Annotated in this window: 53 protein-coding genes and 1 other RNA gene (2 of these 54 only partly in view); 28 read left to right on the plus strand and 26 right to left on the minus strand. The window is 60.4% G+C overall.

What is annotated here, in order from left to right:
• The 4 genes in view from AOA62_RS27605 to AOA62_RS27620 are tightly spaced (at most 35 nt apart) and all read right to left on the minus strand, a layout consistent with a single transcriptional unit that may run on beyond the window.
• On the minus strand, positions 1-672 hold the 5' portion of the coding sequence (locus AOA62_RS27605) for a penicillin-binding protein activator LpoB (protein WP_099550282.1). The gene continues 69 nt to the left of window position 1, outside the view; only the first 672 of its 741 coding nucleotides appear in the window; the start codon lies at positions 670-672; the stop codon falls past the left edge of the window.
• A 3-nt stretch (positions 673-675) separates the two neighbouring features.
• Positions 676-1,263 (minus strand): penicillin-binding protein activator LpoB, encoded by a 588-nt coding sequence (gene lpoB / locus AOA62_RS27610; RefSeq protein WP_017135234.1) that lies wholly within the window; start codon positions 1,261-1,263, stop codon positions 676-678.
• A gap of 35 nt (positions 1,264-1,298) precedes the next feature.
• Positions 1,299-1,670 (minus strand): YcfL family protein, encoded by a 372-nt coding sequence (locus tag AOA62_RS27615; RefSeq protein WP_017135235.1) that lies wholly within the window; start codon positions 1,668-1,670, stop codon positions 1,299-1,301.
• Positions 1,671-1,680: 10 nt separating this feature from the next.
• Positions 1,681-3,075, minus strand: coding sequence for a COG3014 family protein (locus AOA62_RS27620; RefSeq protein WP_099550283.1), 1,395 nt, complete (start codon positions 3,073-3,075; stop codon positions 1,681-1,683).
• 268 nt (positions 3,076-3,343) lie between these two features.
• Here AOA62_RS27620 and AOA62_RS27625 point away from each other — a divergent pair, with 268 nt between their 5' ends.
• A complete protein-coding gene (locus tag AOA62_RS27625; protein WP_017135237.1) occupies positions 3,344-5,239 on the plus strand; it encodes an FTR1 family protein in 1,896 nt (631 codons plus the stop codon).
• 2 nt (positions 5,240-5,241) lie between these two features.
• On the plus strand, positions 5,242-5,697 hold the full coding sequence (locus AOA62_RS27630) for a YaiI/YqxD family protein (RefSeq protein ID WP_017135238.1): 456 nt from the start codon (positions 5,242-5,244) through the stop codon (positions 5,695-5,697).
• A 187-nt stretch (positions 5,698-5,884) separates the two neighbouring features.
• On the opposite strand, the gene elbB is transcribed toward AOA62_RS27630, so the two are convergent.
• Positions 5,885-6,550 (minus strand): isoprenoid biosynthesis glyoxalase ElbB, encoded by a 666-nt coding sequence (gene elbB / locus AOA62_RS27635; protein ID WP_017135239.1) that lies wholly within the window; start codon positions 6,548-6,550, stop codon positions 5,885-5,887.
• Positions 6,551-6,666: 116 nt separating this feature from the next.
• On the opposite strand from elbB, the gene AOA62_RS27640 reads away from it, so the two are divergent.
• On the plus strand, positions 6,667-7,902 hold the full coding sequence (locus tag AOA62_RS27640) for a sterol desaturase family protein (RefSeq protein WP_099550284.1): 1,236 nt from the start codon (positions 6,667-6,669) through the stop codon (positions 7,900-7,902).
• Here AOA62_RS27640 and AOA62_RS27645 read toward each other — a convergent pair.
• Positions 7,883-8,518: a DedA family protein gene (locus tag AOA62_RS27645; protein WP_026013544.1), complete on the minus strand. Its 636-nt coding sequence runs from the start codon at positions 8,516-8,518 to the stop codon at positions 7,883-7,885. The two genes, AOA62_RS27640 and AOA62_RS27645, sit on opposite strands and share 20 nt — an antisense overlap.
• 208 nt (positions 8,519-8,726) lie before the next feature.
• Here AOA62_RS27645 and hemB point away from each other — a divergent pair, with 208 nt between their 5' ends.
• Together hemB and ppk1 are read left to right on the plus strand one after the other, a co-directional pair.
• Entirely contained in the window at positions 8,727-9,740 is a 1,014-nt protein-coding gene (gene hemB / locus AOA62_RS27650) for a porphobilinogen synthase (RefSeq protein WP_099550285.1), read from the plus strand.
• 18 nt (positions 9,741-9,758) lie between these two features.
• Positions 9,759-11,981 (plus strand): polyphosphate kinase 1, encoded by a 2,223-nt coding sequence (gene ppk1, locus AOA62_RS27655; protein WP_017135242.1) that lies wholly within the window; start codon positions 9,759-9,761, stop codon positions 11,979-11,981.
• Positions 11,982-12,155: 174 nt separating this feature from the next.
• Here the strand turns inward: ppk1 and ppx are convergent, their stop codons facing one another.
• On the minus strand, positions 12,156-13,658 hold the full coding sequence (gene ppx / locus AOA62_RS27660; protein WP_017135243.1) for an exopolyphosphatase: 1,503 nt from the start codon (positions 13,656-13,658) through the stop codon (positions 12,156-12,158).
• A gap of 477 nt (positions 13,659-14,135) precedes the next feature.
• On the opposite strand from ppx, the gene AOA62_RS27665 reads away from it, so the two are divergent.
• The 4 genes from AOA62_RS27665 (at position 14,136) to AOA62_RS27680 (ending at position 18,674) form a co-directional block, all read left to right on the plus strand.
• Positions 14,136-14,792 (plus strand): DUF1120 domain-containing protein, encoded by a 657-nt coding sequence (locus tag AOA62_RS27665; protein ID WP_099550286.1) that lies wholly within the window; start codon positions 14,136-14,138, stop codon positions 14,790-14,792.
• Between the two features lie 169 nt (positions 14,793-14,961).
• Positions 14,962-15,630 (plus strand): fimbria/pilus chaperone family protein, encoded by a 669-nt coding sequence (locus AOA62_RS27670; RefSeq protein ID WP_099550287.1) that lies wholly within the window; start codon positions 14,962-14,964, stop codon positions 15,628-15,630.
• A 43-nt stretch (positions 15,631-15,673) separates the two neighbouring features.
• Positions 15,674-18,112, plus strand: a complete 2,439-nt coding sequence (locus AOA62_RS27675) for a fimbria/pilus outer membrane usher protein (RefSeq protein ID WP_099550288.1) — start codon at positions 15,674-15,676, stop codon at positions 18,110-18,112.
• Positions 18,078-18,674, plus strand: a complete 597-nt coding sequence (locus AOA62_RS27680; protein WP_099550289.1) for a hypothetical protein — start codon at positions 18,078-18,080, stop codon at positions 18,672-18,674. The genes AOA62_RS27675 and AOA62_RS27680 overlap by 35 nt, the downstream gene beginning before the upstream one ends.
• Before the next feature lie 4 nt (positions 18,675-18,678).
• Here AOA62_RS27680 and AOA62_RS27685 read toward each other — a convergent pair whose 3' ends face one another.
• The 4 genes from AOA62_RS27685 to AOA62_RS27700 are packed head-to-tail and all read right to left on the minus strand — an operon-like array spanning position 18,679 to position 21,518.
• Positions 18,679-19,416, minus strand: coding sequence for an amino acid ABC transporter ATP-binding protein (locus tag AOA62_RS27685; protein WP_017135248.1), 738 nt, complete (start codon positions 19,414-19,416; stop codon positions 18,679-18,681).
• Positions 19,403-20,053 (minus strand): amino acid ABC transporter permease, encoded by a 651-nt coding sequence (locus AOA62_RS27690; protein WP_017135249.1) that lies wholly within the window; start codon positions 20,051-20,053, stop codon positions 19,403-19,405. Before AOA62_RS27690 ends, AOA62_RS27685 begins: the two co-directional genes overlap by 14 nt.
• Positions 20,050-20,718: an amino acid ABC transporter permease gene (locus tag AOA62_RS27695; RefSeq protein WP_017135250.1), complete on the minus strand. Its 669-nt coding sequence runs from the start codon at positions 20,716-20,718 to the stop codon at positions 20,050-20,052. The genes AOA62_RS27690 and AOA62_RS27695 overlap by 4 nt, the downstream gene beginning before the upstream one ends.
• Positions 20,719-20,732: 14 nt before the next feature.
• Entirely contained in the window at positions 20,733-21,518 is a 786-nt protein-coding gene (locus tag AOA62_RS27700) for a transporter substrate-binding domain-containing protein (protein ID WP_017135251.1), read from the minus strand.
• Between the two features lie 256 nt (positions 21,519-21,774).
• Between AOA62_RS27700 and AOA62_RS27705 the strand changes: the two genes are divergently transcribed.
• From AOA62_RS27705 to AOA62_RS27730, 6 genes are all read left to right on the plus strand, one after another.
• Positions 21,775-22,470, plus strand: coding sequence for a FadR/GntR family transcriptional regulator (locus AOA62_RS27705; protein ID WP_099550290.1), 696 nt, complete (start codon positions 21,775-21,777; stop codon positions 22,468-22,470).
• 120 nt (positions 22,471-22,590) lie between these two features.
• The gene (gene trxA, locus AOA62_RS27710; RefSeq protein ID WP_003213989.1) at positions 22,591-22,920 is read left to right on the plus strand and encodes a thioredoxin TrxA; all 330 of its coding nucleotides are present in this window, start codon (positions 22,591-22,593) and stop codon (positions 22,918-22,920) included.
• 235 nt (positions 22,921-23,155) lie between these two features.
• The gene (gene rho, locus AOA62_RS27715) at positions 23,156-24,415 is read left to right on the plus strand and encodes a transcription termination factor Rho (protein WP_003176825.1); all 1,260 of its coding nucleotides are present in this window, start codon (positions 23,156-23,158) and stop codon (positions 24,413-24,415) included.
• Positions 24,416-24,570: 155 nt separating this feature from the next.
• The gene (locus AOA62_RS27720; RefSeq protein WP_017135253.1) at positions 24,571-26,574 is read left to right on the plus strand and encodes an acyltransferase family protein; all 2,004 of its coding nucleotides are present in this window, start codon (positions 24,571-24,573) and stop codon (positions 26,572-26,574) included.
• 59 nt (positions 26,575-26,633) lie between these two features.
• On the plus strand, positions 26,634-28,100 hold the full coding sequence (gene ubiD, locus AOA62_RS27725) for a 4-hydroxy-3-polyprenylbenzoate decarboxylase (RefSeq protein WP_017135254.1): 1,467 nt from the start codon (positions 26,634-26,636) through the stop codon (positions 28,098-28,100).
• Positions 28,100-29,068, plus strand: a complete 969-nt coding sequence (locus tag AOA62_RS27730; protein WP_017135255.1) for a CDP-6-deoxy-delta-3,4-glucoseen reductase — start codon at positions 28,100-28,102, stop codon at positions 29,066-29,068. Before ubiD ends, AOA62_RS27730 begins: the two co-directional genes overlap by 1 nt.
• 123 nt (positions 29,069-29,191) lie before the next feature.
• Here the strand turns inward: AOA62_RS27730 and AOA62_RS27735 are convergent, their stop codons facing one another.
• Positions 29,192-29,668 carry a hypothetical protein gene (locus tag AOA62_RS27735; protein WP_017135256.1) on the minus strand — a complete coding sequence of 159 codons (477 nt, stop codon included), beginning with the start codon at positions 29,666-29,668 and terminating at the stop codon, positions 29,192-29,194.
• Positions 29,669-29,969: 301 nt separating this feature from the next.
• On the opposite strand from AOA62_RS27735, the gene AOA62_RS27740 reads away from it, so the two are divergent.
• Together AOA62_RS27740 and AOA62_RS27745 are read left to right on the plus strand one after the other, a co-directional pair.
• Complete coding sequence (locus AOA62_RS27740) at positions 29,970-32,351, plus strand: TonB-dependent siderophore receptor (RefSeq protein WP_099550291.1); 2,382 nt, start codon at positions 29,970-29,972, stop codon at positions 32,349-32,351.
• A 26-nt stretch (positions 32,352-32,377) separates the two neighbouring features.
• Positions 32,378-33,031, plus strand: a complete 654-nt coding sequence (locus AOA62_RS27745; protein WP_017135258.1) for a gamma-glutamylcyclotransferase — start codon at positions 32,378-32,380, stop codon at positions 33,029-33,031.
• Here the strand turns inward: AOA62_RS27745 and glpT are convergent.
• Entirely contained in the window at positions 33,028-34,365 is a 1,338-nt protein-coding gene (glpT, locus tag AOA62_RS27750; RefSeq protein WP_017135259.1) for a glycerol-3-phosphate transporter, read from the minus strand. The genes AOA62_RS27745 and glpT overlap by 4 nt on opposite strands.
• A 281-nt stretch (positions 34,366-34,646) precedes the next feature.
• Positions 34,647-35,624, minus strand: a complete 978-nt coding sequence (locus tag AOA62_RS27755) for an NADPH:quinone oxidoreductase family protein (RefSeq protein ID WP_017135260.1) — start codon at positions 35,622-35,624, stop codon at positions 34,647-34,649.
• Between the two features lie 150 nt (positions 35,625-35,774).
• On the opposite strand from AOA62_RS27755, the gene AOA62_RS27760 reads away from it, so the two are divergent.
• Positions 35,775-36,182: a flagellar basal body-associated protein FliL gene (locus tag AOA62_RS27760; protein WP_017135261.1), complete on the plus strand. Its 408-nt coding sequence runs from the start codon at positions 35,775-35,777 to the stop codon at positions 36,180-36,182.
• A 97-nt stretch (positions 36,183-36,279) separates the two neighbouring features.
• Here the strand turns inward: AOA62_RS27760 and AOA62_RS27770 are convergent, their stop codons facing one another.
• From AOA62_RS27770 to AOA62_RS27785, 4 genes are all read right to left on the minus strand, one after another.
• Entirely contained in the window at positions 36,280-37,398 is a 1,119-nt protein-coding gene (locus tag AOA62_RS27770; protein WP_017135262.1) for an ABC transporter permease, read from the minus strand.
• On the minus strand, positions 37,398-40,115 hold the full coding sequence (gene rbbA / locus AOA62_RS27775; protein ID WP_099550292.1) for a ribosome-associated ATPase/putative transporter RbbA: 2,718 nt from the start codon (positions 40,113-40,115) through the stop codon (positions 37,398-37,400). The genes AOA62_RS27770 and rbbA overlap by 1 nt, the downstream gene beginning before the upstream one ends.
• Positions 40,112-41,077 carry an HlyD family secretion protein gene (locus tag AOA62_RS27780; protein WP_099550436.1) on the minus strand — a complete coding sequence of 322 codons (966 nt, stop codon included), beginning with the start codon at positions 41,075-41,077 and terminating at the stop codon, positions 40,112-40,114. The genes rbbA and AOA62_RS27780 overlap by 4 nt, the downstream gene beginning before the upstream one ends.
• A 140-nt stretch (positions 41,078-41,217) precedes the next feature.
• Entirely contained in the window at positions 41,218-41,667 is a 450-nt protein-coding gene (locus AOA62_RS27785) for an EVE domain-containing protein (protein WP_099550293.1), read from the minus strand.
• A 194-nt stretch (positions 41,668-41,861) separates the two neighbouring features.
• On the opposite strand from AOA62_RS27785, the gene AOA62_RS32110 reads away from it, so the two are divergent.
• Complete coding sequence (locus AOA62_RS32110) at positions 41,862-42,011, plus strand: hypothetical protein (RefSeq protein ID WP_087149531.1); 150 nt, start codon at positions 41,862-41,864, stop codon at positions 42,009-42,011.
• A gap of 9 nt (positions 42,012-42,020) precedes the next feature.
• Here the strand turns inward: AOA62_RS32110 and AOA62_RS27795 are convergent, their stop codons facing one another.
• From AOA62_RS27795 to AOA62_RS27810, 4 genes are all read right to left on the minus strand, one after another.
• Positions 42,021-42,650: a 5-formyltetrahydrofolate cyclo-ligase gene (locus AOA62_RS27795; protein WP_099550294.1), complete on the minus strand. Its 630-nt coding sequence runs from the start codon at positions 42,648-42,650 to the stop codon at positions 42,021-42,023.
• 58 nt (positions 42,651-42,708) lie between these two features.
• A non-coding RNA gene (ssrS, locus tag AOA62_RS27800) (6S RNA) lies at positions 42,709-42,887 on the minus strand.
• A 30-nt stretch (positions 42,888-42,917) separates the two neighbouring features.
• Positions 42,918-43,235, minus strand: a complete 318-nt coding sequence (locus AOA62_RS27805) for a cell division protein ZapA (RefSeq protein ID WP_017135267.1) — start codon at positions 43,233-43,235, stop codon at positions 42,918-42,920.
• A complete protein-coding gene (locus AOA62_RS27810) occupies positions 43,232-43,441 on the minus strand; it encodes a TIGR02449 family protein (RefSeq protein WP_003177365.1) in 210 nt (69 codons plus the stop codon). Before AOA62_RS27810 ends, AOA62_RS27805 begins: the two co-directional genes overlap by 4 nt.
• A 138-nt stretch (positions 43,442-43,579) precedes the next feature.
• On the opposite strand from AOA62_RS27810, the gene AOA62_RS27815 reads away from it, so the two are divergent.
• From AOA62_RS27815 to gcvH, 9 genes are all read left to right on the plus strand, one after another.
• The gene (locus tag AOA62_RS27815) at positions 43,580-44,137 is read left to right on the plus strand and encodes a YecA family protein (RefSeq protein WP_017135268.1); all 558 of its coding nucleotides are present in this window, start codon (positions 43,580-43,582) and stop codon (positions 44,135-44,137) included.
• Positions 44,138-44,157: 20 nt separating this feature from the next.
• Positions 44,158-45,480, plus strand: a complete 1,323-nt coding sequence (gene pepP / locus AOA62_RS27820; RefSeq protein ID WP_017135269.1) for a Xaa-Pro aminopeptidase — start codon at positions 44,158-44,160, stop codon at positions 45,478-45,480.
• Entirely contained in the window at positions 45,477-46,664 is a 1,188-nt protein-coding gene (ubiH, locus tag AOA62_RS27825; protein WP_099550295.1) for a 2-octaprenyl-6-methoxyphenyl hydroxylase, read from the plus strand. Before pepP ends, ubiH begins: the two co-directional genes overlap by 4 nt.
• On the plus strand, positions 46,657-47,142 hold the full coding sequence (locus AOA62_RS27830) for a DUF4442 domain-containing protein (RefSeq protein ID WP_017135271.1): 486 nt from the start codon (positions 46,657-46,659) through the stop codon (positions 47,140-47,142). The genes ubiH and AOA62_RS27830 overlap by 8 nt, the downstream gene beginning before the upstream one ends.
• A 9-nt stretch (positions 47,143-47,151) precedes the next feature.
• Positions 47,152-48,369: a 2-octaprenyl-3-methyl-6-methoxy-1,4-benzoquinol hydroxylase gene (locus AOA62_RS27835; RefSeq protein WP_178075665.1), complete on the plus strand. Its 1,218-nt coding sequence runs from the start codon at positions 47,152-47,154 to the stop codon at positions 48,367-48,369.
• 160 nt (positions 48,370-48,529) lie between these two features.
• On the plus strand, positions 48,530-49,534 hold the full coding sequence (locus AOA62_RS27840) for an extracellular solute-binding protein (protein ID WP_017135273.1): 1,005 nt from the start codon (positions 48,530-48,532) through the stop codon (positions 49,532-49,534).
• A 180-nt stretch (positions 49,535-49,714) separates the two neighbouring features.
• Positions 49,715-51,331 (plus strand): iron ABC transporter permease, encoded by a 1,617-nt coding sequence (locus AOA62_RS27845; RefSeq protein ID WP_099550297.1) that lies wholly within the window; start codon positions 49,715-49,717, stop codon positions 51,329-51,331.
• Positions 51,332-51,487: 156 nt separating this feature from the next.
• Positions 51,488-52,570, plus strand: a complete 1,083-nt coding sequence (gene gcvT, locus AOA62_RS27850; protein ID WP_099550298.1) for a glycine cleavage system aminomethyltransferase GcvT — start codon at positions 51,488-51,490, stop codon at positions 52,568-52,570.
• Positions 52,571-52,622: 52 nt separating this feature from the next.
• Complete coding sequence (gene gcvH, locus AOA62_RS27855; RefSeq protein ID WP_017135276.1) at positions 52,623-53,006, plus strand: glycine cleavage system protein GcvH; 384 nt, start codon at positions 52,623-52,625, stop codon at positions 53,004-53,006.
• Between the two features lie 74 nt (positions 53,007-53,080).
• Here gcvH and AOA62_RS27860 read toward each other — a convergent pair whose 3' ends face one another.
• The 4 genes from AOA62_RS27860 to AOA62_RS27875 all read right to left on the minus strand — a co-directional run.
• A complete protein-coding gene (locus tag AOA62_RS27860) occupies positions 53,081-54,223 on the minus strand; it encodes a DegT/DnrJ/EryC1/StrS aminotransferase family protein (protein ID WP_056860748.1) in 1,143 nt (380 codons plus the stop codon).
• Between the two features lie 161 nt (positions 54,224-54,384).
• Complete coding sequence (locus AOA62_RS27865; protein ID WP_017135278.1) at positions 54,385-54,699, minus strand: DUF2388 domain-containing protein; 315 nt, start codon at positions 54,697-54,699, stop codon at positions 54,385-54,387.
• 69 nt (positions 54,700-54,768) lie between these two features.
• Positions 54,769-55,215 (minus strand): NfeD family protein, encoded by a 447-nt coding sequence (locus AOA62_RS27870; RefSeq protein WP_017135279.1) that lies wholly within the window; start codon positions 55,213-55,215, stop codon positions 54,769-54,771.
• 10 nt (positions 55,216-55,225) lie between these two features.
• Positions 55,226-55,876 carry the 3' portion of an SPFH domain-containing protein gene (locus AOA62_RS27875; protein ID WP_017135280.1) on the minus strand. The gene runs 270 nt beyond the window's last position, so only the last 651 of its 921 coding nucleotides appear in the window; its start codon lies beyond the right edge, outside the window; it ends in the stop codon at positions 55,226-55,228.

Here is a 55,876-nt window from a genome sequence, read left to right on the forward strand (position 1 = left end):
GTAGCCACCTCCCAGCTGTTCCGCCAGTTGGCGCGCCACATCCTCACCCAAGGCTTTCGACACTTCCCGCACCACACGCGGCCGGTTCAGGCTCACACGCACGTCACGGTTGTTCACCAGCTTGGTGTCCTGGCCTTCACCCATGGCGGTAAATGCCGAGGTGATCTCGAAGGTGCGGGTATTGATCAGGCTGAAATCGGCCACCAACGTCAGGCCCAGCACTGCTGAGTAGCTGTTGGTGTGGTCCAGGGCGTTGATGTCCTGGGTGAAGTCGATGTCTGACAGCGTACCGAACAGCACATAGTCCGCGCCCTTGAAGTTACCGGCCTTGATGCGTTTGATCACATCATAGACGTCACCCTTGGCGTCGGCGGTGTAGGGCGTGCCCTGCACCAGCTGAAACTGGTGCGATTTGAGGATCTCGCCCTTGATATCGCCGCTGAATTTACGCAATTCAGTCTGTTCGATATAGCTGGTGCGGCTCTCGTACTCGCTGTAGGCCGAGGCACCGCTGGCGTTGTACGCGCTGGCCTGGAAGTTGTTGCTGGCCGACACCGCGTGGATGTACTCCTCGACGCGCGCCTCATAGGCCAGGTCGGTGACCGCGATCTTCGGGGCGGCCGAGGCGCCAAAGGCGCACAGCAGGCTGATCATGCCGATCCATGCACGCATTGCTTAGCGCTCCGTGGTCTTGCGGATTTCTTTCTCGTCCATCCATTCGGCCAGGCCGCTTTCAACGTCGATCAGTTGCAGGCTGAACTTGTAGAACACGTCCTTGTAGTCCGAGCTGCGCTTGACGATGGAGCTGATGGAACCTTCCAGGCGGTACTTCGCGGCGACCATGTTGCCGGTCTTGCTCACTGTGGATTTCTTGTACAGGCCGCTCTGGTTTTGCAGCTTGAGCTGGTCGACCTGGCTTTGCATGTCGGTGTTATCGCTGGCGAAACGCGCGGTGCCGGTTTTCATCAGCTGGGTCTTGATCGACGTGGTGATCTCGCGGGTATCGATGTACTCGCTGGTCTTGTTCTTCACGTCATAGACCTGTACCACCGGGCGGCCTTGCAGGATGCCGGACTGGGCCAGGGAGCGGGTCATGCTCTCGGCAATCATCTGCAGGTCGGTGGAGCCGAACTCGTTGGTCACCAGCTCCACGGCCTTGGAGTCGCCGTAGCTGATGTTCTTGCCGCCGAGTACCGGCGAGGTGTTGGAGCAACCGCTGGCCAGAAGGGCAACGAGGGCGAGAATCGAGAAGCGTGCAAACATGGGGAAATCTCTCTGAATACGGTTAGCGCAGCGGCTCAAGGGGTTTTCACTTCGAGACGGAAGTCAGCGGCCTGGGGCAGGTTGGCGATCGCAGGCAGGAACGTTGCCTGGTTGGCGTACAGGTTCAGCACTTTCCAGGTTTCTTCATCACCCACCGGGAAACCATCGGCACCCAGCCAGGCGAAGCGGTAATACATCATCTGGTTGCTGCTGGTGATGTTGCTCAACTGCACCTTGGCGGTCAGGAAGCCATTTTCGCGGGCCACGCGGATGGCGCCGACGGCGATGCCCTTGAACTTGCCCATCACCACGATTTTGCTGGCGGCGCTGCCGGGTTCCGGTGGCGGCGCAGTGGCGCAGCCGGCGAGCAGGACCAGCGCCAGGGCGCCGAGGATGAAATGACGCATAGCGTGCTCCTTAAGGTTGTTTGAGGGCGATAGCCTGGGTGGAAGTGCTCGGCACCACATGGGCTGCAAGGCCACCGGCGAACACCTGGTTGCCGACCACGCGCAGGGTGATGACCTGATAGCGCTGGTCGGCCTTGACCGTCACCCGCGTGCCGCCCAGTGCGTTGGGCAAGCTGACTTGGTGCTCGCCGTGCTTGAGGCGCAGGCGTGTCACTTGGGTCATGTCCGGCAGGGTGCGCCAGGTGCGGGTGTCGGCGCCTTCGGTCACGGCCGAGGCGATGCCCAGCACCAGCCCCGCCATGGGGTTGGTCTTGTTCAGGTTGTTTTGTGTCACGCCACGGCTGACCGCACGCACAGTGGTGCGCAGGATGATCCCCGGCATGTCGTCACGCAGGGCGCGGCGGGACATGGCGGTGGTGCTGTTGAGCACGGTGAGGTTCTGCTGTTTTCCGTCGACGCCGATCTGGCCGAAGGCCTGGGTGGAAGTGTCGGCCTTGATCACCGGGAACGACAGCGGGGTGATCACCAAGTGGCCGTCAATCGGAATCGGCAGCGGCAGGCGGATCGAGTCACGCGCCGGTGCCAGGCCACTCTGCACCACGATGAGTACATCGGTCTCGTCGGCGCCGACCTTGGACTTGTCCAGGTCCAACAACGCCTGTTCCAGCAGCGGTGTGTTGGGGCGCAACTCGGCAGCCTTGCGATAGCCCGGTGCAGCCAGGTCTTTTTCACCCAGGGCTTCGTAGACAAAGCCTGCCAGGTAATGGCTGAACGCACTCTGGTAACTGTTCTTCAGGCCGACCACTTCCGGCGCGTCCAGCGCTTCCACCGGGTAGCCGCGCAGGTCTTTGATCTGGGTAGTGACGCCCTGGCGCTCGGCTTCGTTTTCGCGCTTTAAGTATTCCTTGTCTCGCAGGTCGGCGATTACGGCTTCGCGCTCGTGGGTCTTCTTGATCTCGGTGCGGGCGCCGTCGAAATCATTCAGGGCCAGCAGGTTCAGGGCCATCTGGGTGGTCAGCATGACTTTTTCGTAGTCATAACCTTCGTAGCGACGCACCTTGTCGTTGACCAGGAAGCTGCCGAACTGGGCGAGGTACTTTTCGCTGTCGAACTTGACCGATTCTTCCCACTTGAACACTTGCAGGTCGGCGCTGCGCCAGGCGGTCTGGCTGCCGGTGAGGTCGCCTTTGGCGCGCAACAACTCGCCCTTTTCAAAGAAGTAGAGCAGGTCCTTGTCTTCGCCGGTGTTGTTTTTTTCCAGCAGGGTCAGGGCGCCGTCGACGTTACCGGTGGCCAACTGCTGGTTGGTGGCTTGCAGCTCGGTGTCGTAGCTGCGAAACATTGAACAACCGGAGAGCAAGGTAACCGCCGCCAGTGTGAGCGGGGTTAAGGCGCGAAATGCCATGCAAACTTCTTCCCTGAGAGTGATCGGCTGATGTGCAAATTCCTCATAAAAACGAGGAAATAAATTCCCTTTTGCAATAACAGGGCGCGGCATTATAGGCGTCATTGCTGGCAAAACAATGGCTTTTTGCCGCTGCAAGTGGCGCTGAGATGCCATTGCTTGTCTCTTGATTGCACGGGGCTCACAGGCGCCAAATCACGAACGCCTTGAGTCAAACGCTTTAAAATTCAACAATGTGTTACTTCGTATTTCCCTTTGAGATTCATTCATGATTGCCCCCATCCGTTTTCTCGCCTGGTTGCTGCTGCCAGCCTTGATGTCATGCAGCTTCAACCTGCTGGCCGCGACTGCCGAGGGCGCCCCACAAGCCCTGCATTTGTTGGACTACATTGGCGCTGACTACCCTCCGACGGTGGAGGCGGGCAAGGTTATCGATGAATCCGAATATCGCGAACAAGTAGAGTTTCTCGGGGTGTTGCAGGGGCTGGTGGCCGAGCTGCCGCAAAGGCCGGAGCGCGCCGAGTTGGTCAAGGGCGTCGACGAATTGTTAGCGGCTGTATCCGCTCACCAGGACGGCGCGACCGTCGCCCGCCAAGCCCGTCAGCTGGGCGCCAAGTTGGCGGTGGCCTATGAAGTCAGCCAGGCACCGGCTATCACGCCAGACCCTGCGCGGGGTGCGCCGCTGTACGCCCAGCACTGCTCGGTGTGCCACGGTACTGCCGGTGCGGGTGATGGCCCGGCGTCCACGGGCATGACGCCGCCGCCAGCGAACCTGCGCGATGCGGTACGTCTGGACCGCCTGAGTCTCTACGCGATTTACAACACGTTGGGCCTGGGTGTTGAAGGCACCGACATGCCGTCCTTCGCCGACCAACTGGATGACCGTCAGCGCTGGGACCTGGCCACCTACATTGCAGGCTTCACCGCCGACCCGGCTGCCGCCAAAAGCGAACAGCCTTTCAACCTTGCCGACCTCGCTCGCCAAACCCCCAACGAGGTGCTGGCAGCCAGTGGCCCAGCCGCTGCCGCGACGTTCCGCGCCCAGCGTGCGCAGCCGCCACAGGTTAAGCGTGGCCCGGCGCAGTTGCTCGACTACACCGCGACCACGTTGGACAAGAGCCTCGCCGCGTTCCGCAACGGCGATCACGAACAGGCCTATGACCTTTCGGTCGCAGCGTACCTGGAAGGCTTTGAGCTGGTAGAAAGCTCCCTGGATAACGTCGACGCCAACGTGCGTAAAGACACCGAGAAAGCCTTGATGGCCTACCGGCAGTCGTTGCAGGACGGCCTGCCGGTCGAGCAGGTGCAACAGCGCCTGGACGTGGCCAAAGGCAAACTCACCGAATCCGCCGGATTGTTGGGCAGTGATGGCCTGAGCTGGTCGCTGAGCTACATCTCTGGTTTGCTGATTCTGCTGCGCGAAGGCCTTGAGGCGATCCTGGTACTGGCGGCGATCCTGGCGTTCCTGCGTAACACCGGCCAGCAATCGGCGGTGCGCAGTGTCAACGTCGGCTGGGGTTTGGCGCTGCTGGCTGGCTTGGCGACCTGGGCACTGGCGGCATATGTGATCGACGTGAGCGGCGCCCAGCGCGAATTGCTCGAAGGCTGCACGGCGTTGTTCGCCAGTGTGATGGTGTTGTGGCTGGGCGTATGGATGCATGACCGACGCCACGCGGCGGCCTGGCAGGATTACATCAAGAGCAGCCTGGTCGGCGGAGGGGGGCGTTTCGGTTTTGCGATGCTGGCGTTTTTCTCGGTCTATCGCGAGCTGTTCGAGGTGATCCTGTTCTACGAAACCCTGTGGCTGCAAGCGGGCCCTGCCGGGCACAACGCGGTACTGGCGGGCGGCGCCACGGCGCTGGTGCTACTGGTAGGGTTGGCGTGGGTGATCCTGCGCGGCTCGGCGAAACTGCCGCTGGCGTTGTTCTTCGGTATCAACGCGGCGCTGCTGTGCGCGCTGTCGGTGGTGTTCGCCGGGCACGGCGTCAAGGCCTTGCAGGAAGCGGGCATCTTCGGCACACGGCCGGTGGCGTTCTTTGATTTCGACTGGCTGGGCATTCACGCCGATGCGTACTCGTTGAGTGCGCAGGCTGTGGCGATCCTGGCGATTGTGGTGCTGTACGGCCGCAGTCGCCTGGCCGAGAAGCGTCGAGTGGTGGCATAAGCATGCGGGTGTGGATCGATGCAGACGCCTGTCCGCGAGCAGCCAAGGACCAAGTGGTGAAGTTCGCGCTCAAGCGCCAGTTCGAAGTGGTGCTGGTGGCGGGTCAGAGCCAGATCAAGCCGAGCTTTGCCTGTGTGAAGCTGATCGTGGTGCCCAGCGGCCCGGACGCGGCGGATGACTATCTGGTGGAGCACGCCGTGCCCGGTGAGTTGGTGATCTGCAGCGACGTGCCGTTGGCCGACCGCCTGGTGAAGAAGGGCGTCACAGCCCTCGACCCCCGCGGCAAGGAGTTCAGCCCGGCGAACATGAGTGAACGGCTGGCGGTGCGCAACCTGTTCACCGACCTGCGTGAGCAGGGCCAGATGGGCGGCGGCCCACCGCCCCATGGTGAAAAGGACAAGCAGGCGTTTGCCAATGCGCTGGACCGTATCCTCACCCGATTAATGCGCCAGGCCTGACCTTGCAGTGAATGGGTTTGTTGTAGCAGTTGGGCTTGTTGTGGCGAGCAGGCTTGCCCTGCGTTGGGCTGCGCAGCAGCCCCAGACCCCACAACCTCGCACAGCCTGACACACCGCGCTGCCTGAATTGGGGCGGCTTCGCCACCCAGCGCAGGGCAAGCCTGCTCGCCACCCCATTTATCGCGGGTTAATCATTCTCGTGGGTCAGTTCCAGCACGCGATCCACCAACTTGTTGATGCCTGACGCCACCTCGCTGATGCGCTTGCCGAGCATGTAGGCCGGCGTGGTCACCAGCTTGCGGGCCTTGTCCTCGACGATATCCTCGACAGCGCACTCCTGATGAGTGGCGCCCATCTTGTCCAGGGCCGCCGCCGTGTCGGGGCAGTTGCCGATGGTGCAGGTCACGCCGGGGCCGTAGATTTTTGCGGCCAGGGCTGGCGAGATGCAGATCAGTCCCACAGGCTTGCCGGCTTCGGCAAAGGCTTCGGCCAGCTCCAGCACTTGCGGGTTGACGCTGCAACCGGCGCCCTCCACGGCAAAGTTCGAGAGATTCTTCGCTGCGCCAAACCCGCCAGGCACGATCAGTGCGTCGAACTCGTCGGCGTTGGCTTCACGAATGTCTTTCACCTCACCTCGAGCGATGCGCGCCGACTCCACCAGCACATTGCGCGACTCGGGCATCTCTTCACCGGTAAGGTGGTTGATCACGTGCAGCTGCGCAATGTCTGGCGCAAAACATTGGACCTGAGCGCCGCGCTGATCCAGGCGCAGCAGCGTGATCACACTTTCATGAATCTCTGCGCCGTCGTACACGCCGCAGCCGGAAAGGATCACTGCAATCTTTTTGCTCATGGGCATCTCTCCTGTTTTTGTGGCGTTAAATGTCTACTAATTTGTCACCTGTTGCCAATGGGATCTCCTGCGGCTACACCTAATCTTGATGTAACAAAAATACATCGGACTAGCCCATGGACTTCGTGCCTTACGCGGTACCGTTTTTTATTGCCTTGATCGTGGTCGAGCTGCTGGCCGATCGCTGGCGCGGTGAACGCAATTATCGGGTGGCGGACGCTATCAACAGCCTCAGCACTGGTGTGCTGTCCACCACCACCGGGTTGTTGACCAAAGGTGTGGGCCTGCTGACCTACGCGTTTGCCCTCAAGCACCTGGCGCTGATTGAGCTGCCTGCCCAAAGCGTGTGGACCTGGGTGTTCGCCTTTGTGTTTTACGACTTCTGTTACTACTGGCTGCACCGCTGCGGCCATGAGCGCAACATCCTCTGGGCTGCGCACTCGGTGCATCACCAGAGCGAGGACTACAACCTCACCACCGCGTTGCGCCAGACCAGTACCGGCTTCCTGCTGAGCTGGATCTTCTACTTGCCCCTGGCCGTCGTGGGCGTGCCGCTGGTGGTGTTTATCAGCGTGGCCTCGCTCAATCTCCTGTATCAATTCTGGGTACACACCCGTCACGTGCCCAAGCTCGGCTGGTTCGAGTGGTTTTTCGTCACGCCGTCCAATCATCGTGCCCACCATGCGCAAAACGCTCTCTACATGGATCGCAACTACGGCGGGGGGTTCATTATTTGGGACCGCCTGTTCGGCAGCTTTCAGGAAGAAGACGATAACGAGCCGGTGATCTTCGGCGTGACCACGCCGTTGGCCAGTTGGAACCCGCTATGGGCCAACCTGCAGTTTTATGCACAGTTGTGGAGTGATGCGCGGCGCACTGAGAGCTGGTGGGACAAGCTGCGTATCTGGTTCATGCGCACCGGCTGGCGCCCGGCGGACGTGAAAGCCAAGTACCCGATGGCCAAGCCCGATTTGAGCCAGTTCCGCAAATTCGAGGTGCCGCTGGACGCGCGCCAGCAGGTTTATATCGCCCTGCAATTTGCAGCGTATGTAGGGTTTGGCAGTTACCTGATGAATTTCGGCGAGGGGCTGCCCACGGCGGCGCTGGTGCTGGGCTGGAGTGCGATGGCGCTGGGGCTGTTCACCTTGGGCGTGGCCCTGGAGAATCGGCCGTGGGCGCTGAAAGCCGAGCTGGTGCGCCTGGGACTGAATGTGCCGTTGGTGTGGCTGGCGCCGCTGGTCGGCTTGTGGCCGGCCAGCAGCCTGGGCTGGCTGGGCCTGGTGAGTTACAGCTTGCTCAGTGCGATCGGCCTCTACTGTTGCAGAAGCCGGCTTACTCGACTGGCGTCTTAGGCGGTTGCTCCGGCGCCTGCTCGGCAGCCAGCCGGGCCTTGGCCTCAGCACAGGCTTCGCGGGCGATACGCGCGTTCTTGAAGCGCCGGCGCAGCCACAGGCCAAAGCCCAGCAATAGCAACGCGCCCAGCACCCACAGCTCGTATTTCTTGACGCTGCCGAGCATGCCTTCCAGCACCGCGCCGAAGTGGTAGGCCGCCGCGCCCAATGCCGCGGCCCAGATGGCGGCGCCGATGCCGTTGAGGATCAAGTAGCGGGCCGGCGGGTAGCCCGACAGGCCAATCGCCACCGGCATCACGGTGCGCAACCCATAAACGAAGCGGAAGCTCAGCACCCAGATATCCGGGTGCTTGCGGATATGTTCCAGGGCCTTGTCACCCATCAATTGCCAACGCGGCTTGCGCGCCAGCAGCTTGCGCCCGTGTTTGCGCCCCAGGAAATACCACAGCTGGTCGCCGGCATAGCTGCCAAAAAAGGCAACGACCACCACCAGGTTGATATCCATGTAGCCACGGAACGCCAGGAAGCCTGCGAGAACCAAAATGGTTTCGCCTTCAAAGAAGGTGCCCAGGAAGAGCGCAAAGTAGCCGAAGTCATGCAGAAATTGTTGAAGCATGGTCTGGGGTGCTGGCGAAATGAACGCGCAGCCTACGCCTTCGTGAACATTCATGAAAGTATCGAGATGTGTCACGAAGTGAACAATTCCTACATAAACGACGAATGCGACTACAGGTCGCATCGATAAGCACAACTGTCATTCCTTCGTCATAATGGCCGCTTATAACTGCAACGCTCGCCCGTAAACGCGGGCTCAGGAGTCTGTCGTGAGCTTTACCCCTGCCAATCGCCTGTTCCCCGCCACCCGTCTGCGACGCAATCGCCGTGATGATTTTTCTCGCCGCCTTGTACGTGAAAATGTACTGACGCCGAATGATCTGATCCTGCCGGTGTTTGTGCTGGACGGCGAAAATCGTCGGGAGGCTGTGGCGTCGATGCCGGGCGTGGAGCGCTTGACCATTGATTTGCTGCTTGAAGAGGCAGCCGGTTGGGTTGAACTGGGGATTCCGGCATTGGCGCTGTTCCCGGTGACACCGGCCGAGCTCAAGTCCCTCGACGCCGCCGAAGCCTGGAACCCGGAAGGCATCGCCCAGCGCGCCACCCGGGCTTTGCGTGAGCGTTTCCCGGAACTGGGTGTAATCACCGACGTGGCGCTGGACCCGTTCACCACCCACGGCCAGGATGGCATTCTCGACGAAGACGGCTATGTTCAGAACGACATCACCGTTGATGCGCTGGTCAAGCAGGCCTTGTCCCATGCAGCAGCAGGCGCCCAGGTGGTGGCACCGTCGGACATGATGGACGGCCGCATCCAGGCGATCCGCGAAGCCCTGGAACTGGCCGGCCACGTCAATGTGCGCATCATGGCCTACTCGGCCAAGTACGCCAGCGCCTATTACGGCCCGTTCCGCGATGCGGTGGGTTCGGCGTTGAACCTGGGCAAGGCCAACAAGGCCTCGTACCAGATGGACCCGGCCAACAGCCATGAAGCGCTGCACGAAGTGGCGGCCGACCTGGCCGAAGGCGCCGACATGGTGATGGTCAAGCCCGGGATGCCGTATCTGGACATCCTTTATCGGGTCAAAGAGGAATTCAAGGTGCCGACCTTTGTCTATCAGGTCAGCGGTGAATACGCCATGCACATGGCCGCGATCCAGAATGGTTGGTTGAGTGAAGGGGTGATCCTCGAATCCCTGACTGCCTTTAAACGTGCGGGTGCTGATGGCATTCTGACCTACTTCGCCGCCCGCGCTGCCCAATTGCTTAGAGAGCAACAATAGCCCTCACAGGAACACTCGATGAATACCGAAGGACTCTCCGAAGTTGCTGTAAAAGACGCTCACCCGGTGGTTGAACAAATCGCCGAAACCCCACCGGAGCTGGAGCCGGCTGCGCCTGCTGTGGTGGCTGAAGCGCCCGCGCCGGCCCCGGTGGCAGCGGTGACCAACCTGGATGACAGCAGCCTGTACATCCATCGTGAGCTGTCACAACTGCAATTCAACATCCGCGTGCTGGAGCAGGCGCTGGATGAGTCCTACCCACTGCTGGAGCGGCTTAAATTCCTGCTGATCTTCTCCAGCAACCTGGACGAGTTCTTCGAGATCCGCGTTGCCGGCCTCAAAAAGCAAATCACCTTTGCCCGCGAACAAGCCGGTGCCGACGGCCTGCAGCCGCATCAGGCCCTGGCGCGCATCAGCGAACTGGTGCACGGCCATGTGGACCGCCAATACGCGATCCTCAACGACATCCTGCTGCCGGAACTGGAAAAACATCAGGTCCGCTTCATCCGTCGTCGTCACTGGACCACCAAGATCAAGACCTGGGTGCGTCGCTACTTCCGTGACGAAATTTCACCGATCATCACCCCGATCGGCCTCGACCCGACGCACCCGTTCCCGTTGCTGGTGAACAAGAGCCTCAACTTTATCGTCGAGCTGGAAGGCATCGACGCCTTCGGTCGCGATTCGGGCCTGGCGATCATCCCGGCGCCGCGTCTGTTGCCACGGATCATCAAGGTACCGGAAGAAGTAGGGGGCGCTGGCGATAACTATGTATTCCTGTCTTCGATGATCCACGCGCACGCCGATGACCTGTTCCAGGGCATGAAGGTCAAGGGCTGCTACCAGTTCCGCCTGACCCGTAACGCCGACCTGGCGCTGGACTCCGAAGACGTCGAAGACTTGGCCCGTGCCCTGCGCGGCGAGCTGTTCTCGCGGCGCTACGGCGATGCGGTACGTCTGGAAGTGGCGGATACCTGCCCCAAACATCTGTCGGACTACCTGCTCAAGCAGTTCAACCTGGCCGAGTCCGAGTTGTATCAGGTCAATGGCCCGGTGAACCTGACACGTCTGTTCAGCATCACCGGCCTGGACAGCCACCCGGAGCTGCAATACACGCCGTTCACGCCACAGATCCCGAAACTGCTGCAAAACAGCGAGAACATTTTCAGCGTGGTGAGCAAGCAGGACATTCTGCTGTTGCACCCGTTCGAGTCGTTCACGCCAGTGGTCGACCTGCTGCGCCAGGCCGCCAAGGACCCGCATGTGTTGGCTGTGCGCCAGACCCTGTACCGCTCTGGCGCCAACTCGGAAATCGTCGATGCGCTGGTAGACGCTGCGCGTAACGGCAAGGAAGTCACGGCGGTGATCGAGCTGCGTGCGCGGTTTGACGAAGAGTCCAACCTGCAACTGGCCAGCCGCCTGCAAGCGGCCGGTGCGGTGGTGATCTACGGCGTGGTCGGCTTCAAGACCCACGCCAAGATGATGCTGATCCTGCGTCGCGAAGCTGGTGAGATCGTGCGTTATGCCCACTTGGGCACCGGTAACTATCACGCCGGCAACGCCAAGCTCTACACCGACTACAGCCTGCTCACCTCCGACGACGCTTTGTGTGAGGACGTCGGCAAGTTGTTCAGCCAGTTGATCGGCATGGGCAAGACCTTGCGCATGAAGAAGCTGTTGCACGCGCCGTTCACGCTCAAGAAGGGCATGCTCGACATGATTGCCCGCGAAACCCAGTTCGCCCTCGACGGCAAGCCGGCGCACATCATCGCCAAGTTCAACTCGCTGACCGATCCGAAGATCATCCGCGCGCTGTACAAGGCCAGCCAGTCCGGGGTGCGCATCGACCTGGTGGTGCGTGGCATGTGCTGCCTGCGCCCTGGCATTGTGGGTGTGTCACATAACATCCATGTGCGCTCGATCATCGGCCGCTTCCTGGAGCACACGCGGGTGTTCTACTTCCTCAATGGCGGCGAGGAACAGATGTTCCTCTCCAGTGCCGACTGGATGGAGCGCAACCTCGACAAGCGTGTGGAGACCTGCTTCCCGGTCGAAGGCAAGAAGCTGATCATGCGGGTCAAGAAAGAGCTGGAAAGCTACCTCACCGACAACACCCACAGCTGGAGCCTGCAATCGGACGGGCGCTACGTGCGCAACACCCCGACCGGCAACCAGAACCCGCGCAGTGCGCAGGCGACGTTGCTGGAGAAGCTGGGTAGCCCGATTCTTGCGGTGAACTAAAAGCCTGCACAGACCTAATGTGGGAGCGGGCTTGCTGTGGCGAGGGAGCTTGCTTCCGTTGACTGCGCAGCAGTCTCCGGCTTTTTGGGGGCGCTACGCACCCCAGCGCAAGCAAGCTTGCTCGCCACAGCAAGCGCGCTCCCACATTTGTTTTGTGGCGTTACATAGATCGTATCAGCGCAGGTTCAGCGCGAACCCCACCCGCGTCAACCACTCCGCTTCCTGGGCAAAGTCCGCCTGGGTCAGCTGGTTTTCATCCAGCCAGCCTTTGGGGAACACCACGTCCAGGCTGTCGCCATGGGCGCGCAGGGTGACTTGGGGCATTTCCTGGGTGCCACGGATGTGGTGGAACAGGATCGCAAAGCGCAGCAGCACGCACAGGCGGATCAGCTTGATGCCTTCGTCGCCGAACTCGGCAAATTTGTCCTTGGGAATGTTGCGGCGATGGCCACGCACCAGCAGGGCGAGCATCTGTTGGTCTTCGCGGGAGAAACCGGCGAGGTCCGAGTGCTCGATCAGGTAGGCGCCGTGCTTGTGGTAATGGTAGTGGGCGATGTCCAGGCCCACTTCATGCACCTTGGCGGCCCAGCCCAGCAGTTCGCGCCAGACGCCGTCTTCCAGGTCCCAGTCCTCGGCTACCTGGTCAAAGGCGTGCAGGGCTTTGCGTTCCACCCGGGCCGCTTGTTCCAGGTCGACGTGATAACGCTCCATCAACGAGGTGAGGGTGCGCTCACGCACGTCTTCGTGGTGATGGCGGCCCAGCAGGTCATACAGCACGCCTTCGCGCAGGGCGCCGTCGCAGTGGTCCATACGTTGCAGTTCGAGGGCGTCGAAAATCGCTTCGAGAATCGCAAGGCCAGCCGGGAAGATGGTACGACGGTCGGGCTTGATGCCGTCGAAGTCGATTTTCTCGGCATCGCCCAGCTTGAACAGTTTGCGCTTGAGCCATGCCAGGCCTTCGGCGTTGACCTCACCGGTGCCATGGCCGCCGGCTTTGAGGGCCAGGCCGATGGCGCGGATGGTGCCGGACGAGCCGATGGCTTCATCCCAGGTCAAGCGGTGCAGCGCATGCTCGATGCTCATGATCTCCAGCCGCGCGGCCGTGTAGGCCTGGGCATAGCGTGCCGGAGTGATCTTGCCGTCCTTGAAATAGCGCTGGGTAAAGCTCACGCAGCCCATTTGCAGGCTCTCGCGCAGCAATGGCTCGAATCTTTGCCCGATGATGAACTCGGTACTGCCGCCGCCGATATCCGCCACCAGGCGCTTGCCGGGCGTGTCGGCCAGGGTGTGGGACACGCCCAGGTAGATAAGGCGCGCCTCTTCCCGGCCGGAGATGACTTCTACCGGGTGCCCGAGGATTTCTTCGGCGCGGCGGATGAATTCGACACGGTTGCGCGCCTCACGCAGGGCGTTGGTGCCGACAATTCGCACGGCGCCCAATGGCATGCCGTTGATCAGTTGGGCAAAACGCTTGAGGCAGTCGAGGCCGCGCTGCATGGATTCTTCATTGAGCTGGCGCTGGTCGTCGATGCCGGCAGCCAGTTGAACTTTCTCGCCGAGCCGCTCGAGGATGCGGATTTCGCCGTTCTGGGCCTTGGCCACGACCATGTGAAAGCTGTTGGAGCCCAGGTCGATGGCGGCGATCAGGGACAAATTCTTGGCTTGGGATTGCGGCATGGTTTGGGGGTCTCGGTCGATAACCCGACCATCGTGCCACGATCGACCGCTGGCGCCAACGCGTTGTGCTTCAGGAATCTTCCTGTCGGTGCGGGAGGCAATGCCTGTTGGAGATGTAGGGCGATTCTCCTTTGCTCTAGCGAATAAACTTAAGGCTAGGTACGAGGTATTAAATTTATGCCTATAAAAACTCTCGGGACTTTCCTTACAAGGGTTTTGTATTTGTTCTGCTCGGTTTTTTAGTTATGACTACTGATGCAGTTGAAAAGGGTGGTCATGTTTTTGTTGTATTCGGACAGCAGTTGACGTGCTCTCCTATTCTTTTTTAGGTCACTTACAAGCGAGACTGCCCGTCGGCAATGATGCCGTGGTGTTATTTGTTTATGGCGTTTTATGTCAGGGAATGTCGTGTTTTAGAAGCGGAGCTTTTCAGCCTTTAATAAGTAACGTCTGTTAACTTCTAATGACGGGTAAAAGATGAAAAAAGTATTTGGTTTGGCCGTGGGGATTGTGTGCCTGTTTGCCAGTGTAGGCGCCTATGCAACTACCAACCCGACCGGCAACCTGATCGTCAAGGGCACCATTATTCCGGCGGCTTGCAGTATGAGCGTTAGCGCCGGCGGGGTTATCGACTATGGCACGATTCGAGCCAATCAATTGTCCCAGACGAATTTCAACCCACTTGCGGAGCGTTCCACTTCGCTGGTCGTCAATTGCGGTACTACACCTGCCAGGTTTTTCTTGTCTGTCACTGACTTGCGGGCCTCCAGTAAAGTTACTGGCATATTGGGCGCTGGCTACACCGAAGCCCAAAACTATGGTCTCGGTACGTATGGTGGCAGGCGCACCGGCGGCTATTCGGTCACCCTCAGAAACCTGACGTCCAACGGTGTGGCGCTCAACCCGATTGTACGGTCGAGCAAGGACGCAGCCTGGCAAGCCAGCGACGGTAAGGTTTCCCAGACACCTAACCAGCATTCCTGGCGTAACGGCGCTGTCAATGCGCCAGCTTCGATCTCTCAGCTAACCGGTGTTATTGCCGTCAAAGCGGTGATCAATCGCGCAAGTGATCTGAACCTTACCGGCAATATTGCGTTGGATGGTCACGCGACGCTGGTTCTGGATTACATCTAAACGTTTGAGCAACAGTCGATAGCGAGGCAGAGTCAGTCAGGGGGACTCTTATTAGTTATCGGCTGTTTTCATGTGGCTGTGCAATTACACGTACTCATTTGTTTGTGAATGTTCCAGGGAGAACTCGGTGAACGGTCTTTCAAGAATAATTGGTTTCATATCGTGTTGTATGGCTTTGTTGCTGTATGGCGTAGCCCATGCCGACGGTATGTTGCCTGAAACAACGGTTGTCATTCTTTATGAGGAGAATGGCGAAGCCACGATCAATATAAAAAACACTGATCCTACCCCTGCGTTACTGCACTCCGTCATAGAAAATGTGCCCGAGGATCTTGAAACCCTGTTGATCGTCACCCCGCCCATTGCTCGCGTGGAGCCAGGGGAAACGCAACTGGTCCGTTTTATCAGCACCCTGAAGTCGCCGCTCAAGACTCAACGCCTCAAGCGCGTGTCCTTCGAGGGGATTCCCCAGGCGCGTGAGCCAGGTGGTGCGACCATTGGTATCACCCTGCGTCAAAACTTGCCGCTGATCCTGCACCCGGCAGGTTTGCCCCGGCACCAGGCACCTTGGGAACTGCTCAAGTGGAAGCGCCGGGGTGATCGCTTGAGCGTGCATAACGACAGTGCCTATGTGGTGCGCATGGGATTGGAAGTGCAGCTTAATCCGCTGAAACAAACCGGCTTGCTGCCCCGCACTTATATCCTGCCGGGTGAGGTGTTGACGCTCAATACCCAAGGGCCTGTGGCCGAGGTGTCCTCGGTGGTGCTGCAGCCGGCCACGACCTTCGGGTTTGCTGTCGATGACTACCAGGCAGATGTTCTGGGTCATGGGCGCTAAGCGTTCGATGACTGGACTGACGGTTCGCCGCCCGGGGCTTTTCATGGGGTTGGCAGCCTTGTGGGGTGCTCCCGGTTTTGCTTTGGCAGTCGAGTTGGGAGAGGGCTTTGACCTGGCTGTCCTGGCCAGCTATGGCATCGACCCGAAGGTCTCCGACTACTTTCGCAGTGCGGCGCGGTTTCGTGAGGGCAGGCAGATAGTGGGGCTGCGGGTCAACGGGAATTCCCTGGGGTTGGTCGAGGCCCGTTTCGATTATCAGGGGCAGCTGTGTTTTACCCAGGGTTTGCTGGAGAAAGCTGGCCTTAAAGTGCCCTTGGCGATCGTGCAATCGGGCATCTCGGCGGATCAGGCCTGTCACGATTTCGTGGGTGAGTTCCCCGCGACCATCGTCAGGTTGCAGCCGGGCAGCGAAGAAGTGGTGCTGGTTGTGCCTACTCAGTCCTTGCGTGAGCCTGAATGGGAAGTGGGAGGTTTTTCCGAGGGCGGTGCGGCGGCGTTGTTCAACTACGATGTGCTCGGGTTTCAGACCCAGTCGCGCAGTGGCCCCAGCCGGTTCGTTTCGGCTTATACCGAGGCGGGATTCAACCTGGGTAATTGGGTGGTCCGCAGCCGGCAGTTCTATATTTCTGATAACGGCAAAAGCAGCAGCGAGCATGTGCAGGCCTACGCCCAGCGTGATATCGCGGCGTTGCAGTCAACTTTCCAGGTGGGCCAGATCTCTACCCGAAGCCCGGTGTTCGGTGGGATTCAGCTATCGGGATTACAGCTGTTTCCTGATGGTGTCTCCCGCGCCGGCGCCAATCATGGTGTGGTGGTGGAGGGTTTGGCTCACAGCCAGGCGCGTGTCGAGGTGCGCCAGTCCGGTGCGCTGATCCATACCACGTTAGTGCCCGAGGGGCCGTTCAGCCTGACAGGCTTGCCTTTGCTCAATGGCACCAGTGACCTGGAGGTCAGCGTTATCGGCACGCGGGGCGGCACCCGCAGTTTCGTGGTGCCGGCGGCTTCCTTTGGTGCGGCTATTGCCGTAACCCCAGGCTTTGACTTCGCCCTTGGCAAGGTACGTGAACAGCTGAGCGAAGGCCGCGAGGCGCCGACTGTTGTCATGGGCAGCGGCACCTGGGGGCTTGGCCGGCAGTCATCCCTGGGGTTCGGTTTATTGAGTACAGATGAGTACCAGTCGGCCGGCGGCACTATGAGCAGTGTGTTTTTCCAGCGGGTTACCGTCAGTGCTCGGCAAAACATCTCGCGCGATGGTGAGGCGGGTGTGAACGGCAGCCGCAGCGCCGTATCCCTGGGCAGCCCGTTGGTGGCGGGTGTTGAGATGAGCCTGAGTGCGACGACCCAAAGCCCAGGTTATCGCGATGTCCTCGAGGCAGGCCCGGGTTTGAAAAAAAATGATCTGCAGACCCGTTTCCAGAATCAGTACACGGTAGGGTTCAACTGGGCAGAACCGACCTTGGGGGCTTTTTCAGTCAGCTACTCACGCAGTACGCAGTTTGATGGGCAGCTTGCCGAACATGTATTTGCCTCGTGGAACAAGGGGTTCAGGCAGGTGGATGTAGCGTTGATCGCCGACTCGCAGGTGGGCGCTTCGCGGCGGCGCAAGACCGCAAGCCGTGAGCGAGAAACACGTGATGAGGTCACGCCAGAGGGGCTGTCCTTGCGCCTGCAGGTCACGGTGCCCTTTGGAGAAGATCGCCGCCTGACGTCCTACGCCAGTCGCCGCAATGGCCGTGCCGATATGGGCACGGCATTGTCCGAGCGGGTCAATGAGTATGTGAACTACGAAGTGGGGGTTGAGCGGGATCTGCAGGAGCGCCAGCAAGCGGTTCGCGCGAATGTTGACGTGATGCCGCGCTACACCCGTGTGGGCCTGGGCGTGAACCGCACGCCCACGAGCACCAGCTACAGCGGGCAACTGCAGGGTGCCGTGGTGGCTCACGCGCGCGGCCTGACCTTTTCCCCCTACGCAGTGCAGGACACCTTTGGTGTGCTTTCGGTGGGGGAAGTGTCAGCGGCCAAGGTTACGACCCCACAAGGCCCGGTGTGGACCGATTACCGTGGGCATGCGGTGATTCCCGGCTTGCCGGCCTATACCACCAGCCACCTGGAGGTGCAGACCCAGTCCTTGCCCAAGCGGGTCGATCTCAAGAACGGCACCAAAATCCTCGCCGTCGGGCGCGGATCATTCAATACCGTGGATTTCCAAGTGGTGAATGTTCGCCGGGTACTGCTTGAGGTGCGCGATGAGCAAGGTACACCTCTGCCCCAGGGCTCTGCCGTGTTTGGCCCGGACAACACCTACCTGACCAATGTGGTGGGTGAGGGCCTGATCTTTTTGAACAACATGGATGACGGGCAAATCCTCAGCGTTTCGCCGCCGGGCTCTGCCCGCGCGTGCCTGCTGCATCTGAACCTTGAGTCGCAATCCCCAGAGGACAAGCTCTATGAAACGGCTTCGGCGATCTGTCGTGCCCAATGAATCGGCGCAATACACCCTGCGTCGACTGTGCCTGGGCGTTAGCTTGTTGTTCATGCTCGCGATAGCGGCCCCGGAGGCTTCGGCGAATGACTGCCGCCTTTCCCTCAGCCAGCCAAGGGTCGACCACGGCGTGCTCCGGCGCGCGGAGTTGTTGGGCGAGCCGCTCGCAAGCCAGCCCATCATCCTGGGCAGGCGAACGCTGCAGCTGAGTGTCGTATGTGCCGAACCAGGGGCTGTCGCCTTGCGCTTTACGGGTGTTCCGGCGGGGACGCAAGGCTATCGATTCGGCCGACAGGGCAGCTTCACCCTGGCCCTCAAGCATGCCCAGGTCGATGGTCGCGCCGTTGAACTGAGTACGTCACAGCCCACAGAAACGGCTACCAGCGGGCACTTACTGCCCGGTCACGTGCTGATAGCCAAAGCCGGTGGTTTGCCGCTGACCGGCACACGTTTTTCAGCACAAGTGCAGATCGACACGTATTTACCGCCCGATGCCTTTTCAGTGCGCCACGAGACCGTCTTCGAAGGTCAGGGGCACTTTGAATGGTTGCCCGGCGGTTAATCGATCAGCCCGGCTGCTCCACCGAGCCGATGAAATTGGCGAACTCCGGCGTCTTTGGGTTGGCGAACAAGGTCTTGGGGTCGCCCACTTCATGCACCTTGCCCTGGTGCATGAACACCAGCTTGTCCCCGACTTCCCGGGCAAAGCGCATTTCGTGGGTCACCATGATCAGGGTCATGCCGTCCTTGGCCAATTGGCGCACCACACTGAGCACTTCATTGACCAGCTCCGGGTCCAGTGCCGAGGTAATTTCATCGCACAGCAGCACCTTGGGCGACATGGCCAGCGCACGGGCTATGGCGACCCGTTGCTGCTGGCCGCCGGACAGACGATCAGGGAAGGCATCAAATTTTTCCCCCAGCCCCACCCGCTCCAGCATCTGCCGGGCAAGCTGGGCGGCTTTGGCCTTGGGCACTTTCTGCACCACTTGTGGCGCGAGCATGACGTTCTCGCCCACGGTCAGGTGTGGGAACAGGTTGAACTGCTGGAACACCATCCCGACTTTCTGCCGCAGGCTGCGCAGGTCGGCGCGGGCGGCGTCGAGGTATTCGCCGTCGACCTCAATTACGCCGTCGTTGATCGATTCAAGGCCATTGAGGGTACGCAGCAAGGTCGACTTGCCCGAGCCACTGCGGCCGATGATCGCCACCACCTGGCCTTCTTCAACGGTCAGGTCGATGCCTTTGAGTACATGGTGATCGCCGTAATACTTATGCAGGGCGGAAATTCTAAGCAGAGGCATGCAGTCTCCTTTCCAGGTAGCGCGCACTGAGGGACAAGGGGTAGCAGAGCAGGAAGTAACCGAGCGCCACCAGGCCGTAGACCATAAAGGGCTCGAAGGTAGCGTTGGCGAGCATGCCGCCGGTTTTGGTCAGTTCGGTAAAACCGATGATCGAGGTCACGGCGGTGCCTTTGACCACCTGCACCGAAAAGCCCACGGTGGGCGCCACGGCAATGCGCAGGGCTTGCGGCAGGATCACGTAGCGCAGTTGTTCAAGCGGGTTAAGCGCCAGGCTGGCCGAGGCTTCCCATTGCCCGTGGGCAATCGACTCGACGCAGCCGCGCCAGATCTCGGCCAGGTAAGCACTGGTAAACAGGGTCAAGGCAATCGCCGCCGCCAGCCAGGGCGAGATATCCACACCCAGCAGCGCGATGCCAAAAAACACCAGGAACAGCTGCATCAACAGCGGCGTGCCCTGGAACAGTTCAATATAGGTGCGCGCGAGATTGCGCGGGAAGGCTTTGCGGCTGATGCGCATCGTCATCACCAGTAAACCGATAACGCCGCCACCGACAAACGCCACCAGCGACAGCAGCAAGGTCCATTGCAAGCCGGTGGCGAGGTTGCGCACGATGTCCCAGAAGGAGAAATCACTCATCGGCTGTTCCTCATCACGTAGCGACGGCCGATCCAGTTGAGCAACTGGCGAATCATCAGCGCCATGCACAGGTACACCAGGGTGGTCAGTGCGTAGGTTTCAAACGCGCGGAAGTTGCGTGACTGGATAAAGTTGGCGGCAAAGCTCAGCTCTTCGGTGGCGATCTGCGAACACACCGCCGAGCCGAGCATCACAATGATGATCTGGCTGCTCAGGGCCGGCCACACCTTGCCCAGTGCCGGCAACAGCACCACATGGCGAAACGCCTCGAAACGCGTCATCGCCAATGCCGCTGCGGCTTCCAGCTGCCCGCTTGGGACCGCCTGGATGCCGGCGCGAATGATCTCGGTGGAGTACGCCCCCAGGTTGATCACCATCGCCAGTACGGCGGCTTGCCACTCGGTGATTTTCAGCCCCAGGGATGGCAGGCCGAAGAAGATGAAAAACAACTGCACCAGAAACGGCGTGTTGCGGATCAACTCGACATACACCCCGAAGACCCAGGAAAACGGCTGGATCTTCCATGCCCGCACCACAGCGCCGACGGTGCCCAGGGCCACGCCGAGGATCGCGCCGATAGCCGTCAGCTCAAGGGTAAACAGCGCGCCGCGTAGCAGCAGGTCGGTATTGGCCAGCACCGGCACAAAGTCAAATTGATACGCCATGAATCAGCTCCGCATCAAAGATCGGCAGGCAGTGGCTCTTTAAGCCACTGCATCGCGTTCTTTTCCAGGCTGCCATCGGCTTTGGCCGCGACCAGGATCTGGTTGACCTTCTCCAGCAGCGCTGGCTCATTCTTGTTAACTCCCACGTACACCGGCGAATCCTTGAGTTTCACTTTCAGCTCCAGCCCACGTTTATTACTGCGCTCGCTGATCGCCACCATCACCACGTTGCCGCTGGCGATCAGGTCGACCTGGCCGGCCAGGTAGGCGGCGATGGTTGAGTTGTTGTCTTCGAAACGCTTGATCGTGGCTTCCTTGGGCGCGACGGCGGTCAGCTCGATGTCTTCGATGGCGCCGCGGGTCACGCTGATGGTCTTGCCCTTGAGGTCATCGGTGGTGTGGATGGCCGCATCAGGCGGCCCGAACACGGCCAGGTAGAACGGCGCGTAGGCCTTGGAGAAGTCGATGACCTTTTCGCGCTCGGCGTTCTTGCCCAGGCTGGAAATCACCAGGTCGACCTTGCCGGTAGTGAGAAACGGGATACGGTTGGTGCTGTTCACCGGGGTCAGTTCCAGCTTGACCTTGAGCTGGTCGGCCAGCAGCTTGGCGGTGTCGACGTCCAGGCCACGGGGTTTCATGTCCGGGCCAACCGAGCCGAACGGCGGGAAGTCTTGGGGCACGGCAACCTTGAGGGTGCCACGGGCGACGATATCGTCCAGACCGTTGGCATGGGCGGGCGCCTGGCTCAGCATCAGGCTGGCAAACAGGGCAGTGAGCAGGGCGCTGTAGCGCTTGGTCATGGCAACTCTCCGGGGAAGGGCGCGGGAATATTCTGTTTCGAGCCATTGCACGGCCCATGCCATCACGGCGCCAATGGCCTGGAACGCTGGTATTTGTTGAGTTCTGGTGGTCTTACTGGTCTGAACAGTGAGCGAGTTTTTCGCACCTTTTTCGAGCGCCGATAAAACCTCGCGAGCCCCTTTGGGGCGCGGCTTGCCGCCGGCTGCGAATAGCTTTACAACTAGCCGCTCCGTTGACTGCAACCTTGAGTTTTCTATGAATTCCATCGCCCAAGCCGTACCGGAAGCGGCCCTGCAGGCCATCCGCAAACTGATCAAGGAACAGGGCTTTGCAGCGGGTGACGCGTTGCCGTCCCAGCGCGACCTGGCGGTACAGTTGGGCGTGAGTCGGGCATCGTTGCGCGAGGCGTTGTCGTCTTTAAGTGCATTGGGCGTGGTGAGTGTGCAGCCGGGTAAAGGCGTGTTTGTGCAAGAGGTGCAAGAAGCGCCGGGGTTCGCCTGGCCCTTCGCTGCCCAGGCCACGCCCCTGGATATCTTCCAGTTGCGCTACGCCCTGGAAGGGTTCGCCGCGGGGTTGGCGGCAGTGACGTTGACTCTCGATGAACTGGACAGCCTGCAAGACAATGTCGAGGCCATGCGCAAAGTGCTCAAGGCTGGCGACTTCGAAGCCGCTGCCCGGCTGGACTTCGAGTTCCATCAGCGGATCCTGCTGGCCAGCGGTAACCAGGCGATGGTGAGCATCCTGAGTGCCAGTGCCGAGGTGTTCCTGGAGAGCCAGAAGCTACCGTTCATCCGACCGGAACGGGCCATGGAGACTTGGCAAGAGCACCGCAAGATCCTGCGTGCCCTGGCCAGGCGCGCCAGTGCTGCGGCGCAGAAAACCATGCAGGAACACGTGCGCAATGCGGCATTGCGCACGGGCATCGTCTTCGTGACTCCCGTGACGCCGTGAGTGGGCTATACCCAAACTCATGCAACGCCATAGCAAGACTCAATCAGAGGCGGCTTCCTGAACGGGGGAAGGGCGGCTATGATGGGCCACGTTTTTTTTGCTTACAATCCGGAGACATCCATGAGCAACGATCTTATCAAGCACGTCACCGACGCGACCTTTGAGGCCGAAGTACTCAAGGCTCAAGGCCCGGTACTGGTTGACTACTGGGCTGAATGGTGTGGCCCTTGCAAAATGATCGCTCCTGTTCTGGACGACATTGCGACCACTTACGAAGGCAAGCTGACCATTGCCAAGCTGAACATCGACGACAATCAGGAAACCCCGGCCAAACACGGCGTGCGTGGTATCCCGACCCTGATGCTGTTCAAGAACGGCAACGTCGAAGCCACTAAAGTGGGTGCGCTGTCGAAGTCCCAGCTGCAAGCTTTCCTCGACGCGAACATCTAAGCGTCGTCAAAAAAGCCCCGCAAAATAGCGGGGCTTTTTCGTGAAACAGGGCTAGACGCTCCGAAATTCAGGTGGTACATTCGGCCCCGCACTGGTTTCTCCACTGCCCCCTGCAAGCCGTCGCCGACGCATTCCTTTTCGATTAGTACGCGATCCTGTCGCCTTCTCTGCGGCGCGGCCTCATTAAGCCAAAAGCTTAATTTCCCCCCTCCATAAATGATTACGTCATTCCTATATGAATCTGACTGAACTCAAGCAAAAGCCGATTACCGACCTGCTCCAATTGGCCGAAGAAATGGGCATAGAAAATATGGCCCGTTCGCGCAAGCAGGACGTGATTTTCTCCCTGCTCAAAAAGCACGCGAAAAGCGGCGAGGAAATCTCCGGTGATGGCGTGCTGGAGATTCTCCAGGACGGCTTCGGCTTCCTCCGCTCTGCAGACGCTTCCTATCTCGCCGGCCCAGACGATATTTACGTCTCGCCGAGCCAGATCCGTCGCTTCAACTTGCGCACCGGTGACACCATCGTCGGCAAGATCCGTCCTCCGAAGGAAGGCGAGCGTTATTTCGCCCTGCTCAAGGTCGACACGATCAACTTCGATCGTCCTGAGAACGCGAAGAACAAGATTCTCTTCGAGAACCTGACGCCGCTGTTCCCGACCGTGCGCATGAAGATGGAAGCCGGTAACGGTTCCACCGAAGACTTGACCGGTCGTGTCATCGACCTGTGCGCCCCGATCGGCAAAGGCCAGCGCGGCCTGATCGTCGCACCGCCGAAAGCCGGTAAGACCATCATGCTGCAGAACATTGCAGCGAACATCGCGCGTAACAACCCGGAAGTTCACCTGATCGTATTGCTGATCGATGAGCGCCCGGAAGAAGTAACCGAAATGCAGCGCACCGTGCGCGGCGAAGTGGTTGCCTCGACGTTCGATGAGCCGCCAACCCGCCACGTGCAGGTTGCCGAAATGGTGATCGAGAAGGCCAAGCGCCTGGTCGAACACAAGAAGGATGTGGTGATCCTGCTCGACTCCATCACCCGTCTGGCGCGTGCCTACAACACCGTGATCCCAAGCTCCGGCAAGGTACTCACCGGTGGTGTCGATGCCCACGCCCTGGAGAAACCAAAGCGTTTCTTCGGTGCTGCGCGCAACATCGAAGAAGGCGGCTCGCTGACCATTATCGCCACCGCGCTGGTTGAAACCGGCTCTAAGATGGATGAAGTGATCTACGAAGAGTTTAAAGGTACCGGTAACATGGAACTGCCTTTGGACCGTCGTATCGCTGAAAAGCGTGTGTTCCCTGCGATCAACATCAACCGCTCCGGCACCCGCCGTGAAGAGTTGCTGACCGCCGACGACGAACTGCAGCGCATGTGGATCCTGCGCAAGCTGCTGCACCCGATGGACGAAGTAGCCGCCATCGAGTTCCTCATCGACAAGCTGAAAACCACCAAGACCAACGACGAGTTCTTCCTGTCTATGAAGCGTAAGTAATACTACGGTTCAGGTCTGAGAAAATGGTGCCCTTGAAGGGTGCCATTTTTTTTGCGCCAAACAGGGAGGTTTGTGTGCCGAGAGTGTCAGTAAAGAAACAAAAATGGCGAGTACGCCTACGCTCTCTTCAATTTGTATCAGGCTGATTACGATTTATGACCGCTCTTGCTTACCGAAGAGACATTGATGGCCTGCGCGCCATTGCTGTCCTGGCTGTGGTTTTGTTCCATTTTGGGGTTCCAGGCGTTACTGGCGGTTTTGTCGGCGTTGATGTGTTCTTCGTGATTTCAGGTTTCCTGATTACCTCGATCATCTGGCGCGAGCGTGAAGCGGGGCGTTTCAGCTTCGTCGATTTCTGGGCGCGACGGGCACGGCGTATCCTGCCGGCTTTGCTGGTCATGATGTTTACGTCATTGGTGGCTGGCTGGTTCTTAATGGCGCCCAAAGACTATTCGGAATTGGGACGCTCGATACACAACCAAGTGGTGTTCATCTCCAATCTGTTCTTCATGCGCCAGGACGGCTATTTCGACACGGCCTCCGACATGAAGCCGATGTTGCACACCTGGTCGCTGTCGGTTGAAGAGCAGTTCTACATTGCCTTCCCACTCTTGCTGGCGCTGTTGTCGAGCTGGCTGAAGCAGTGGCGCAGCGCCTTGTTTGTGTTGCTGCTGGTGTCGTTTGCGGCGAGCGTGTGGGCGGTGGCCAATGAGCCGGACAAAGCCTTCTTCCTGCTGCCCATGCGTGCCTGGGAATTGTTGGCCGGGTCCATGCTGGCTGTGATGCCAGTGCGGGCAGGGCGCGCAAGTCCCCTGTTGGCGCAAGCTGTGAGTCTGTTCAGCCTGGGCCTGATTCTGGTGGCGGTATTGGGCTACAACGCCAACACCGCGTTCCCTGGGGCGGCGGCTTTGTTGCCGGTATTGGGTGTGGTGGGGTTGATTTGGGCTAACGGCCAACACCCAACCTGGGTAGGGCGCTTGCTGGGCAGTCGCGTGCTGGTGGGCATCGGGCTGATTTCCTATTCGTGGTACCTGTGGCACTGGCCGGTGCTGGTGTTTGGCAAGTACGCGAGTATTTTTGGCCTGCCCTCCTGGGCGCTGGCGGGTCTGTTCGTCTTGAGCCTGGTGCTGGGTTATGTGTCCTGGCGGTTCGTCGAGGGGCCGTTTCGTGAGCGGCGCCTGCTGGCGGGTCGTCGGTCGATTCTGATCGCGGGCGTGGTCGGGCTCGCCGGGCTGGGTCTGATCGGCAAAGGCCTGGTGTGGTCGGATGGGTTTGCATCGCGGCTGTCGCCCCAGGCGTTGCAGTTCGCCCAAGCGTATACCTGGAGCCCCACGCTGATTAAGTGCCTGTCGGATGACAAGAAAGACCCGAACCGCAAACTTTGCCATTTTGGCCCGCAGGCGAGTGCTGCCCGCGCATTGGTCTGGGGCGACAGCCATGCCTCGGCACTCATCCCGGCGTTGAACGACGGCTCGCGCAAGTACGACTTCGGCATCACTCAGGCCGGTTACGCCGGGTGCCTGCCGTTCGACCGCAAAGAAAACACCCCAGGCTGCCGAGCGTTCAACGAGCGTGTCACCCAGTTGTTGAGCAAGGAACAGTTCAGTGATGTGGTGCTGGTAGCCCGCTGGAGCCTTTACGTTTATGGCCAGCGCTCCGGCGACACCGGCGCTTCCCTTCATGACCCGCAAACGGGCAAGTACGACCGCGCCGTCGCTGAACGGCTGTTTGCCGAGGGTGTGAGTGCGCTGGTGCAGCAACTGCGTGCCAGCGGGCACAGGGTGTGGCTGGTCAAGGAGGTACCGCTGCAGGCTTTCAACGTGCCTTACCGGCTCAGCCGCCTGGCGATGCTGGGACGCCCGACCGACCGCGAAGGCTTGCCCCTGGCCGAGCACGTCGAGCGCCAGGCCTATATCAGCAGCGTTTTTGAGCGCATCGCCGCGGCAGACCCCGGTGTGCAACTCATGGACCCCGCGCCCAAGCTGTGCGAGACGAATGGCTGGTGCCGGGTCGAGCGCGATGGCCAGTCGCTGTATACCGATGACAACCACCTCTCGGCCGTAGGCACGCGTTATGTGGAAGGGTTCCTTGAGCCCTTCTTCCACACCATGCGTAATGAGTCCGTTGAGTCGGGTGTGAGTCGCAATGACGTGCAATAAGCTGCCAGCGCTCTTAAGAGCAGGTAGGATGTACGCCTATTTTACGGGTGGCATGGTTAATGAAATTCAAGGATCTTCGGGATTTCGTGCAGCAACTTGAGCAGCGCGGAGAGTTGAAACGTATCCAGGTGCCGGTTTCCCCGGTGCTGGAAATGACTGAGATTTGCGACCGTACCTTGCGCAACAAGGGCCCGGCGCTGCTGTTCGAAAACCCGACCGGCTTTGATATTCCGGTGCTCGGCAACCTGTTCGGCACGCCCGACCGTGTTGCGTTTGGCATGGGCGCCGAGTCGGTCAGCGAGCTGCGCGAGATCGGCAAGTTGCTGGCCTTCCTCAAGGAGCCCGAGCCACCCAAGGGCCTCAAGGACGCCTGGTCGAAGCTGCCGATCTTTCGCAAGATCATTGCCATGGCGCCCAAAGTGGTCAAGGACGCGGTGTGCCAGGAAGTGGTCATCGAAGGCGATGACGTCGACCTGGCCATGTTGCCGGTGCAGACCTGCTGGCCGGGCGATGTCGGCCCGCTGATCACCTGGGGCCTGACCGTCACCAAAGGCCCGAACAAGGATCGCCAGAACCTGGGGATCTACCGTCAGCAAGTGATCGGCCGCAACAAGGTGATCATGCGTTGGCTGAGCCACCGTGGCGGCGCGCTGGACTTCCGTGAGTGGTGCGAAAAGCACCCAGGCAAGCCGTTCCCCGTGTCCGTGGCCCTGGGCGCCGACCCGGCGACCATCCTCGGCGCCGTGACGCCGGTGCCTGACAGCCTGTCCGAATATGCCTTCGCCGGCCTGCTGCGCGGCAACCGCACCGAGCTGGTGAAGTGCCGTGGCAATGACCTGCAAGTGCCGGCCACCGCCGAAATCATCCTCGAAGGCGTGATTCATCCGGGCGAAATGGCCGATGAAGGCCCTTACGGTGACCACACCGGCTACTACAACGAAGTCGACAGCTTCCCGGTGTTCACCGTCGAGCGCATCACCCACCGCATCAAACCGATCTACCACAGCACCTACACCGGCCGCCCGCCGGATGAGCCGGCCATCCTTGGTGTGGCGCTCAACGAAGTGTTTGTGCCGATCCTGCAAAAGCAGTTCCCGGAAATTACCGACTTCTACCTGCCGCCCGAGGGCTGCTCGTACCGCATGGCCATCGTGACCATGAAGAAGTCGTACCCAGGCCATGCCAAGCGGGTAATGCTCGGTGTGTGGTCGTTTTTGCGACAGTTCATGTACACCAAGTTCGTTATCGTCACTGACGACGACATCAATGCCCGGGACTGGAACGACGTGATCTGGGCCATCACCACGCGCATGGACCCCAAGCGCGACACGGTGATGATCGATAACACGCCGATCGACTACCTCGACTTTGCTTCGCCGGTATCGGGCCTGGGCTCGAAGATGGGCCTGGATGCCACCCACAAATGGCCGGGTGAGACCACCCGCGAGTGGGGTCGGGTGATCGTCAAGGATGACGCTGTGACCGCACGTGTTGATGCGATCTGGAAAGAATTGGGAATAGATTGATGCGTGTAACCCTGCAACCTTCCGGCGCCGTACTGGAGCTGGTCCCTGGTGAGCGAATCCTTGAAGGCGCGCGTCGCCTGGGCTACGAATGCCCACAGGCGTGTCGCAATGGCGTGTGCCATGTGTGCGCCGCGCTGCTGGTGGAAGGCCGGGTGCAACAAGCCGGAGAGGTGCGCGACCATGGTGAGTTCTACACCTGCATCGCCGAGCCGTTGGAAGATTGCATTGTGTTGTGGGATGGCGTGCTGGCGCCGGGAGAGTTGCCGTTGCGCAAGTTGTCGTGCCAATTGAGTGAGTGCGTGGACGTCGGTGGCGATGTATGGCGCGTGCGCTTGCGTGCGCCGGCCGGGAAGGCGGTGCGTTACCACGCCGGGCAATACCTGATGATCGAGCGTGACAACGGCGATAAATCGGCGTTTTCCCTGGCCTCGGCGCCCCATGCCGGGCGCGAGCTGGAACTGCATGTGCTGGTTCGCGAGGACAGTGCGCGCAATTTGATCGAGCAGTTGCAGCGTAACCAGATGGCCCGTGTTGAACTGCCGTTTGGTGATACTCACTTGGCCGAACTGCCGGACGGGCCGCTGGTGTTGATCGCTGCCGGCACCGGCATGGCGCAGATGCACAGCCTGATCGAACATTGCCGCGCCTCGGGCTTCAAGCACCCTGTGCACCTGTATTGGGGCGTACGCCGCCCGGAAGACTTCTACGAAATCGAACACTGGGAGCAATGGCAGCAACTGCCCAACCTGTTCCTGCACAAAGTGGTCAGCGACCTGTGCGGTTGGGAAGGGCGCTGCGGGCTGCTGCATGAGGCCGTGTGTGAAGACATCAGCGACCTCAAGTCCGTGCACGTTTACGCCAGTGGTTCACCGGCGATGATCTACGGCACGCTGGACGCATTGGTCGACGCAGGTATGGATGCACACCAGATGCGCGCCGATGTGTTTGCCTACGCGCCACGCCCTTGAAGCCTTGAGCTGAACCAGTGTGGGAGCTGGCTTGCCTGCGATAGCGGTGTATCAGTTGCAGGTGTGTTAGCTGACCCGCCGCTATCGCAGGCAAGCCAGCTCCCACATGGGTAGGCGGCGTTCCTAGAAACGCACGCCTGCCGTCAGCATCGCCGCATTGAACCCCAGTAACACCAACTCACTGGCCACCGGGCCGAAGTGAACCCCCACAGACGGAATGATCGCCGGTGCAACGCCATAACGGTTGAGCGGGATTTTGTCGCGGTACTTACCGCGATAGCCCTGTAGCGCGCCCGCGGTCACCTTCATATAAAACGGTGAGTCGCCAATATCGTAACGCTTGCCGGCGTAGACGTAATACGAGCGCTGGCTGAACGAGTTGCGAAACGTCGCCCCGCCATACACCAACCCCGACGCCTCGTTACGTTCCAGGTTGATCAAGTCCTGATTGTTGTTGTGCTTTGGGTCCGGCGAAAAATGCTTGGTGTAGACACTGGTCTGGGCGTACCAGAAACCTTTGTCGTCATTGGCGGCGGCCTCGGAAGCCAGAGCAGTGGTGGTTTGCAGCAAAAGCAGCAGACCGGAAAAAAGGTATTTCATGGTTCGACCTCGATAGTCGTTTGAAGAAGCGGCTAATGTGGGTCGCTAAACATCTGCAGTTTGGCGGCTTATGTTGGGCATGACCTGAACCAGCGCTGAAAACACGGCCGCCTATGCTTATGCAATTAAGGTATTTTAGATGTAGGAATAATCTCATTAAGCTATAAGGCAACGGACTACCGCCTTATCGTCAATAACCAGTAACTGACCGCTACCGCCCGCCAGCCGGACCGATCGTGTGAACTCAGAGCATTGAAGCTTTGATTTTTTGATTGCCGGGCTTGAATGGCAGGGGAGCGGTATGGGGAGTTACAAGAAACATGCGTACACAGCTATTTTGTCGGCCAATTTGCTGACTGCTGTGGGATTCAATCCGGTCTGGGCGGACGCAACAGCCGCCGATGCACCAAAACTCGACACCGTGATCGTCACCGGCACCCGTGCCCAAGAGCGCACCGCCAGTGCTTCGTTGTCGCCCATCGATGTCATTTCCGGTGACACATTGCGCAGCACCGGCTCCGATGAGCTGGGCGCGGTGTTGGCGCGTCTGATTCCTTCCATCAACTTCCCGCGCCCCAGTCTGGTGGACGGTGCCGAACTGGTACGCCCGGCGCAGTTGCGCGGTTTGTCGCCGGATCAGGTGTTGGTGCTGATCAACGGTAAACGCCGCCACACCAGTGCTTTCGTCAACCTGGGCGGGGCCGTGGGGCGCGGTTCGGCGCCAGCGGATTTGAATGCGATCCCGCTGTCGGCGGTCGACCATATCGAAGTGCTGCGCGACGGCGCGTCGGCGCGCTATGGCTCGGACGCGATTGCCGGGGTGATCAACGTGATCCTCAAGCACGACGACCACGGCGGCTCTGTCTCGACCAAATTTGGCGAGTACAAGAAGGGTGACGGCATCCAGCGCAACGTCAGCGGCAACACCGGGTTTGCCTTGGGCGAAAACGGCTTTATCAACGTTTCGGGCGAAGGCGCCGACAACGACTACACCAACCGCGCCGGCGACGATTTCCGCCCTGGCAGCGTGGGTTCCACCACCTATGGTCAGCGCGTGTTTCGTCAGGGCGAGCCGGCCACCAATGAAGGCAAATTCCAGTTCAACTCCGAATATTCCTTCAACGATGCAGCCGAGTTCTACACCTTCGGCGGTTACAGCAAGCGTCGTGGCGAAACGGCGGCGTTCTATCGGGCGAGCAACGCGTCCAACAACATCCCGGCGCTCAACCCCAATGGCTACCTGCCTTTGATCAAGGGCAATCTTGAAGACACGTCCTTGGTGGTCGGCCTGCGCGGCTTGCTGGCCTACGATTGGCATTACGACCTGTCGGCCAACTATGGCAAGAACCAGTACGAACTGGGCACCGAAACCGTCAACACCTCACTCGGCCTGGTCACTCCGCGCAAATTTAACAACGGTACCTTGAGCAACGATCAGCGCCAGGTCAGCCTGGACCTGTCCCGTGAGTTCGACGTGGGCTTTTTGCCGTACCCGGTGTCGGTGGCTTTTGGCGGCGAATACCTGCGCCAGGGTTATCAAATTGAAGCGGGCGAGCCGGCGTCCTACTATCAGACCGGCAGTTCGGGCCTGGGTGGGTTCCGTGATGCCGACGCCGGTAGTACCTCGCGGCACAACTGGGCTCAGTATCTGGACCTGGAAACCAACTTCACCGAAAAACTCAGCGCCTCAGCCGCCGTACGTCATGAGGACTACAGCGACTTCGGCTCCAACGTCAGCGGCTCGCTGTCGGCGCGTTATGACTTCACCCCGCACGTCGCCTTGCGTGGCAGCATTTCCAATGGTTTCCGTGCGCCATCCCTGGCCCAGCAGAACTTTGCCTACACCTCGTCACAGTTGATCGGCAACACCATCCAGGAAGCTGGCACCTTCCCGGCCAACAGCCAGGTCGCCCGCCTGTTGGGCGCCGAAGACCTGAAGGCCGAGAAGTCGCGCAATTACAGTCTTGGCCTGGTGCTGGAGCCGGCCGATGACCTGACGGTGACGCTCGATGTGTACCGCATCGACATCCGCGACCGCATCAGCTTGTCATCCAACCTCAATCTCAACCCGGCGACTATCGCCTACCTGCAAGCCAATGGCGTCGGCAACATCAACTACACCAGCGCCCGCTACTTCACCAACGCCACCGACACCAGCACCGACGGTGTCGACCTGGTGGCCAACTATCGCTACCCGTTCGATAACGGCATCCGCTGGAACAGCACCGTGGGCTACAACTACAACCACACCAAAGTCACCGACGTGAAGCCCAACCCGGCGATTCTGGACAGCCTGGGCGCCAACCTGGTGCGGGTAGACCGCCGTGAGCGCATTGGTTTGCTGGGCGATACCACGCCGCAGCACAAGCTCAGCCTGGGCAACGACTTCACCTACGGTCGTTGGGCGCTGCACAGCAACCTGGTGCGCTATGGGGAATTCACCAGCTACCAGGCCGACAAGGTCAACGACCAGACCTTCAAGGCCGCCTGGGTGCTGGACCTGTCGGCAGACTATAAGTTGAAGAACTGGACCTTCACGTTGGGCGGCGACAACATCACCGATAAATACCCGGAGAAGGTCAATGCCTACGCCAGCAGCGGCGGCAACCTCGCCTACAGCACTTTTTCGCCGTACGGTTACAGCGGCGCGTTTTATTACGGTAAAGTTGCTTACAACTGGTAACACGCAGGGGACCTAAGCGATCCGCCATGACCGTTATTGAAACCGATCTGTTGCAATTGGCTTACCCTCCGCGGCTCGATCTGGGGCCGCAACTGACTCACGAGCAATTAATGAGTTCGATGCAGGCCACCATGGCCAGGCATAAGGGCGGGCCGGTCTGGCTATTCGCTTATGGTTCGCTGATCTGGCGTCCCGAATGCTCGTCGACCCAGCGCATGCGCGCACGGGTTCACGGTTATCACCGGGGTTTGTACCTGTGGTCACATGAGCATCGAGGCACGCCGGAGTCGCCGGGGTTGGTGTTCGGCCTGGATCGCGGTGGTTCTTGCAGCGGATTTGCCTACCGCTTGCCGGAAGACCAGCTTGAGGCCTCGCTTTATGCCTTGTGGCAGCGCGAGATGCCTTACCCGTCGTACCGACCGCACTGGCTCAGCTGCCGCCTGGAAGATGGCAGCCAAGTGCAGGCGCTGGGGTTTGTGTTGGAGCGGCACTTGCCCAGCTATGCTGGCAACCTGCCCGATATCGTGCTTAACCACGTGTTGGAAAGCGCTTGCGGGCGTTACGGCACCACTCGCGATTATGTCGAGCAGACCGTGAACGCCCTGCGTAGCCACGCCATGCCAGATAAAAACCTGGAGGCGCGGCTCAAGCGTTGTGCCAAAGACTGCGGCGGGAATTAACGCGCCGCGCTGACGCTGTTGGTGTGCCACAGCGTCGGGATCAGGAACGCGATCGCCAACAGGCATGCGCCCACCAGCAACACAAACCCACCGTCCCAGCCGAAATGGTCCACGGTGTAGCCCATGGCTGCACTCGCTGCCACCGAACCACCCAGGTAGCCGAACAAGCCCGTGAAACCAGCAGCAGTGCCCGCGGCTTTCTTCGGCGCCAGTTCCAGCGCCTGCAGGCCGATCAGCATCACCGGGCCGTAGATCAGGAAGCCGATGGAGAACAGCGCAATCATGTCGACCATTGGGTTGCCTGGCGGGTTGAGCCAGTAAACCAGGGTCGCCACGGTGACCAACGCCATGAACACGATGCCGGTCAGGCCACGGTTGCCACGGAAGATCTTGTCCGACATCCAGCCGCACAGCAGCGTGCCTGGAATGCCCGCCCACTCGTAGAAGAAGTACGCCCACGAGGTTTTATCCACGTCGAAGTGCTTGGCTTCTTTGAGGTAGGTCGGTGCCCAGTCCAGTACGCCGTAGCGCAGCAGGTAGACGAACACGTTGGCGAAGGCGATGTACCACAGCATTTTGTTGCGCAGCACGTACTTGACGAAGATTTCCTTGGCGCTGAACTCGTCTTCGTGGCTGGCGTTGTAGCCTTCCGGGTAGTCGTTCTTGTACTGCTCGATGGGCGGCAGGCCGACCGATTGCGGGGTGTCGCGCATGGTGATGAAGGCAAATGCCGCCACGGCCAATGCCACGGTCGCCGGCACATAGAACGCTGCGTGCCAGTCGTTGAACCACGCCATACCCAGCAGGAACAGCGGGCCGATCAGGCCACCGCCGACGTTATGCGCCACGTTCCACACCGACACCACGCCGCCGCGTTCTTTCTGCGACCACCAGTGCACCATGGTGCGCCCACTCGGCGGCCAGCCCATGCCCTGGGCCCAGCCGTTGATGAACAGCAAAATGAACATCATGGTTACGCTGGACGTCGCCCAAGGTGCGAAACCGAAAATGAACATCACCCCGGCCGATATCAACAGGCCAAAGGGCAGGAAGTAGCGTGGGTTGGAGCGGTCGGACACCAGGCCCATCAAGAACTTGGACAAGCCGTAGGCAATCGCGATGGCTGACATTGCCAGGCCCAGCTCGCCACGGGTGTAACCCTCGTCGATCAGGTACGGCATGGCCAGCGAGAAGTTTTTGCGCAGCAGGTAGTAGCCCGCGTAACCGAAGAAAATACCGGCGAAGATCTGCCAGCGCAGCCGTCGATAGGTACTGTCTATTTTTTCTTCAGGCAGGGGCGCCTGGTGTGCGGCAGGACGAAAGAAAGCAAACATTCAAGAGCTCCAAATTTCTTGTTTTGACTGCGGATGCGAATGTTACAGTTTCGTTACCGAAAATAGCATCGCCTCTTATCTGCAAACACAGGAAATTGGAGCGATTGCATGTTCTCTTACGAACATGTCGCTAATAGATAAGTGTGGGTCGGTATCAGGTCTTAAGACCTAAAGAGATCAACTGTGGGAGCTGGCTTGCCTGCGATAGCGGTCTATCAATTGCAGCTGTGTGAGCTGACCCGCCGCCATCGCAGGCAAGCCAGCTCCCACATGAACCGCATTCAGCGGGTCTGGACGACAACCTTTCCCACAGCCCTGCGTTGCCCCAGGTCATTGATCGCCTGCGCAGCCTGCTCAAGCGGGTAAGTCTGCGACACCAACGGCTTCAACTTGCCCTCGCCATACCAGGTGAACAACTGCTGGAAGTTCGCCGCATTGTCCTGCGGCTGGCGCTGGGCGAACGAGCCCCAGAACACCCCGACTACCGACGCACCCTTGAGCAGCGCCAGGTTTACCGGCAGTTCGGGAATGCGCCCGCTGGCAAAGCCCACCACCAGCAGGCGGCCGTTCCAGGCAATGCCACGCACGGCCTGGTCAAACAGGTCGCCGCCGACGGGGTCGTAGATCACATCGACACCATTGCCGTCGGTCAGGCGCTTGATCTCGTCTTTGAGGCTGGCTTCGCTGTAGTTGATCAGCTCATCCGCACCGGCCGCCTTGGCCACGGCGAGTTTGTCGGCGCTGCTGGCGGCGGCAATCACCCGGGCGCCCATGGCTTTGCCGATTTCCACCGCCGCCAGGCCCACGCCGCCGGAAGCGCCGAGCACCAGCAGGGTTTCGCCAGGTTGCAGGTTGGCGCGTTGTTTCAGTGCATGCATCGAGGTGCCGTAGGTCATGCTGAAGGCGGCGGCAGTGGTGAAATCCATGCTCGGCGGGATCGGCAGCACGTTATAGCCCGGCACCGCGACCTGCTCGGCAAAGCTGCCCCAACCGGTCAGGGCCATGACCCGGTCGCCGACGTTGAGGTGGCTGACCTTTTCACCCACTTCGCTGACCACACCGGCCGCTTCGCCACCCGGCGAGAACGGGAAGGGCGGCTTGAACTGGTACTTGCCCTCGATGATCAAGGTGTCCGGGAAATTCACCCCGGCCGCGTGCACGTCCAGCAGGATTTCGTTCTTCTTGATCGCGGGGCTGGCGATCTCTTCCAGCACCAGGGTTTCGGCGGGGCCGAAGGCTTTGCACAGCACAGCTTTCATCGGACTATTCCTTTTGGCGTCGTGGCCGATAAGTGTAGGAGGGTACGCCCGTGGGTCAACGAGCATGCCTGGCCCTGATAAGTCGCCATAAGCTTGTACTCAGCCTTGCTAGCGTTATGCTACCCGGCAACCGAATTCGAGGAATGAACTGTGAAAGCGTGGATCCTGTTGATGCTCGCCCTGACCTTGCCGTTGGCAGCCCAGGCCGAAGAAGCGAAAGAAGGCGAGGCGCCGAAGGTCAGCTATATCAGCCTGACCCCACCCTTTGTGGGCAATTACGGCCTGGATGGCACGGCAAAACTGCGGGTCTACAAGGCCGACATCGCCCTGCGCGTGACCGGGCCTGAAGCGGCTGCGGCTGTCAAAGCCAACGACCCGTTGATTCGTAACCAACTGGTGGCGCTGTTTACCCAGCAGACCAACGAAGCCATGAGCACGGTCGAAGGCAAAGAAAAGCTGCGCCAGGAAGCCCTGAAGCAAACCCAGCAAGTCATGAATGACGAGACCGGCAAGCCGGTGGTGGAAGACCTGTTGTTCAACAACTTGATCATCCAGTAAGTCGCTGCGCGACTATCGCGGGCAAGCCCGCTCCCACAGGTGAATGCATTCCAAGGGTGGGAGCGGGCTTGCCCGCGATGGCGCCGGTACAGACGCTTCAGGAAGCCAGGCTTTTACGAAACCTGGCCAAGGCCACCGCAAAAAACACCAACCCAATCCCCACCAACGCCAGCAAATCCGGCCACACCACACCCACGCCCGCATCACGAAACAGTATGGCCGCGCTCAAACTCACAAAGTGCGTCGACGGCGAGCCCTGCATCACCCATTGCAACCACTCGGGCATGCTGTCCAATGGCGTACTGCCGCCAGACAGAAGCAGCATCGGAATAATCACCGGAATCGCCAGCAAGCCAAACTGAGGCGTCGAACGCGCAAGGGTGGCGAGGAAGATCCCCAGTGCCGTACTCGCAAACAGGTACAGCGCCGTCACCAGCAAAAACAGGCTCAAAGACCCGGCCAGCGGCACACCGAGCAAGCCTTTGACTACCAGCTCCAGCGACAGCCACGTACACAGCACCACCACCAGCATGTTGCTCCAGATTTTTGCCAGCATGATTTCCAGCGCGGTCAGCGGCAGCACCAGCAAATGGTCGAGCGTGCCGTGCTCACGCTCGCGCAGCAGCGCTGTGCCGGTGAGCACAATGGCCAGGATGGTGATGTTATTGACGATCTGGATCACCGCCAAAAACCAGCCGCCTTCCAGGTTGGTGTTGAACAACGCCCGTGTGGTCAGTCGCGCAGGCGTCTTGCCAGCCGCGTCGGTTTGCCCGCCGTAGCTTTGCAACTCACGCTGGAAAATCCGGCCGATATAGCCTGCGCCCATAAATGCCTGGCTCATCGCTGTGGCATCGACGTTCACCTGCACACCCGGCTGGCGCCCCGCCAACAGGTCGGCCTGGAAGTTGGCTGGCACATTGATCACGAAAGTGTACTCACCGCTGTCCATGACCTTGTCCAATTGGTCGTAGTCCAGTGGTGCAGGCGGTTGAAACTCGGGCGGCTGCAGCGCCTCGGCCATTTGCCGCGACAGCGCGCTGTGGTCCTCATCAACAAACGCCACGCTGGCGTTGTGCACACCAATGACCGAGCCAGCGGCGGGCATGTAGATCGCGACAGTGAAGGCGTAGAACAAAAACAGCAGCAATACGCTGTCGTGACGCAGGCTGGTCAATTCCTTGAAGCCCAGGCGCAGGATATGAGCGAGCTTGTGCATCAGGCCTCCTGCTTCTTGAGCATGATCAGGCTCAGCCCAGTGAACCCGACGAAAAACCCGAACAGCGCCAGGCATTGCGGCCACAACTGGCGCAGGTCCAGGGCCTTGGTGAAGGTGCCCACTGCGATATCCAGAAAGTGCCCGGCGGGGAATAACGTGCCCATCAGCGCGGCCGCGCCTTCCAGGGACGAGCGCGGTACGATAAGCCCGGAGAACTGGATGGTCGGCAGGCTGGTGATGATCATGGTGCCGAGGATCGCCGCGATCTGGGTACGGGTGAACGCGGAAATCAGCAGACCCATGCTCGTCGTTGCGAGTACATACAACAGGCCGCCTACCGCCAGCGCCACGCCGCTGCCCTTGAATGGCACGCCGAACAGCCAGCGGTTCATCGCCACCAGCAGTGCCAGGTTCACCAGGCTAACGGCCAGATACGGCGCCTGTTTGCCCAACAGGAACTCCAGGCGCGTCAGCGGCGTGGCGTAGAAGTTGGTGATCGACCCCAGCTCCTTTTCACGCACGATGCCCAACGCGGTGAGCATTGCCGGGATAAACGCCAGGATCAGCGCCATCACGCCAGGGCCGATGGCGTTCACGCTGACTACATCCTGGTTGTAGCGAAAGCGTGTTTCCAGCTTGGCGGCGGCTTGTGTGCTGCCGGGCAGGCTGCTCAGTTCGGCCAGTTGCTGGAGATTGCCTTGGTGCACCGCTTCGACGTAGTTACGGCTGGTTTCGGCGCGAAACGGCATGCCGCCATCGATCCACGCAGCCACGGTGGGTTGGCGGCCGGCGTACAGGTCGCGGCCAAAACCGGGTGGAATTTCCAGCGCCAGTTTGATTTCTGAACGTTGCAGGCGCCGGTGCAGTTCGTTGGCATCGCGTATGGGGGCTTGTTCGGCGAAGTAGCGCGAGCTGCGGAAGGCTTCCAGGTAGGCGCGACTTTGCGGAGTCTGGTCCTGGTCGTAGACGGCGAAGGCAAGGTTTTTCACGTCCAGGGAAATGCCGTAACCGAAGATCACCATCATGAACATCGCACCGAGCAGGGCGAAGGCCATGCGCACTTTGTCGCGCAACAGCTCTTTGCCTTCGCGACTGGCCACGGCCAGCAGGCGGGCGATGCTGAAGCCGCGTTTGCTGACGGGCGGCGTGCTGCTTTCGCTGACAGTTTTGTTCGGTGCGGCAGGTTCGGCTTCGCCTTGGGCCTGTTCCAGGCAGGTGACGAACGCAGCCTCCAATGTGTCGCCGTGGAATTGCTGCTGCAACGCGTCGGGGGTGTCGCAGGCCAGCACTTTGCCCGCGTGCATCAGCGAGATGCGGTCGCAGCGCTGGGCCTCGTTCATAAAGTGGGTGGACAGAAAGATCGTCACGCCTTGCTCGCGGGACAACTCAACCAATAGCCGCCAGAAATCATCCCGCGCCGCGGGGTCGACGCCCGAGGTCGGCTCATCGAGAATCAGCACTTCCGGGCGATGCAGCACCGCCACCGCCAGTGACAAGCGCTGGCGCAGGCCCAGGGGCAACTCGCCGGAGGGTTGCTCGGCCACTTCACCGAGGTCGAAGCGCTGGATCAGCTCGTCGATACGCGGGCCGCTGTCGGCCTTGGGCAAGTCGAACAGTTGCGCATGCAGCACCAGGTTCTGGCGCACGCTGAGTTCGCCGTACAGCGAAAAGCTTTGCGACATAAAGCCCACGCGCTTGCGAGTGGCCAGATCCTTGGCATTCACCGGGTTACCCAGCAGCGTGGCGCTGCCTTCGGTGGCCGGCATCAGCCCGGTGAGGACTTTCATGGTGGTCGTCTTGCCGCAGCCGTTGGAGCCGAGGAAGCCAAATATCTCGCCGCGACCAATCGCAAAGCTGACCTTGTTCACCGCCGTAAAATCCCCAAAGCGCAGCGTCAGGTCGTGGGCTTCGATGGCGATGTCAGTGTTGCCACTTTCGCGCGGCGGGATCACCAGCGCCTGGTTGTCGTGGGCGCTGTCACCCTGGAAATGAGTAAAGGCTTCATCGAGTTTGCCGCTGGGTGTAACGGCTGCCAGCTCGCGGCTCAGGCCGTCGGCGATCAGCTTGCCGCGATCGAGCATCAGGCAATGTTCGAACTGCTCGGCCTCTTCCATGTAGGCGGTGGCTACCAGCAGCGTCAGCTGTGGGCGCTCGCTGCGCACGGTGTCGACCAGCTCCCAGAAACGCCGGCGCGACAGTGGGTCGACGCCCGTGGTGGGTTCGTCGAGGATCAACAAATCAGGGTCGTGGATCAGCGCGCAGCACAGGCCGAGCTTCTGCTTCATGCCGCCGGACAATTTCCCGGCCGGGCGCTCGGCGAAGCGTGCGAGGTCGGTGGCCAGCAGCAGGTTGTGCATGCGTTGCTCGCAATCGGCTTTGGACAAACCGAACAACGTGGCGAAGAAACGGATGTTCTCGCTGATGGACAACTCAGGGTAAAGGTTGCCGCCCAGGCCTTGGGGCATAAAGGCGATGCGCGGGTACAGGCTGTTGCGATGGCGGCGATCTTCGATGGAGCCGCCGAGCACCTCAAGCTGACCTGCCTGAAGTTTTTTGACCCCGGCGATCAGCCCCAGCAAACTCGACTTGCCCGCGCCATCCGGGCCGATCAACCCGCAACGGGTGCCCGCCGGCAGGCTGAAGGCAATGTCGATCAGCGCCTGTTGCTTGCCGTAACGGTGTTGGATGCCGGTGGCGTGCAGCGCCAGGTCGGTCATTGCAGGTTGGCCGGCCAGTCGATATCCGCCGTGCGCACATAACCCGCGCCAGGCATGCCCGGTTTGGCTTGTGGTACGGCGCTGGGTTGGGTCAGGCGCAGCTTGACGCGGAACACCAGTTTTTGGCGTTCGTCGCGGGTCTCAACCTCTTTTGGGGTGAATTGCGATTTGGCTGCAACAAAGCTGATTTTTGCCGGCAGCGGCTGCTGGGGCAGGGCGTCGAGCAGGATGCGTGCGTCGCTGCCAACGGTCAGGCGGCCGGTGACGGAGGCGGGCAGGTACAGGTTCATGTACTGATCATTCGGGTCAATCAGCAGTAACACTCTGCCGCCTGCGCCGAGCACTTCACCCGGTTCAGCCAGGCGCAATTGAATGATGCCGTCGATGGGCGCGCGCAGGCTGCTGTCGTCGATTTCGCTGGTGAGCTGGGCCACTTGGGCCTGCGCCGCGCCGATGGCCGCTTTCACCGCGTTGACCTGAGCCTGCGCTGCGATCACGGCCGCATTGCCGGTGTTCTGGCGTGCTTGCTGCTGGTCGATCAACTGGCTGCTGGCAAAGCCGCGCTTGTACAGCTCCTGGGTGCGCTTGAGTTCCTGATGGGCCAGCAATTGTTCGCTTTGGCGCAGTTGTACGTTGGCCTCGGCGGCGGCGAAGTTTTCCTTGGCGCGCAGCACTTCGGCTTCGGCCTGGGTGCGCTGAGCTTCAAGGGTGCGGGTGTCCATGCGTGCGAGCAATTGACCTTTGAGCACCTTGTCGCCTTCATCTACGCGCACTTCGGCCAGGCGCCCGGGGATCTTGGCGGCGATCTGCACTTCGGTGGATTCCAGGCGGCCATTGCCCATGCTCAGGCCTTCGGGCAGGCGGTCCTGAGTCGATCGCCAATAACCGAAGCCGCCGGCACCCAGCAACAAGGTGATGAGCGCAACGGCGAAAAGGCGCGACATAGTGTGATTCGTAGACATGACGGCATCCTGCGGCATTAGCATCCTAGTTTGACCGATACCGCCCGAAGGGTCTTGATACCGGTCAAATGAAGCGCAAGCCTAACCCGCTTGGCGTGCAGATGCATGCATCACAGGTGTGACCGCAGGGTTCTGCCTTTTCAGCGCAGGGCGAGTACCGCTGCCCATTGTTCGGCCGTCACCGGCATCACCGACAATCGACTGCCTTTTTGCACCAGCGGCAATTCGGCGAGGGCGGTTTGTTGTTTCAGGTAGCCAAGGCCCAGCACCTTTGCAAAGGTCTCGACGTGGGCCACGTTGAGTGCAGTCCACGGGTTTTTCTCAGGCGTGGCTTTGGCATCGAAGTAGTGGCTTTCGGGTTCCAGCGCAGTCGGGTCCGGATAGGCCGCCTCGACAATTTTGCCGATACCGGCAATGCCTGGCTCAGGGCAACTGGAGTGGTAGAAGAAAAACTCATCACCAACGGCCATGGCGCGCAAAAAGTTGCGTGCCTGATAGTTGCGCACCCCGTCCCAGCGCGTTTCACCGAGCTTTTCCAGGCCTTTGATGGAGAGTTCATCGGGCTCGGATTTCATCAGCCAGTAGGCCATTTTTGGGCTCCTGAAAAAGGCATTGGATAAGTTGTCAGGCAATTCCATGACAAACCGACAGTCGGTTGGCGTCAAGGTTTGCGTGTTGGGTCACGTTACCGCAGAATGCCCGCTTTTAAGCTTGACGCAGCTGCAACGGACTACTTTGGAACGTTGTTGTCATCGTGTACGAGGTGCCTGAAGGGGGGCAATCGATGCAACGTAAACCGGATTTACTATGGATTTTGGTTATTTTGTTTGGCCTGGGCGTCGTGACCACCGGATATGCCCAGAGCTTGTGGTCGAGCAAGACCGATGCACCGGTTGAACTGGCTCAGCAGCAGCCACAACCGTTCAAGCGTTAACACTGCTTTTTAAGGCGTCGCTGGTTCCAGCGACGTTTCTGCGACATACCATTTTTTATCGGTGACCGTGCCAGCCAATGGCACATCCCAGCTTGCCTGTGCCAGGCGCTCGACCTTCTGACATTCATGGGCCAGGCCCAGCAGCGTGGGCTTGCGCCAGTTTTTGCGCCGAGCCAGGTAGGCCAGGCTGCGGTCATAAAACCCACCGCCCATGCCCAGTCGCCCACCCACATCATCGAAGCCCACCAGCGGCAACAGCACCAGGTCCAGCGCCCAAACTTGGCGCTGGCGGTTGGCATTTACGTGCGGCTCAAGGATGCGAAAGCGGTTGGGCAACAACTTATCTCCAGGCCGCACACGCTGGAACACCATCTTGGTGCGCGGCCAGGCACTGAGTACCGGCAGATAAGTGGCCTTGCCCCGGCGCTGCGCAGCGCGCAGCAGCAGACGCGGATCGATTTCACCGTCCGTGGGCAGATATAAAGAGATATGTTTGGCCCGGCGAAACAACGGGTGCTGTGCCAGTTGCCGATACAGGCCGTGAGCGGCCTTGCGCTGCTCGCTCGGCGTAAGCGCGCGGCGGGCTTTGCGCAACATGCGTCGAAGTTGCGGACGGGAAAGCGGCGCAGGTTCGGTCATGGTTGTTCGGCTCATAAAACAATGCCAGTCCTGGGACTGGCATTGAGTTTGGGAATTCAGGCTCCCCGACAGAGCCGCTGTCGACTTAGCCCTTGAACCCGAAAGTTCAAGGTGGAAGATGCAGTAGGCTTTAAGGCTTTCCGTCTAGCGGACATGCACACCAGCCCAACGTGCAACTTCCAGGGTAGTGCGAATCGGCTCAGGGACATCGCCGACTGGCAAACACGCCAGGGAGTGGGGCGAGTATACCTTAAACAGACGCGTCAATCAGCCCTTGGGTGGCTCTGGCTCGGTAGAAAGTGCCAGATCCACGCGTTCGAGCAGGTCACGCACTTGCTCACGCGTCGAGCCGCTGGCCTGCACGTCAGGCCGTTCCTGCTTATGCAGCAGATCGTGGGTAATGTTCAGTGCGGCCATCACGGCGATACGGTCGGCGCCGATGACTTTGCCGCTGCTGCGGATTTCACGCATCTTGCCGTCCAGATAGCGGGCAGCACTCACCAGATTGCTGCGTTCTTCCTGGGGGCAGATGATCGAATATTCTTTGTCGAGGATCTGCACGGTAACGCTATTGCTTGAACTCATGAGTCTTGCTCCAGGGCCTTCAGGCGCGAAATCATCGATTCGACCTTACGCCGGGCGATTTCGTTTTTTTCAATGAGGTGAGCGCGTTCCTCGCGCCAGGTCTTTTCCTGAGCTAATAGGAGTCCGTTTTGACTCTTAAGTTGCTCAACCCGATCAATTAGCAGTTCGAGTCTGGCCATCAGCGCTTGCAGGTCGGTGTCTTCCATTGGGTTCCACTGGATTTGTCTGATGAATGGCAACTTCAGGATAAACGATCTGACGCCCTCGATAGTCTTGGTACGTCTGCCGGTGCTAGGATACAGCGCTTCATTCTAGACATTGCGCCGTCTGGCGCCTAGCTCACCATGCCTATTCAGAACTCCCCGTACGACGCTTTTTCCAAACTGCTGAGCTCCAGCGGTCATCCTTGCTCGCCTGCCGAACTGCACGGCGTGCTGTTGGGCCGCAGCTGCACGGGCGTTGGCTTCGATGCCGACAATTGGCTGGCCGATGTGGCCGAGCTGCTGGAAACCGAACCTACCGAGAACGTGCGTAACGCGCTGATCGGCCTGCAAGAGATGGTTAAAGGCGAGCTGACCGGTGATGACGTCACCGTCGTTCTGCTGCTGCCGACCGACGATGCACCGCTCACCGAACGCGCTGCAGCATTGGGCCAATGGTGCCAGGGTTTCCTGCACGGCTTCGGTGTGAATGCCGGGGGCCTGGAACTGAGCACTGATGCCAAAGAAGTGTTGCAAGACCTGGCGGCCATCTCCCAGGTGCAAGATGCCCTGGAAGAATCCGAAGACGGCGAAGGCGACTATATGGAAGTGATGGAATACCTGCGTGTCGCGCCGCTGCTGTTGTTCACCGAGACCAAAAAATCCGCTGAGCCCGCCGCACCCAAGCCGTCGCTGCACTAAGTAAGGAAGCCCATCTGCCCATGATCCATATCCCGAAAGCGGAATACACCCGTCGCCGCAAGGCGCTCATGGCGCAGATGGAACCCAACAGCATCGCGATCCTGCCGGCCGCCGCCGTGGCCATCCGCAACCGTGATGTCGAGCACGTCTACCGCCAGGACAGCGACTTCCAGTACCTGAGCGGCTTCCCTGAACCTGAAGCTGTGATCGTGCTGATGCCCGGTCGCCAGCATGGCGAGTACGTGCTGTTCTGCCGCGAGCGCAACGTCGAACGCGAACTGTGGGACGGCCTGCGCGCCGGCACCGAAGGCGCCATTCGCGACTTTGGTGCTGACGATGCGTTCCCCATCACCGATATCGACGACATCCTGCCCGGCCTGATCGAAGGCCGCGACCGGGTGTATTCGGCCATGGGCAGCAACGCCGAATTCGACCGGCATCTGATGGAGTGGATCAACGTGATCCGTTCCAAGGCGCACCTGGGCGCCCAGCCGCCGAACGAATTTGTTGCCCTGGATCATCTGCTCCACGACATGCGCCTGTATAAATCGGCGGCAGAAGTGAAGGTGATGCGCGAGGCCGCGCGAATTTCCTGTGCGGCCCACGTCAAGGCGATGCAGGCCAGCCGCGCCGGGCTGTATGAGTTCAGCCTCGAAGCCGAGCTGGATTACGAGTTCCGCAAGGGCGGCGCGAAGATGCCGGCCTATGGCTCCATCGTCGCCGCCGGGCGCAACAGCTGCATCCTGCACTACCAGCAGAATGACGCGCTGCTCAAGGACGGCGATCTGGTGTTGATCGACGCCGGTTGCGAGATCGACTGCTACGCCAGCGATATCACGCGCACGTGGCCGGTCAGCGGCAAGTTTTCGCCCGAACAAAAGGCGATCTATGAAATTGTGCTGGCCTCCCAGGAAGCCGCCTTCGCCCAGATTGCACCGAACAAACATTGGAACCAGGCCCACGAGGCGACCGTGCAGGTCATCACCGCCGGGCTGGTGAAGTTGGGGCTGTTGCAAGGTAACGTCGACGAGTTGATCGCCAGCGAAGCCTACCGTGCCTTTTATATGCACCGCGCCGGCCACTGGCTGGGCATGGATGTGCACGATGTGGGCGAATACAAAGTGGGCGGTGAATGGCGTGTGCTGGAAGTGGGCATGGCCTTGACCGTGGAGCCGGGGATTTATATTTCGCCGGACAACCAGAACGTGGCAAAGAAATGGCGTGGCATTGGCGTACGCATCGAGGATGACGTGGTAGTGACCAAGCAAGGCTGTGAAATTCTGACCGGTGGTGTGCCTAAAACTGTCGCTGAGATCGAAGCGCTGATGGCGGCTGCCCGATGAGCCGGGTCAACCTGGCGATTATCGGTGGTGGCCTGGTGGGCGCCAGCCTGGCGTTGGCCTTGCAGGCCGGTGCCAAGGCACGGGGTTGGAAGATCGTGCTGATCGAGCCATTTGCCCCAGGCGACACTTACCAACCGAGCTACGATGCACGTTCTTCGGCGTTGTCTTACGGTGCCCGTCAGATCTATCAGCGCCTGGGTGTGTGGCAGGACATCTCCCGCCGCGCCGAGCCGATCAAGCAGATCCACGTGTCTGACCGTGGGCGTTTCTCCACTGCGCGCTTGTCCGCCATGGAGGAGGGCGTGCCGGCCCTCGGCTATGTGGTGGAAAACGCCTGGCTCGGACAGTGCCTGTGGCAAGGCCTGGACAAAGAGGTGGTGAGTTGGCGTTGCCCGGCGGAAGTCACGCGTATGGAGCCGCTGCCCGACGGCTATCGCCTGACCCTCAACGATGAAACCGTGCTGGAATGCGACCTTGCGGTATTGGCCGACGGTGGTCGCTCCGGTTTGCGCGAGCAGTTAGGTATTGGCGTGAAAACCCGCCCGTACAACCAGAGCGCGCTGATCGCCAACATCACCCCCAGCGAAGCCCACAACGGCGAGGCCTTCGAGCGCTTTACCGATGAAGGCCCGATGGCCCTGTTGCCGTTGCCGGACAACCGCTGCGCGCTGGTATGGACGCGCATCGGCATGGACGCCCAGCGTTTGGCCAACCTCGACGAGCGCAGTTTCTTGAGCGAACTGCAGGGCGTGTTCGGCTATCGCCTGGGCACCCTCAAGCAAGTCGGCGCACGGCACCTGTACCCGCTGACGCTGGTGGAGGCCGAAGAACAAGTGCGCTCGCACCTGGCGATCCTCGGCAATGCCGCCCACAGCCTGCACCCGATTGCCGGGCAGGGGTTCAACCTGTCCCTGCGCGATGCCAATGCCTTGGCCGAAGCCTTGTTGGCCGGGCCGCAGGTGCCGGGCGACTTGGCGACCTTGCAGCGCTACCGCGAAAGCCAGCATCTGGACCAGAAGCTCACAGTGGGCTTCTCCGATCAAGTCACACGCCTGTTTGGCAGTGCCCAGCCGTTAGTGGCTTTGGGCCGCAACATGGGCCTGCTTGGCCTGGACCTGCTACCGCCGGCCAAACGCTGGTTCGCCCGTCAGGCCATGGGCTTGGGTACGCGCCCCGATGCGTAAGTGGTTGATCCAACGTTTGGGTAAAGCGCGGCTGTTGCGTTGGGTCATGACCCTTTATCCGCCTTATCTCGGGGCGGGGATAAGCGTGCAGCACATGAGCGCTGACTTTCGTCATGTCAAAGTGCGCATGGGCTTGGGCTGGTACAACCGTAATTACGTCGGCACGCAATTTGGCGGCAGCCTGTATTCGATGGTTGACCCGTTCTACATGTTGCTGTTGATGGAGAACCTGGGCCGCGACTACATCGTGTGGGACAAGGCCGCGAGCATCGACTTTGTGTCGCCGGGCAAAGGCCCGGTGTACGCCGAGTTCTCCATCGACGACGCCTTGCTGGACGAGATTCGCCGGCAAACCGAAGGTGGCGAGAAGTACCTGCCCCACCTCAAGGTCGAGATTCATGACGGCTCCGGCACCCTGGTGGCGCGGGTCGACAAAACCCTTTACGTGCGGCGCAAGCCGCCAGCAAAGCAGGCTTAAAGCATGGACATGCGCGCAGATGTGCTGATTGTCGGGGCCGGAATGGTCGGAAGCGCCCTGGCGCTCGCGTTGCAGGGCAGTGGCCTGCAGGTGCTGCTGCTCGACGGCAGCCCGCTGAGCGTCAAGCCATTTGACCGTGAGGCTGCCTTCGAGCCACGGGTGAGCGCCTTGTCGGCCGCGAGCCAGCGCATCCTTGAGCGCCTCGGCGTGTGGGACGGCATTGTGTCGCGGCGCGCCAGCCCTTATGGCGAGATGCAAGTGTGGGACGGCAGCGGCACCGGGCAGATCCACTTCTCGGCGGCCAGTGTGCACGCCGAAGTGCTTGGGCATATCGTCGAGAACCGCGTGGTTCAGGACGCGCTGCTCGACCGCCTGCATGACTGCGACCTGGGCCTGCTGGCCAACGCCCGCCTGGAACAGATGCGCCGCTCCGGCGATGACTGGCTGCTGACCCTTGCCGACGGCCGCACATTGCGTGCACCGCTGGTGGTCGCCGCCGATGGCGCCAACTCCGCCGTACGCCGCCTGACCGGCACTGCGACCCGCGAGTGGGATTACTTGCATAACGCCATCGTCACCAGCGTGCGCAGCAGCCAACCCCATCAGCGCACGGCGTGGCAGCGCTTTACCGACACTGGCCCGCTGGCGTTTCTGCCATTGGTGCGCGAGGGGCAGGAAGACTGGTGCTCGATCGTCTGGTCCACCACACCGGCCGAATCCGAGCGCCTGATGGCGCTGGACGACGAAAACTTCTGCCGTGAGCTGGAGCGCGCCTTTGAAGGGCGGCTCGGCACGGTGCTCAGCGCCGATCCACGTGTGTGCGTGCCATTGCGCCAACGACATGCCAAACGCTACGTGGCAGAAGGCCTGGCGTTGATCGGCGACGCGGCCCACGTGATCCACCCGTTGGCGGGGCAGGGCGTAAACCTGGGTTTCCTCGATGCGGCGGTGCTGGCCGAGGTGCTGCTGGCAGCCACTGAACGTGGTGAGCGCCTGGCTGATGTGAAAGTTTTGAGCCGCTACGAACGTCGGCGCATGCCGCATAACCTTGCGCTGATGGCGGCTATGGAAGGGTTTGAGCGCCTGTTCCAGGCCGACCAGTTGCCATTACGCTGGCTGCGCAACGCCGGGCTGAAAATGGTCGACCAGATGCTCGAAGCCAAGGCCATCTTCGTCCGCCAGGCCTTGGGCCTGACCGGCGACCTCCCGGAGCTGGCCAAACCCTGAGGGCGCCTGAGTACCCTGTGGGAGCCGGGCTTGCCCGCGATGGGGCCATTGGCCCCAGCACAAATCCCAGCCATGCAACATCTCGTAACGCCTCCACCAAGCGCTACCAAATGTGAGTCCTTATCATTTGCCCTCTTTTTGCAAATGAGAGACCGCACCCATGTTGGCACCCAAGCGCCTCCTGACTGCCCTGGCACTCACCCTTATCGGCAGCACCACCGTGCAGGCAGCCGACGAAGTCGTGGTCTACTCCTCGCGCATCGACGAGCTGATCAAGCCGGTGTTCGATGCCTACACCAAAAAGACCGGCGTGCAGGTGAAGTTCATCACCGACAAGGAAGCCCCGCTGATGCAGCGCATCAAGGCCGAAGGCGAGAACGCCACGGCCGACCTGTTGCTCACCGTCGACGCCGGCAACCTTTGGCAGGCTGAGCAAATGGGCATCCTGCAGCCGTTCACCTCGGCGGTGATTGACAAGAATATTCCGTTGCAATATCGCTCCTCTAACCACGCCTGGACCGGCTTGAGCCTGCGCGCACGGACCATCGCCTATTCCACCGACCGGGTAAAACCCGGTGACCTGACCACTTACGAAGCCCTGGCCGACAAGCAATGGGAAGGCCGCTTGTGCCTGCGCACGGCGAAGAAGGTCTACAACCAGTCGCTGACCGCCACCCTGATCGAAACCCATGGCGCGGCCAAAACCGAGGAAATCGTCAAAGGCTGGGTCAACAACCTCTCCACCGACGTGTTCTCCGACGACATCGCCGTGCTGGAGGCGATCAACGCCGGGCAATGCGACGTGGGCATCGTCAACACCTACTACTACGGCCGCCTGCACAAGCAGAAGCCAGACCTGGCGGTAAAACTGTTCTGGCCGAACCAGGGCGACCGTGGTGTGCACGTGAACCTGTCGGGCATTGGCCTGACTAAGCACGCGCCGCATCCGGAAGCGGCCAAGGCATTGGTCGAGTGGATGACCACGCCTGAGGCACAGCAGATCTTTGCCGATGTGAACCAGGAGTTCCCGGCCAACCCGGCGGTGCCGCCATCAGCAGAAGTGGCGACCTGGGGCAAGTTCGTGGCTGACACCTTGCCGGTGGAAGTGGCAGGCAAGCGCCAGGCTGAGGCTATCCGCCTGATGGATCGCGCCGGCTGGAACTAACTACAATTTGCAGGCAAGCGCCGAACTAAATGTGGGAGCTGGCTTGTGTGGGAGCTGGCTTGCCTGCGATAGCATCACCTAGGTGTAACTGACACACCGAGGTGCTGCTATCGCAGGCAAGCCAGCTCCCACATTGCTTTGTGTTCACCTTGAATTTTTTACCAACCTGAGAGCTAGCCCTTGGCCCACCCCGCCCAACGCCGCTGGTACCTGCCGGTCTTCAGCGTCGCCGCCCTGGTGCTGTTGCCGCTGAGTGTGCTGTTGCTGTCCTGGCAAAGCATTGATGCGCAAATCTGGTCGCACCTGTGGGACACCCAGATGCCGCGCCTGATGGGCAATACCCTTACTTTGGTGCTGGGCGTCGGTGTGGGTGTGACCCTGCTGGGCGTGAGCCTGGCCTGGTTGACCAGCCTCTGCGAGTTTCCTGGGCGGCGCTGGCTCGATTGGGCCTTGATGCTGCCTTTTGCCATTCCCGCCTACGTACTGGCCTTTGTGTTTGTCGGCCTGCTGGATTTCGCTGGCCCGGTGCAAAGCCTGCTGCGTGATTGGTTCGGCACCGGCCTGCGGCTGCCGCGGGTGCGCTCCACCAGCGGCGTGATTATCGTGTTGGTGCTGGTGTTCTACCCCTACGTCTACCTGCTGGCGCGCACGGCGTTTATTGCCCAGGGCAAAGGGCTGATGGAGGCGGCACGTGTGCTCGGGCAATCGCCCTGGCAAGCGTTCTGGCGCGTCGCGCTGCCCATGGCACGGCCGGCGATTGGTGCCGGCGTGGCCCTGGCCTTGATGGAAACCCTGGCGGATTTCGGCGCGGTCTCGGTGTTCAATTTCGACACCTTCACCACCGCCATCTACAAGACCTGGTACGGCTTTTTCAGCCTTTCCAGCGCTGCCCAACTGGCCAGCCTGTTGCTGCTGGTGGTGATGCTGGTGCTGTACGGCGAACGGCGAGCCCGCGGTGCCAGCCGCCCAAGCAACGAGCGGCCACGGGGCCAGGCGTTGTATCACTTGCGAGGGTTCAAGGCGGCAGCGGCCAGCACGTGGTGCGGGTTGGTGTTCGCCTGCGCCTTTGTCATCCCCATGCTGCAACTGGTCGCCTGGTTCTGGCAGCGCGGCCGCTTCGACCTGGATGAGCGCTACACCGGCCTGATCGTTCACACCCTTTACTTAGGCGGTATCGCGGCGCTGATCACGGTCAGCGTGGCGTTGATACTCGCCTTCGCCAACCGGCTGGCGCCGACACGGGCGATTCGCTCTGGTATCAGCCTGGCTAACGTCGGCTATGCCTTGCCGGGTTCGGTGCTGGCGGTGTCGATCATGTTGGCATTCAGCTACTTGGACCGAGAGCTGGTGGTACCGCTCTCGGGGTGGCTCGGCGGCGCGGGCAAACCCTTGCTGCTTGGCAGCCTGTCGGCACTGGTGCTGGCCTATCTGGTGCGCTTTCTGGCGGTGGCCTACGGGCCGTTGGAAAACAGCCTGGCGCGAATCCGCCCGTCGTTGCCGGAAGCGGCACGCAGTCTCGGGGTAAGCGGGCCACGACTGTTTTGCAAAGTGTATCTGCCGTTATTGCTGCCGGGCACGTTGAGCGCAGCGTTGCTGGTGTTCGTCGATGTGCTCAAGGAAATGCCCGCAACTTTGCTGATGCGCCCATTTGGCTGGGACACCCTGGCGGTTTGCATCTTTGAAATGACCAGTGAAGGCGAATGGGCGCGAGCCTCGTTGCCGGCGCTGACCCTCGTACTGGTGGGGTTACTGCCGGTCATCGGCTTGATCCGACGCTCTGCGAGGCAAATCGGTTAGGTGCCAGTCCTACGGCTTGCGGCTACAATGCGCGGCATTCGGTGCGCTTCGTCTTTCGGAGCGAGTCGCTGGGCGTGGCTGCAGGCCTTGTAATTCAAGGTGTTCAGCGCAAACAGCAGCTCCGCGCACCTTCGCCAAGCCCGGAAGGAGAAACCCATGGGACAGCGTACGCCTCTGTATGACCTGCATCTCGCCCTCGGCGCGAAAATGGTCGATTTTGGCGGTTGGGATATGCCTCTGCACTACGGCTCGCAAGTTGAAGAACACCATCAGGTGCGACGCGACTGCGGGGTGTTCGATGTATCTCATATGACCGTGATCGATGTCACCGGCCCTCAGGCCAAGGAATGGCTCCAGCACCTGCTGGCCAATGATGTCGATCGTTTGCATGGCTGCGGCCGTGCGCTCTACAGCGCCATGCTCAATGAGCAGGGCGGCGTGGTGGACGACATGATCGTCTACCGCACCGAAGCCGGTTACCGGTTGGTGGTCAACGCAGCCACCCGCGACCAGGATATGGCCTGGATGCAGGCGCAACTGGGCAACTATTCGGTGCAACTGCAGGAGCGGCCCGAGTTGGCCATGCTCGCCATTCAGGGTCCCCATGCCCGGCAGAAAATCGCCGAACTGGTCACCCAGTCGCGCAGCAACCTGATTCATCAACTCAAGCCCTTTGAAGGCCAGGCGGACGGTGACTGGTTTATCGCCCGTACCGGATATACCGGTGAAGACGGCCTGGAAATAGTCCTGCCTGCCGATCAGGCGCCAGGCTTTTTCAACGACCTGGTCGGCGCGGGTATTTCACCCATTGGTCTTGGCGCCCGCGATACCCTGCGCCTGGAAGCCGGCATGAACCTGTATGGTCAGGATATCCACCAGGATGTTTCGCCCTTGGCGGCTAACATGGCCTGGAGCATTGCCTGGGAACCTGCCGGTCGCAACTTCATTGGTCGCAGCGCGCTGCAAGCAGAGCTGGCGGCGGGTGTGCAGTACAAATTGGTCGGGCTGGTACTGGAGGAGCGTGGGGTTTTGCGCGCTCACCAAGTGGTTCGTATCGCCAATGTTGGCGAAGGAGAGATCACCAGTGGTAGTTTCTCTCCTACGCTGAGCAAATCCATTGCCCTGGCGCGCGTACCGACGGCCACCGCCGATCGGGCCGAAGTGGAAATCCGCGGCAAGTGGTACCCGGTTCGAGTGGTCAAACCGACCTTCGTACGCCATGGCAAAACCTTGATCTAACTATTTCCGGCAGGCCAAAGGCCGCTGACATTTCTTCTTGAGGACACAGATTATGAGCGATATCCCAGCTGACCTGCGTTTTGCCGAAAGTCACGAATGGGCCCGTCTGGAAGCCGACGGCACTGTGACCGTCGGGATTTCCGACCATGCACAGGAAGCGTTGGGTGATGTGGTGTTTGTTGAGCTGGCGGAAGTTGGCGCCCAGTTTGAAGCTGAAGGCCAGGCTGGCGTGGTTGAGTCGGTGAAGGCTGCTTCGGATATCTACGCCCCGATTGCTGGCGAAGTGATTGCCGTCAACGAGGAACTGAGTGGCAGCCCTGAGCTGTTGAACACCGACCCTTACGGCGCCTGGATCTTCAAGCTCAAGCCAAGCAACCCGGCCGATCTGGAAAAACTACTGGATGCTGCGGGTTACAAAGCTGCCATCGGCGAGTAAACACGACACAAATCAATGTGGGAGCAGGCAAGCCAGCTCCCACAGTTGATTGTTGCAAGCCAACGCTTTTTTGTTTAACCCGCTTTCAATACCGCTTTAACCGCCGCAACCGACCGCTCTACGTCCGCCTCTGTCATCGCCGTGAACATCGGCAACGACACGATCAAACGCCCAACACGCTCCGACACCGGGAACATGCCTTCCTTGAAACCCTGTGCCCGATACAGGCTCAGCAGGTGGATCGGCGGGTAGTGATAGCCAATGCCGACGCCATGCGCCTGCATCTGTTCCATGAAGGTGGCGCGTGCCGGCTTGCCATCCTGACGCTCCGGCAATACCAGTTGGAACAGGTGCCAGTTGCTGTTTTCGAAGTCTGCCGGTGGCAGTTGTGCGCCGTATTGCGCTTCGAAATCACTGCCGAAGCATTTGAAGTAGTGGCGCGCCAGGTTCTGGCGATGGGCAGTGATCTTCTCGATATGAGCGAACTGGCCCAGGCCGATGGCTGCGGCAATGTCGGTCATGTTGAACTTGCCGCCCAACACATCTACGTCCAGGCCATCGAAACCCGTGCGGGTAACGCCCTGCAAGCGATATTTCTCGGCCAGGCGGGCTTCTTCGGCATTGTTCAATACCAGGCAACCGCCCTCGGAAGAGGTGATGTTCTTGTTGGCCTGGAAGCTGAAGGATACAAAGTCGCCGGTTGCGCCAATGCGTTCGCCATCCCAGCTGGAACCCAGTGCCTGGGCGGCGTCTTCGACGATACGCAGGTTGTACTTGTTGGCCAGTGCATACAGCATCGGCATGTCCAGGGGCAGGCCCGCCAGGTACACCGGAATGATCGCCTTGGTACGTGGGGTGATTGCAGCTTCTACTTGGGCCAGGTCGATATTGCGGGTTACCGGGTCGATATCGGCAAATACCGGCGTGGCACCGACTTCCAGGATCACGTTGGCAGTGGCGACCCAGGAGATCGGCGTGGTGATGACTTCGTCCCCTGGGCCAATCCCGGCGATGCGCAAAGCAATTTCCATGGTGCAGGTGCCGGAGTTGAACGTCCGCACCGGCCGGCCGCCAAAGTATTCCGACAGCTGTGCTTCGAACGCCTGCACTTTTGGCCCGCTGGTGATCCAGCCCGAGCGCAGTACATCGCCGACCGCCGAGATGGTGGCTTCATCAATGGTAGGTTTGGAAAACGGCAGAAAGGGCTGTTGGCTCATAACGACGAAGGCATCCGTTTCAGATAGGCGATGAGTAATAAACGTATCAGTACCGCATGGTTGCACGGTTCGACTGAATATAGCCTGTCACACGTGAATGAATCGTCATGTTACGAGCAAAAAAATGCCGCTCCCAAAGAGCGGCATTTTTTATGGGCGCTTTACTCGGTCACAGCGTTTTTCGCGAGGATAGCGTTGGCCAATTCCATATCGGTGGCCTTGAGGCCTGGGTTGTCAGCGCGGACTTTCTGCATGGCGGCTTCCAGGTATGGACCGCGGATGCCGCCGTCGCTGGCAACAAAGCTGCCTGCGTCGTCTTGGGCGGCAACCACCAGCTTGTGGTCCTTGAAGGTCAGGTACGTCGAGCCGGTAGTAGCGCCCGATGAAATGACATTACGCCAAAAGCTGTCGGCCATGGCTGAACCGACAGGAAGGGAAAGCACAGCGAGGGTTGCGACAGCATATTTGAAACGCATGATGGGTGACTCCGACTGGGTTATCTGAACAGTTTGATTGTAGTTAGCTCAGTCGAGTTCCATCACTGACTAAACAGTTTCGACCTGTAAAACCACGCCGTCCTGACCAATGACACGTACTTGAGCGCCTATCGGGGTATCCGGGCCAGTGGCCATCCACACGCCATCACCGACTTTTATCTTGCCCCGGCCATCGACGATGGCCTGGTGCACCACAAACGTGCGGCCAACCAGCTCCGAGCCACGCATGTTCAGCCCCGGCTGGTCGCTGACCTTGGCGCTGCTGCGTTGGCGTTTCCACCAATAGACGGCGGTCAAAATCGACAGCACGGCGAACAGCAGCAGTTGCCATTCCAACCCCAGCGGCGGCACCACGAACTTGATCACGCCTACAGCGGCAGCGGCGATGCCCATCCACAGCAGGTAACCGCCGGCGCCGAACACTTCAAGAATCAACAGCACCGTGCCCAGTGCCAGCCAATCCCAGAACGACAGATGCTGCAGGAATTCCCACATGGCAGTTGCCTCAGCCTTTCTTGTTGTCGAAGGTTGCCTTGACGATTTCGCCGATGCCACCGACGGCGCCAATTACCTGGCTGGCTTCCAGCGGCATCAGGATGACTTTGCTGTTGTTGGCCGATGCCAGCTTGCCCAGGGCATCGATGTATTTTTGCGCGACGAAGTAGTTAACCGCCTGCACGTTGCCCGACGCGATGGCCTCGGAGACCACTTGTGTGGCACGGGCTTCGGCCTCGGCCTGACGCTCACGGGCTTCGGACTCCAGGAAAGCCGCCTGGCGACTGCCCTCGGCCTCAAGGATTTGCGCCTGTTTTTTACCTTCGGCCGTCAGGATCGCCGATGCCCGCAGGCCTTCGGCTTCCAGGATCTGCGCACGCTTGATCCGCTCGGCTTTCATCTGGCCGGACATGGCGGCCATCAGGTCGGCAGGCGGGCTGATGTCCTTGATCTCGATGCGGGTGATCTTGATGCCCCACGGCGCTGTGGCTTCATCCACGGTACGCAGCAGCTTTTCGTTGATGCCGTCACGCTGGCTCAGCATGGCATCCAGCTCCATGGAGCCAAGCACGGTGCGGATGTTGGTTTGCAGCAGGTTGCGGATGGCGTGCTCGAGGTTATTGACTTCGTAGGCGGCCTGGGCGGTGTTGACCACCTGGAA

Origin of the sequence: Pseudomonas sp. 2995-3, assembly GCF_002742565.1 — a bacterium.
Taxonomy (GTDB): Bacteria; Pseudomonadota; Gammaproteobacteria; order Pseudomonadales; family Pseudomonadaceae; genus Aquipseudomonas; species Aquipseudomonas edaphica.

Excerpts from the sequence above, each read along its gene's own strand:
- lpoB (WP_017135234.1), bottom strand. The coding sequence starts at position 1,263 with ATGTTTGCACGCTTCTCGATTCTCGCCCTCGTTGCCCTTCTGGCCAGC.
- AOA62_RS27615 (WP_017135235.1), bottom strand. The coding sequence starts at position 1,670 with ATGCGTCATTTCATCCTCGGCGCCCTGGCGCTGGTCCTGCTCGCCGGC.
- AOA62_RS27620 (WP_099550283.1), bottom strand. The coding sequence starts at position 3,075 with ATGGCATTTCGCGCCTTAACCCCGCTCACACTGGCGGCGGTTACCTTG.
- AOA62_RS27625 (WP_017135237.1), top strand. The coding sequence starts at position 3,344 with ATGATTGCCCCCATCCGTTTTCTCGCCTGGTTGCTGCTGCCAGCCTTG.
- AOA62_RS27630 (WP_017135238.1), top strand. The coding sequence starts at position 5,242 with ATGCGGGTGTGGATCGATGCAGACGCCTGTCCGCGAGCAGCCAAGGAC.
- elbB (WP_017135239.1), bottom strand. The coding sequence starts at position 6,550 with ATGAGCAAAAAGATTGCAGTGATCCTTTCCGGCTGCGGCGTGTACGAC.
- AOA62_RS27640 (WP_099550284.1), top strand. The coding sequence starts at position 6,667 with ATGGACTTCGTGCCTTACGCGGTACCGTTTTTTATTGCCTTGATCGTG.
- AOA62_RS27645 (WP_026013544.1), bottom strand. The coding sequence starts at position 8,518 with ATGCTTCAACAATTTCTGCATGACTTCGGCTACTTTGCGCTCTTCCTG.
- ppk1 (WP_017135242.1), top strand. The coding sequence starts at position 9,759 with ATGAATACCGAAGGACTCTCCGAAGTTGCTGTAAAAGACGCTCACCCG.
- ppx (WP_017135243.1), bottom strand. The coding sequence starts at position 13,658 with ATGCCGCAATCCCAAGCCAAGAATTTGTCCCTGATCGCCGCCATCGAC.
- AOA62_RS27665 (WP_099550286.1), top strand. The coding sequence starts at position 14,136 with ATGAAAAAAGTATTTGGTTTGGCCGTGGGGATTGTGTGCCTGTTTGCC.
- AOA62_RS27670 (WP_099550287.1), top strand. The coding sequence starts at position 14,962 with ATGGCTTTGTTGCTGTATGGCGTAGCCCATGCCGACGGTATGTTGCCT.
- AOA62_RS27675 (WP_099550288.1), top strand. The coding sequence starts at position 15,674 with ATGGGGTTGGCAGCCTTGTGGGGTGCTCCCGGTTTTGCTTTGGCAGTC.
- AOA62_RS27680 (WP_099550289.1), top strand. The coding sequence starts at position 18,078 with ATGAAACGGCTTCGGCGATCTGTCGTGCCCAATGAATCGGCGCAATAC.
- AOA62_RS27685 (WP_017135248.1), bottom strand. The coding sequence starts at position 19,416 with ATGCCTCTGCTTAGAATTTCCGCCCTGCATAAGTATTACGGCGATCAC.
- AOA62_RS27690 (WP_017135249.1), bottom strand. The coding sequence starts at position 20,053 with ATGAGTGATTTCTCCTTCTGGGACATCGTGCGCAACCTCGCCACCGGC.
- AOA62_RS27695 (WP_017135250.1), bottom strand. The coding sequence starts at position 20,718 with ATGGCGTATCAATTTGACTTTGTGCCGGTGCTGGCCAATACCGACCTG.
- AOA62_RS27700 (WP_017135251.1), bottom strand. The coding sequence starts at position 21,518 with ATGACCAAGCGCTACAGCGCCCTGCTCACTGCCCTGTTTGCCAGCCTG.
- AOA62_RS27705 (WP_099550290.1), top strand. The coding sequence starts at position 21,775 with ATGAATTCCATCGCCCAAGCCGTACCGGAAGCGGCCCTGCAGGCCATC.
- trxA (WP_003213989.1), top strand. The coding sequence starts at position 22,591 with ATGAGCAACGATCTTATCAAGCACGTCACCGACGCGACCTTTGAGGCC.
- rho (WP_003176825.1), top strand. The coding sequence starts at position 23,156 with ATGAATCTGACTGAACTCAAGCAAAAGCCGATTACCGACCTGCTCCAA.
- AOA62_RS27720 (WP_017135253.1), top strand. The coding sequence starts at position 24,571 with ATGACCGCTCTTGCTTACCGAAGAGACATTGATGGCCTGCGCGCCATT.
- ubiD (WP_017135254.1), top strand. The coding sequence starts at position 26,634 with ATGAAATTCAAGGATCTTCGGGATTTCGTGCAGCAACTTGAGCAGCGC.
- AOA62_RS27730 (WP_017135255.1), top strand. The coding sequence starts at position 28,100 with ATGCGTGTAACCCTGCAACCTTCCGGCGCCGTACTGGAGCTGGTCCCT.
- AOA62_RS27735 (WP_017135256.1), bottom strand. The coding sequence starts at position 29,668 with ATGAAATACCTTTTTTCCGGTCTGCTGCTTTTGCTGCAAACCACCACT.
- AOA62_RS27740 (WP_099550291.1), top strand. The coding sequence starts at position 29,970 with ATGGGGAGTTACAAGAAACATGCGTACACAGCTATTTTGTCGGCCAAT.
- AOA62_RS27745 (WP_017135258.1), top strand. The coding sequence starts at position 32,378 with ATGACCGTTATTGAAACCGATCTGTTGCAATTGGCTTACCCTCCGCGG.
- glpT (WP_017135259.1), bottom strand. The coding sequence starts at position 34,365 with ATGTTTGCTTTCTTTCGTCCTGCCGCACACCAGGCGCCCCTGCCTGAA.
- AOA62_RS27755 (WP_017135260.1), bottom strand. The coding sequence starts at position 35,624 with ATGAAAGCTGTGCTGTGCAAAGCCTTCGGCCCCGCCGAAACCCTGGTG.
- AOA62_RS27770 (WP_017135262.1), bottom strand. The coding sequence starts at position 37,398 with ATGCACAAGCTCGCTCATATCCTGCGCCTGGGCTTCAAGGAATTGACC.
- rbbA (WP_099550292.1), bottom strand. The coding sequence starts at position 40,115 with ATGACCGACCTGGCGCTGCACGCCACCGGCATCCAACACCGTTACGGC.
- AOA62_RS27780 (WP_099550436.1), bottom strand. The coding sequence starts at position 41,077 with ATGTCTACGAATCACACTATGTCGCGCCTTTTCGCCGTTGCGCTCATC.
- AOA62_RS27785 (WP_099550293.1), bottom strand. The coding sequence starts at position 41,667 with ATGGCCTACTGGCTGATGAAATCCGAGCCCGATGAACTCTCCATCAAA.
- AOA62_RS32110 (WP_087149531.1), top strand. The coding sequence starts at position 41,862 with ATGCAACGTAAACCGGATTTACTATGGATTTTGGTTATTTTGTTTGGC.
- AOA62_RS27795 (WP_099550294.1), bottom strand. The coding sequence starts at position 42,650 with ATGACCGAACCTGCGCCGCTTTCCCGTCCGCAACTTCGACGCATGTTG.
- AOA62_RS27805 (WP_017135267.1), bottom strand. The coding sequence starts at position 43,235 with ATGAGTTCAAGCAATAGCGTTACCGTGCAGATCCTCGACAAAGAATAT.
- AOA62_RS27810 (WP_003177365.1), bottom strand. The coding sequence starts at position 43,441 with ATGGAAGACACCGACCTGCAAGCGCTGATGGCCAGACTCGAACTGCTA.
- AOA62_RS27815 (WP_017135268.1), top strand. The coding sequence starts at position 43,580 with ATGCCTATTCAGAACTCCCCGTACGACGCTTTTTCCAAACTGCTGAGC.
- pepP (WP_017135269.1), top strand. The coding sequence starts at position 44,158 with ATGATCCATATCCCGAAAGCGGAATACACCCGTCGCCGCAAGGCGCTC.
- ubiH (WP_099550295.1), top strand. The coding sequence starts at position 45,477 with ATGAGCCGGGTCAACCTGGCGATTATCGGTGGTGGCCTGGTGGGCGCC.
- AOA62_RS27830 (WP_017135271.1), top strand. The coding sequence starts at position 46,657 with ATGCGTAAGTGGTTGATCCAACGTTTGGGTAAAGCGCGGCTGTTGCGT.
- AOA62_RS27835 (WP_178075665.1), top strand. The coding sequence starts at position 47,152 with ATGCGCGCAGATGTGCTGATTGTCGGGGCCGGAATGGTCGGAAGCGCC.
- AOA62_RS27840 (WP_017135273.1), top strand. The coding sequence starts at position 48,530 with ATGTTGGCACCCAAGCGCCTCCTGACTGCCCTGGCACTCACCCTTATC.
- gcvT (WP_099550298.1), top strand. The coding sequence starts at position 51,488 with ATGGGACAGCGTACGCCTCTGTATGACCTGCATCTCGCCCTCGGCGCG.
- gcvH (WP_017135276.1), top strand. The coding sequence starts at position 52,623 with ATGAGCGATATCCCAGCTGACCTGCGTTTTGCCGAAAGTCACGAATGG.
- AOA62_RS27860 (WP_056860748.1), bottom strand. The coding sequence starts at position 54,223 with ATGAGCCAACAGCCCTTTCTGCCGTTTTCCAAACCTACCATTGATGAA.
- AOA62_RS27865 (WP_017135278.1), bottom strand. The coding sequence starts at position 54,699 with ATGCGTTTCAAATATGCTGTCGCAACCCTCGCTGTGCTTTCCCTTCCT.
- AOA62_RS27870 (WP_017135279.1), bottom strand. The coding sequence starts at position 55,215 with ATGTGGGAATTCCTGCAGCATCTGTCGTTCTGGGATTGGCTGGCACTG.